Source organism: Hydrogenophilus hirschii (assembly GCF_054656675.1).
The window spans coordinates 5001-62520 of record NZ_BAAHXQ010000001.1 but is presented as its reverse complement, the minus strand read 5'-3'; the positions used below and the strand labels follow the sequence as shown (position 1 = coordinate 62520).

At 62.4% G+C, this 57520-nt stretch carries 50 protein-coding genes and 2 rRNA genes (2 of these 52 only partly in view); 20 read left to right on the top strand and 32 right to left on the bottom strand.

What is annotated here, in order from left to right; all coding sequences use genetic code 11:
* The 3 genes from scpA to ACYQ4Z_RS00280 all read right to left on the bottom strand — a co-directional run.
* A protein-coding gene (gene scpA / locus ACYQ4Z_RS00290) for a methylmalonyl-CoA mutase (RefSeq protein ID WP_219973287.1) crosses the window boundary here: on the bottom strand, positions 1–1595 show its 5' portion. 628 nt of this gene lie to the left of the window's left edge; only the first 1595 of its 2223 coding nucleotides appear in the window; it begins with the start codon at positions 1593–1595; the stop codon falls past the left edge of the window.
* Between the two features lie 63 nt (positions 1596–1658).
* On the bottom strand, positions 1659–2390 hold the full coding sequence (locus ACYQ4Z_RS00285; protein ID WP_217126848.1) for an LrgB family protein: 732 nt from the start codon (positions 2388–2390) through the stop codon (positions 1659–1661).
* The gene (locus ACYQ4Z_RS00280; RefSeq protein WP_217126849.1) at positions 2387–2743 is read right to left on the bottom strand and encodes a CidA/LrgA family protein; all 357 of its coding nucleotides are present in this window, start codon (positions 2741–2743) and stop codon (positions 2387–2389) included. The genes ACYQ4Z_RS00285 and ACYQ4Z_RS00280 overlap by 4 nt, the downstream gene beginning before the upstream one ends.
* 41 nt (positions 2744–2784) lie before the next feature.
* On the opposite strand from ACYQ4Z_RS00280, the gene ACYQ4Z_RS00275 reads away from it, so the two are divergent.
* From ACYQ4Z_RS00275 to ACYQ4Z_RS00265, 3 genes are read left to right on the top strand one after another with little or no spacing between them, the layout of a single operon-like run.
* The gene (locus tag ACYQ4Z_RS00275) at positions 2785–3492 is read left to right on the top strand and encodes a GntR family transcriptional regulator (RefSeq protein ID WP_219973286.1); all 708 of its coding nucleotides are present in this window, start codon (positions 2785–2787) and stop codon (positions 3490–3492) included.
* Between the two features lie 2 nt (positions 3493–3494).
* Positions 3495–4259 (top strand): enoyl-CoA hydratase/isomerase family protein, encoded by a 765-nt coding sequence (locus ACYQ4Z_RS00270; RefSeq protein ID WP_285615111.1) that lies wholly within the window; start codon positions 3495–3497, stop codon positions 4257–4259.
* 51 nt (positions 4260–4310) lie between these two features.
* Entirely contained in the window at positions 4311–4913 is a 603-nt protein-coding gene (locus ACYQ4Z_RS00265) for a PhaM family polyhydroxyalkanoate granule multifunctional regulatory protein (protein ID WP_219973284.1), read from the top strand.
* Here ACYQ4Z_RS00265 and ACYQ4Z_RS00260 read toward each other — a convergent pair.
* On the bottom strand, positions 4846–5895 hold the full coding sequence (locus ACYQ4Z_RS00260) for a CaiB/BaiF CoA transferase family protein (protein ID WP_459859731.1): 1050 nt from the start codon (positions 5893–5895) through the stop codon (positions 4846–4848). The genes ACYQ4Z_RS00265 and ACYQ4Z_RS00260 overlap by 68 nt on opposite strands.
* On the opposite strand from ACYQ4Z_RS00260, the gene ACYQ4Z_RS00255 reads away from it, so the two are divergent.
* Both ACYQ4Z_RS00255 and ACYQ4Z_RS00250 read left to right on the top strand, forming a co-directional pair.
* Complete coding sequence (locus ACYQ4Z_RS00255; RefSeq protein ID WP_219973282.1) at positions 5895–6074, top strand: type II toxin-antitoxin system RelE/ParE family toxin; 180 nt, start codon at positions 5895–5897, stop codon at positions 6072–6074. The two genes, ACYQ4Z_RS00260 and ACYQ4Z_RS00255, sit on opposite strands and share 1 nt — an antisense overlap.
* A gap of 14 nt (positions 6075–6088) precedes the next feature.
* Positions 6089–6388 carry a HigA family addiction module antitoxin gene (locus ACYQ4Z_RS00250; RefSeq protein ID WP_459859730.1) on the top strand — a complete coding sequence of 100 codons (300 nt, stop codon included), beginning with the start codon at positions 6089–6091 and terminating at the stop codon, positions 6386–6388.
* 27 nt (positions 6389–6415) lie between these two features.
* Here ACYQ4Z_RS00250 and ACYQ4Z_RS00245 read toward each other — a convergent pair whose 3' ends face one another.
* The 12 genes from ACYQ4Z_RS00245 to icmF form a co-directional block, all read right to left on the bottom strand.
* A complete protein-coding gene (locus ACYQ4Z_RS00245; RefSeq protein WP_459859729.1) occupies positions 6416–7669 on the bottom strand; it encodes a phenylacetate--CoA ligase family protein in 1254 nt (417 codons plus the stop codon).
* A gap of 18 nt (positions 7670–7687) precedes the next feature.
* Positions 7688–8539, bottom strand: a complete 852-nt coding sequence (locus tag ACYQ4Z_RS00240) for an ABC transporter ATP-binding protein (protein WP_231999995.1) — start codon at positions 8537–8539, stop codon at positions 7688–7690.
* Complete coding sequence (locus ACYQ4Z_RS00235) at positions 8539–9873, bottom strand: ABC transporter substrate-binding protein (protein WP_459860449.1); 1335 nt, start codon at positions 9871–9873, stop codon at positions 8539–8541. The genes ACYQ4Z_RS00240 and ACYQ4Z_RS00235 overlap by 1 nt, the downstream gene beginning before the upstream one ends.
* A 72-nt stretch (positions 9874–9945) precedes the next feature.
* A complete protein-coding gene (locus tag ACYQ4Z_RS00230) occupies positions 9946–11013 on the bottom strand; it encodes a branched-chain amino acid ABC transporter permease (RefSeq protein WP_459859728.1) in 1068 nt (355 codons plus the stop codon).
* Positions 11014–11025: 12 nt separating this feature from the next.
* Positions 11026–11952 carry a branched-chain amino acid ABC transporter permease gene (locus tag ACYQ4Z_RS00225; RefSeq protein WP_219973277.1) on the bottom strand — a complete coding sequence of 309 codons (927 nt, stop codon included), beginning with the start codon at positions 11950–11952 and terminating at the stop codon, positions 11026–11028.
* A gap of 18 nt (positions 11953–11970) precedes the next feature.
* Positions 11971–12753: an ABC transporter ATP-binding protein gene (locus tag ACYQ4Z_RS00220; protein WP_119334336.1), complete on the bottom strand. Its 783-nt coding sequence runs from the start codon at positions 12751–12753 to the stop codon at positions 11971–11973.
* Between the two features lie 13 nt (positions 12754–12766).
* A complete protein-coding gene (locus tag ACYQ4Z_RS00215; RefSeq protein ID WP_459859727.1) occupies positions 12767–14713 on the bottom strand; it encodes an AMP-dependent synthetase/ligase in 1947 nt (648 codons plus the stop codon).
* A 106-nt stretch (positions 14714–14819) separates the two neighbouring features.
* A complete protein-coding gene (locus ACYQ4Z_RS00210; protein WP_459859726.1) occupies positions 14820–15986 on the bottom strand; it encodes an osmoprotectant NAGGN system M42 family peptidase in 1167 nt (388 codons plus the stop codon).
* 8 nt (positions 15987–15994) lie between these two features.
* Complete coding sequence (gene ngg / locus ACYQ4Z_RS00205; protein ID WP_459859725.1) at positions 15995–17737, bottom strand: N-acetylglutaminylglutamine synthetase; 1743 nt, start codon at positions 17735–17737, stop codon at positions 15995–15997.
* Positions 17738–17751: 14 nt separating this feature from the next.
* A complete protein-coding gene (locus ACYQ4Z_RS00200; RefSeq protein ID WP_459859724.1) occupies positions 17752–19524 on the bottom strand; it encodes an N-acetylglutaminylglutamine amidotransferase in 1773 nt (590 codons plus the stop codon).
* A 9-nt stretch (positions 19525–19533) separates the two neighbouring features.
* Complete coding sequence (locus tag ACYQ4Z_RS00195; protein WP_459860448.1) at positions 19534–20895, bottom strand: KamA family radical SAM protein; 1362 nt, start codon at positions 20893–20895, stop codon at positions 19534–19536.
* 107 nt (positions 20896–21002) lie between these two features.
* On the bottom strand, positions 21003–24275 hold the full coding sequence (icmF, locus tag ACYQ4Z_RS00190) for a fused isobutyryl-CoA mutase/GTPase IcmF (RefSeq protein ID WP_459859723.1): 3273 nt from the start codon (positions 24273–24275) through the stop codon (positions 21003–21005).
* Between the two features lie 190 nt (positions 24276–24465).
* Here icmF and ACYQ4Z_RS00185 point away from each other — a divergent pair, with 190 nt between their 5' ends.
* The 9 genes from ACYQ4Z_RS00185 to ruvA are packed head-to-tail and all read left to right on the top strand — an operon-like array spanning position 24466 to position 32447.
* Positions 24466–26103: an AAA family ATPase gene (locus ACYQ4Z_RS00185; protein ID WP_459859722.1), complete on the top strand. Its 1638-nt coding sequence runs from the start codon at positions 24466–24468 to the stop codon at positions 26101–26103.
* A gap of 3 nt (positions 26104–26106) precedes the next feature.
* Positions 26107–26865, top strand: coding sequence for a BPSS1780 family membrane protein (locus ACYQ4Z_RS00180; RefSeq protein ID WP_219973396.1), 759 nt, complete (start codon positions 26107–26109; stop codon positions 26863–26865).
* A complete protein-coding gene (gene nadD / locus ACYQ4Z_RS00175; RefSeq protein ID WP_219973399.1) occupies positions 26862–27527 on the top strand; it encodes a nicotinate-nucleotide adenylyltransferase in 666 nt (221 codons plus the stop codon). The genes ACYQ4Z_RS00180 and nadD overlap by 4 nt, the downstream gene beginning before the upstream one ends.
* On the top strand, positions 27514–27936 hold the full coding sequence (gene rsfS, locus ACYQ4Z_RS00170) for a ribosome silencing factor (protein ID WP_219973401.1): 423 nt from the start codon (positions 27514–27516) through the stop codon (positions 27934–27936). Before nadD ends, rsfS begins: the two co-directional genes overlap by 14 nt.
* A 48-nt stretch (positions 27937–27984) precedes the next feature.
* Positions 27985–28476, top strand: a complete 492-nt coding sequence (rlmH, locus tag ACYQ4Z_RS00165) for a 23S rRNA (pseudouridine(1915)-N(3))-methyltransferase RlmH (RefSeq protein ID WP_219973404.1) — start codon at positions 27985–27987, stop codon at positions 28474–28476.
* Complete coding sequence (locus tag ACYQ4Z_RS00160) at positions 28473–29123, top strand: Maf family protein (RefSeq protein WP_459859721.1); 651 nt, start codon at positions 28473–28475, stop codon at positions 29121–29123. The genes rlmH and ACYQ4Z_RS00160 overlap by 4 nt, the downstream gene beginning before the upstream one ends.
* A gap of 10 nt (positions 29124–29133) precedes the next feature.
* A complete protein-coding gene (gene rng / locus ACYQ4Z_RS00155) occupies positions 29134–30660 on the top strand; it encodes a ribonuclease G (RefSeq protein ID WP_459859720.1) in 1527 nt (508 codons plus the stop codon).
* A 30-nt stretch (positions 30661–30690) separates the two neighbouring features.
* Positions 30691–31761 (top strand): prenyltransferase, encoded by a 1071-nt coding sequence (locus ACYQ4Z_RS00150; protein ID WP_459859719.1) that lies wholly within the window; start codon positions 30691–30693, stop codon positions 31759–31761.
* Positions 31758–32447, top strand: coding sequence for a Holliday junction branch migration protein RuvA (ruvA, locus tag ACYQ4Z_RS00145; protein WP_119334322.1), 690 nt, complete (start codon positions 31758–31760; stop codon positions 32445–32447). Before ACYQ4Z_RS00150 ends, ruvA begins: the two co-directional genes overlap by 4 nt.
* 61 nt (positions 32448–32508) lie before the next feature.
* Here the strand turns inward: ruvA and ACYQ4Z_RS00140 are convergent, their stop codons facing one another.
* Positions 32509–33015, bottom strand: coding sequence for a GlcG/HbpS family heme-binding protein (locus tag ACYQ4Z_RS00140; RefSeq protein WP_119334321.1), 507 nt, complete (start codon positions 33013–33015; stop codon positions 32509–32511).
* A gap of 85 nt (positions 33016–33100) precedes the next feature.
* Positions 33101–37201, bottom strand: coding sequence for an ATP-dependent RNA helicase HrpA (gene hrpA / locus ACYQ4Z_RS00135; protein WP_459859718.1), 4101 nt, complete (start codon positions 37199–37201; stop codon positions 33101–33103).
* An 89-nt stretch (positions 37202–37290) separates the two neighbouring features.
* Between hrpA and ACYQ4Z_RS00130 the strand changes: the two genes are divergently transcribed.
* The 5 genes from ACYQ4Z_RS00130 to ACYQ4Z_RS00110 are packed head-to-tail and all read left to right on the top strand — an operon-like array spanning position 37291 to position 42398.
* Positions 37291–37830, top strand: a complete 540-nt coding sequence (locus ACYQ4Z_RS00130) for a DNA-deoxyinosine glycosylase (RefSeq protein WP_459859717.1) — start codon at positions 37291–37293, stop codon at positions 37828–37830.
* A 32-nt stretch (positions 37831–37862) separates the two neighbouring features.
* Entirely contained in the window at positions 37863–39551 is a 1689-nt protein-coding gene (locus tag ACYQ4Z_RS00125) for a glutamine--tRNA ligase/YqeY domain fusion protein (RefSeq protein WP_459859716.1), read from the top strand.
* A 45-nt stretch (positions 39552–39596) separates the two neighbouring features.
* On the top strand, positions 39597–40925 hold the full coding sequence (locus ACYQ4Z_RS00120) for a nitronate monooxygenase (RefSeq protein ID WP_459859715.1): 1329 nt from the start codon (positions 39597–39599) through the stop codon (positions 40923–40925).
* Between the two features lie 3 nt (positions 40926–40928).
* Positions 40929–41999, top strand: coding sequence for a Holliday junction branch migration DNA helicase RuvB (ruvB, locus tag ACYQ4Z_RS00115; protein ID WP_219973415.1), 1071 nt, complete (start codon positions 40929–40931; stop codon positions 41997–41999).
* A 6-nt stretch (positions 42000–42005) separates the two neighbouring features.
* Positions 42006–42398: a hypothetical protein gene (locus ACYQ4Z_RS00110; RefSeq protein ID WP_119334315.1), complete on the top strand. Its 393-nt coding sequence runs from the start codon at positions 42006–42008 to the stop codon at positions 42396–42398.
* Here ACYQ4Z_RS00110 and ACYQ4Z_RS00105 read toward each other — a convergent pair.
* The 11 genes from ACYQ4Z_RS00105 to ACYQ4Z_RS00055 all read right to left on the bottom strand — a co-directional run bounded on the left by ACYQ4Z_RS00105 (position 42341) and on the right by ACYQ4Z_RS00055 (position 55015).
* The gene (locus ACYQ4Z_RS00105) at positions 42341–44041 is read right to left on the bottom strand and encodes a putative bifunctional diguanylate cyclase/phosphodiesterase (protein WP_459859714.1); all 1701 of its coding nucleotides are present in this window, start codon (positions 44039–44041) and stop codon (positions 42341–42343) included. The genes ACYQ4Z_RS00110 and ACYQ4Z_RS00105 overlap by 58 nt on opposite strands.
* A 9-nt stretch (positions 44042–44050) precedes the next feature.
* Positions 44051–45130 (bottom strand): aromatic ring-hydroxylating oxygenase subunit alpha, encoded by a 1080-nt coding sequence (locus ACYQ4Z_RS00100; RefSeq protein WP_219973419.1) that lies wholly within the window; start codon positions 45128–45130, stop codon positions 44051–44053.
* Positions 45131–45217: 87 nt separating this feature from the next.
* Positions 45218–46408: a class I SAM-dependent rRNA methyltransferase gene (locus ACYQ4Z_RS00095; RefSeq protein WP_219973421.1), complete on the bottom strand. Its 1191-nt coding sequence runs from the start codon at positions 46406–46408 to the stop codon at positions 45218–45220.
* Positions 46380–47444 carry a tyrosine recombinase XerC gene (locus ACYQ4Z_RS00090; protein ID WP_197713725.1) on the bottom strand — a complete coding sequence of 355 codons (1065 nt, stop codon included), beginning with the start codon at positions 47442–47444 and terminating at the stop codon, positions 46380–46382. Before ACYQ4Z_RS00090 ends, ACYQ4Z_RS00095 begins: the two co-directional genes overlap by 29 nt.
* Positions 47422–48117: a DUF484 family protein gene (locus ACYQ4Z_RS00085; protein ID WP_459859713.1), complete on the bottom strand. Its 696-nt coding sequence runs from the start codon at positions 48115–48117 to the stop codon at positions 47422–47424. Before ACYQ4Z_RS00085 ends, ACYQ4Z_RS00090 begins: the two co-directional genes overlap by 23 nt.
* Positions 48118–48150: 33 nt before the next feature.
* A complete protein-coding gene (gene dapF / locus ACYQ4Z_RS00080; protein WP_119336012.1) occupies positions 48151–49071 on the bottom strand; it encodes a diaminopimelate epimerase in 921 nt (306 codons plus the stop codon).
* A gap of 33 nt (positions 49072–49104) precedes the next feature.
* The gene (gene glcF / locus ACYQ4Z_RS00075) at positions 49105–50349 is read right to left on the bottom strand and encodes a glycolate oxidase subunit GlcF (protein WP_119334310.1); all 1245 of its coding nucleotides are present in this window, start codon (positions 50347–50349) and stop codon (positions 49105–49107) included.
* Between the two features lie 3 nt (positions 50350–50352).
* Positions 50353–51438 carry a glycolate oxidase subunit GlcE gene (gene glcE, locus ACYQ4Z_RS00070; protein ID WP_219973424.1) on the bottom strand — a complete coding sequence of 362 codons (1086 nt, stop codon included), beginning with the start codon at positions 51436–51438 and terminating at the stop codon, positions 50353–50355.
* Between the two features lie 16 nt (positions 51439–51454).
* The gene (locus ACYQ4Z_RS00065; RefSeq protein WP_459859712.1) at positions 51455–52966 is read right to left on the bottom strand and encodes an FAD-linked oxidase C-terminal domain-containing protein; all 1512 of its coding nucleotides are present in this window, start codon (positions 52964–52966) and stop codon (positions 51455–51457) included.
* Between the two features lie 30 nt (positions 52967–52996).
* Positions 52997–53608 carry a TetR/AcrR family transcriptional regulator gene (locus tag ACYQ4Z_RS00060; RefSeq protein ID WP_438438554.1) on the bottom strand — a complete coding sequence of 204 codons (612 nt, stop codon included), beginning with the start codon at positions 53606–53608 and terminating at the stop codon, positions 52997–52999.
* A 141-nt stretch (positions 53609–53749) separates the two neighbouring features.
* Positions 53750–55015: an IS256 family transposase gene (locus ACYQ4Z_RS00055; protein WP_287683922.1), complete on the bottom strand. Its 1266-nt coding sequence runs from the start codon at positions 55013–55015 to the stop codon at positions 53750–53752.
* A gap of 69 nt (positions 55016–55084) precedes the next feature.
* On the opposite strand from ACYQ4Z_RS00055, the gene ACYQ4Z_RS00050 reads away from it, so the two are divergent.
* A complete protein-coding gene (locus ACYQ4Z_RS00050) occupies positions 55085–55480 on the top strand; it encodes a putative inorganic carbon transporter subunit DabA (protein WP_459860447.1) in 396 nt (131 codons plus the stop codon).
* Here ACYQ4Z_RS00050 and ACYQ4Z_RS00045 read toward each other — a convergent pair.
* The 3 genes from ACYQ4Z_RS00045 to ACYQ4Z_RS00035 all read right to left on the bottom strand — a co-directional run.
* Positions 55361–55618, bottom strand: a complete 258-nt coding sequence (locus tag ACYQ4Z_RS00045; RefSeq protein ID WP_438438553.1) for a hypothetical protein — start codon at positions 55616–55618, stop codon at positions 55361–55363. The two genes, ACYQ4Z_RS00050 and ACYQ4Z_RS00045, sit on opposite strands and share 120 nt — an antisense overlap.
* 168 nt (positions 55619–55786) lie before the next feature.
* Positions 55787–55901: ribosomal RNA gene (gene rrf, locus ACYQ4Z_RS00040) — 5S ribosomal RNA — on the bottom strand.
* A gap of 98 nt (positions 55902–55999) precedes the next feature.
* Positions 56000–57520 (bottom strand): 23S ribosomal RNA (locus ACYQ4Z_RS00035); it runs 1353 nt beyond the window's last position.

Below are 57520 nucleotides of genomic sequence, written 5' to 3'. Positions count from 1 at the left end.
GTTCGCGCACATTCGGTGAGCGCCGCCAACGCCGCCTGTACCCGGGCGTTGTCGCGCGTGGCACGCAACTGCTGCAAGCGAGCGATCTGCTTTTCCCGCACCGCGCGGTTGTCGATTTCGAGCACTTCGACCGGATGGTCCTCCTTTTCCAAGCGGTATTTGTTCACACCGACAATGGCATCGAGCCCGGCGTCGATCCGCGCCTGCTTCGCCGCGGCGCACTCCTCTACTTTCATCTTCGCCCAGCCAGACGCCACCGCTTCGGTCATCCCGCCCATCGCCTCGATCTCTTGGATGAGCGCCCACGCTTTGTCGATCATCTCCTGCGTGAGCGACTCCATGAAGTAGGAGCCGCCCCACGGATCGATCACGTTGGTGATGTGGGTCTCTTCTTGCAAGATGATCTGCGTGTTGCGCGCGATCCGTGCGGAAAATTCCGTGGGCAGCGCGATCGCCTCATCCAGCGCGTTGGTGTGCAACGACTGTGTACCGCCGAAGACTGCCGCCATCGCTTCGATGGTGGTGCGAATGATGTTGTTGTACGGATCCTGCGCGGTGAGCGACCAACCCGACGTCTGACAGTGGGTGCGCAACATCATCGACCGCGGATGCTTCGCGCCGAAACCCTTCATGATCCGCCACCAGAGGTAGCGCGCAGCGCGCAGCTTCGCGATCTCCAGATAGAAGTTCATTCCGATCGCGAAGAAGAACGACAGCCGCCCGGCGAATTGGTCGATGTCGAGCCCGCGCGACACTGCCGCGCGCACGTACTCCATCCCGTCGGCCAGGGTGAAAGCGAGCTCCGTTGCCTGATCTGCCCCCGCCTCCTGGATGTGGTAACCGGAGATCGAAATCGAATTGAACTTCGGCATGTGCTCGGCGGTATAAGCGATGATGTCCGCGACGATCCGCATCGACGGCTCAGGCGGATAGATGTAGGTGTTGCGCACCATGAACTCTTTGAGGATGTCGTTTTGGATCGTCCCGGAGAGCTGATCCTGCCGCACCCCTTGCTCTTCGGCCGCGACGATGTACCCGGCCAGGATCGGCAGAACCGCGCCGTTCATCGTCATCGAAACCGACACCTTGTCGAGCGGGATGCCGTCGAAAAGGATCTTCATATCCTCGACCGAATCGATCGCCACGCCGGCTTTCCCCACGTCCCCCACGACGCGCGGATTATCCGAGTCGTAACCGCGGTGGGTCGGCAGGTCGAACGCAACCGAAATCCCTTGCCCCCCGGCGGCAAGCGCTTTTTTGTAGAACGCGTTCGACTCCTCCGCGGTGGAAAAGCCGGCGTACTGCCGGATCGTCCACGGCTTTACCGTGTACATCGTCGGCTGCGGCCCGCGGATGAACGGCTCGAAACCGGGCAACGTATCGGCATGGGGCAAGCGATCGAGGTCAGCGCGCGTGTAGAGCGGTCGCACCGCTATCCCTTCCGGCGTATGCCACACGAGACTGTCCAATCCGGCGTCCGGGTTCTGCTTCTTGACCTGTTTTTCCGCGGCTTTCGCCCAGTCCGCAAAGGTGACTTTAGGATATTCGGGCGCGTTTTCGAAGTCGATCGACAACCGCTCGCGCTGTGCTTTCATCTTCCTGGCTCCCTGGTCTTGGCCCGTGACGGGCAATTATAATTCATAATTACGCTATGATGATCACCGCACCATTTGATAGATGGCCCACAGCCAGGGGACGATGATGGCATTTGCCAAAGTCGCCAACGCCATGGCCAACCCACTGAATGCACCCATACGGGCATCGATTTGGAATGCGCGCGCCGTACCGATGCCGTGGGCAACCGTACCCAGGACAAACCCCGCAAACGTGGGGTCCTTCACGCCGCTCAGTTTGAGCAACGGCGGTCCGATCATCGCACCCAAGATCCCGGTCGTGACCACCAACGCAGCAGTCAACGAAGGAATACCCCCCAAGGATTCGGCAATTGCCATCGCCACCGGGCTCGTCGTCGATTTCGGCGCCAGCGAAACCAAAGCCACCTCTTCCAGACCCAACAAGCCGCCCAAAACGAGGGCACTTCCCGCTGCCACGACCACCCCAACACACAAGGCACAAGAGAGGAGCAACCAATGACGGCGCAACAAAGGCATCTGCTCCGCAAGCGAAACGCCCAATGCCACCGTGGCGGGGCCCAAAAGAAAATGGATGAACTGAGCACCTGCGAAATATTCGCGGTAGGGCACCTGCACTGCGGCCAAAACCGCGATCAACAACAAAACGGCGATCGCAACGGGATTGGCCAACGGATGATCCCGTGCCAAACGCGAGACACGCAGCGCCACCAAATAGGCGGCCAAGGTCGCGGTCAGCCACGACAACGGCGATGCGGCCAGATAGACCCAGAGATCGGAGATAACAGCAGGCATCATCGCTTCCTTTCGTCCGCCACAAAATACGTCCCCACGCGAATGACCGCCGCGCACGCCAACAAACCAAAAACCGTGCTCAACACCAACACCAGCAACAGCTTCCAGCCGACCGCAAGCAGCATTTCGCCATGCACCATCAAACCGACCCCTGCGGGAACGAACAGCAAGGAAAGATGGGAGAGCAGCCCCGCGGCAACCGGTTTGACCGACTGGAACCATCGTGCCCGGTAGCTGAACAACAAAGCCAGAAACGCCATTCCCAACACCGGACCAGGCACAGGAAGATGAAGGAGACGAACGATGACCTCACCCAGCAGCTGAAGGGCAAACAACCAGAAAAAAGCGAGCAACATCACCCTTTCTCCGTACGTACCGCATGATAAGATACACCAACATGAACGATACCCTACCCATCACCCGCAAGGCCCTCTATCAAGAAGTTGCCGACCGACTGCGGCAGCGCATCTTTCGCCATGAATTGGCGCCGGGACAGTGGATCGACGAACAAGTGATCGCAGCCGAATTGGGCATCTCGCGCACCCCGGTGCGGGAAGCGCTCAAAGTGCTGGCTGCAGAGGGTCTCGTCACCCTCGCTCCGCGCCGCGGTTCGTTCGTCACCCAGATTTCCGACAAAGATCTCGACGACATCTTCTCGGTGTTGATCCTCTTGGAAGGCCACGCGGCGCGGCTTGCCGCCGAACGCATCGACGAAAGAGCCAAAGCGCGCCTGAAGCAACTGCACGAACAGCTCGAAGCGGCCTTTCGCGCGCAAGACATCGACGGCTTTTTCGACGCCAACCAGGCGTTTCACCGTGAAGTCCAACGTCTGGCCGACAACCGCTGGCTGCTTGCCACGATCGAAGACCTGCGCCAGAAGATCAAACTCTCGCGCCACCAATCGCTCTTCAGCAGTGGTCGGCTAGAACAGAGTCTGGGAGAGCACCGTGCGTTGTTGCAAGCGCTCCTTGCCGGCGACAGCGCGGCCAGCGAACGGTTGATGCGCGAACACCTCACCCATGGTCGCGCCGCGATCCAGGCTGCAGCGCGAACGGAGCCCGCAGCGCCTGCGGCAGCGCCCCTACCGGAACAGGCAAGCCCTTAGCGATGCACGGCACCGTGATACCTCAGCGTGACGCGTGCGGCGTTGCGATCGTCACGCTCGCGCACCCTAGGAAAAAGAACGCGATCAACGAAGCGATGTGGCGGCAGCTCGCCGCGCACTTTGCCGAACTCGCCAACGACGACGCGGTAGGGGCGATTGTCATCACCGGCGCAGACGGGGATTTCGCCGCAGGCGGCGACCTCAGCGAATTCCCGATCGTGCGCGCCAACCGAGCCCGCGCCGCAGCGTACCACGAAGGGGCGGTGCGTCCGGCGTTGCTTGCCATTCGCGACTGCCCAAAGCCAGTGATCGCGGCGGTGGAGGGTGCGTGCGTCGGTGGTGGGCTGGAGATCGCGCTTCTCTGTGACTGGATCGTCGCCGCAGAAAACGCCCGTTTCGGCGCACCGGTTGCGCAACTTGGCTTTGCGGTCTATCCAGGTGAAATGGAATTGATCGCGCCGCGCCTGCCCCGCGCGCTGCTCGCGCGGATGTTGTTGGAAGGGGCGTTGCTGCCGACGGCGTCGCTGGTGGCTGCTGGGGTCGTCACCGATAGCGTCGCCCCGGGTTCCGCATTGACCGTAGCCCGCGCTGCTGCCGAACGGATCGCGGCACGCCCCCACCGGGCGGTAGCCGCACACAAAGCGTGGTTGGCGCGCTTGACGCAGAATCCCGCGCCGCTGAGCGAAGAGGAGCGACAACAAGGGCTTCTCTGGGTGGACGATCCGGAGCATTGGGCGCTGTTGCGGCGGTTTTTGGGTCAAACATGAGCGCGCGTCCTTGCTACAATGGGTTTATCACCCAACCCAGGAGGAGACGCCATGACTGCCGCGCACACCGACCCGTTCGCCTGGTGGCAACAGTGGATGAAGCAAGCGCCTTCACTGCCGCTTCCCGGTTTTGCGGTACCCACGCTCGACCTCGACGAGCTCGACCGGCGCATTCGTGAATACCGCACCGTCGAGGGGTGGTTACAAATGAACCTCTCCAGCGTGCAGATGATGCGGCAGTCGCTCGAAATGCAGCGTGCCGCGGTAGCCGCGTGGCAGGAGATGAACCAGAACTGGCAACAAGCGCCAGCGCCGGAGGCAACAGCGCCATCCTCAACTGCGTCTGCCCACGCCGCCAAAGCAGCAGCGCCACAAACGACTGACACGGGCGATACGCAAACCCCGCCGATTCCTAACCCCTTCGAGCTGATGAAGGCGTGGTGGGACAACACCACCCAGGCGATGGCAAGCGCTGCAACCGGTCCCAGTGCGGACGCCGCTTCTACCACGTCCGCGCACGCGACAACTGGTGCGGATCAACAAAACGCCGAAGCAACCACCACGAAACCCACGAAACGGAAGCGGACTACGAAGCGCAAGAGCGCGCCCGCAGCGGGAACTGGGGAAAGTGGTTCAGAGGGTCGAAGCAGGTAGCGAAAAACGCTTTGGCCTCATCGATCGACAGCACGGGTGCCACGCAGCAGTCGAGCGGCACCAGCTGCTCGCGCCACGCCACTTGCGGTTTGGAACCGACCACCGCTGCGACGGCACGGTGGGTTTCGCCGCTGCGGTCGAATTGGTGCGGCACCCATTGCGGGTGATCGAGCGCTTCGCAAAAGCGCCGCCAAAATTTGGTTTCGAGCGCCCCGACAGCCAAATAGCGCCCATCGGCACAACGATAGACGGCGTAACAGGGCACTGCGCCCAGAAGTAAGCCCCGTTGCGCGGGCGGCTGGATGGCTTCTGCCAACGCAAACGGGGCGGAAGCAAGGAGCGTTTCGCACATCGGAACTTCGATGTGGCAGCCCTTCCCGGTCGCGCGCGCCTGGTGAACGGCGGCAACCAGCGCGAGCGCCGCATGCATCGCGCCAGCAAAGAGGTCGGCGATTTGCACGTTCGACCACGCCGGCGTCTCCGCACATCCGCTGGCGTTACCGTGTGGTTGGAGTAACCCGGTCCAAGCCTGGTAGGTAAGGTCGTGCCCCGCGTAGGGAGCGAGCGGCCCGTCGCTGGCAAACCCGGTGATCGAAACGATCACCAGTTGCGGATTGACCGCCCACAGCGTCTCAGGAGCGACCCCCAAACGGGCGAGCGTCCCGGGTCGAAACCCTTCGAGCACCGCGTCGCTCTTCGCCACTTCCGCCAGCAATGCGTCGCGCCCGGCGGCACTTTTGAGGTCGAGCGAAACCACCGTCTTGCCGTGGTTGAGCAGGCGATAGAACCACGAGGGCGCAGCATCCGCGGAATCCGTTGCCACACCCAACTGCGCCGCGCCGTCTCCTGTGGGCGGTTCGATCTTCACCACCTCAGCGCCCATCTGCGCAAGCCGCCACGACGCAAACGGGCCGGGCAGGAGCAGCGAAAGGTCGAGGATGCGCCAACCGGACAACCAGGGAAGTGTGTTATGCTTTTTCAATGATTCGTTCCTTTGCCGACGAAGAAACCGAAAAAGTCTGGCGTGGGACGCGATCTCGCCGTCTTCCGCCCAACATACACGAAGGGCAATGGAGCATTCGCATCAATGCGCAATGGCACCTCTGTGTCCTTTGGAACGATGGCGCCGCAGAAGCGGTCGAAGTCTGCGATTATCACTAAATGGAACACGAACGATGGAAACAAAACCGTTGCCCAACATTCACCCTGGTGAAGTGTTACAGGAAGAGTTTCTGGCGCCCTTGGGTTTGACACCGGAATGCGTGGCGCACGCCAATGGTGTCTCAGTTGAGCGACTCAATGCCATCCTATCCCGCCAAGCGCCAATTACCACCGATATTGCGCTGCGCCTAGGAAAAGCGTTCGATACATCCGCGCAATTCTGGCTCACGCTTCAGAGCCGGTACGATGAAGAAGAAGCGTTGCGGCGCGAGGGCGAAGCGCTTGCCGCTATTCCATTGCTGCTCCACTCCTGATTCGTCATCGACGATCACGCACGCGTTTCAGGAATATCGCCGCTGATCGTCGATCACCTTGCCGTCGTTGGGTAACGTCCCTGCAGGCACGAACGCGACCGAGCCGCGCAATTTAGTGATCTCCTTGAGCGCTACCGCCACCTGTTCCCCCAAGCCGTCAGGCACGGCTCCCGCGGTCTCACACTGCAGCGTCATCTCGTCTTTGAGGTCTGGGTTGGTGACGACCAGCCGCGCACGGGTGATTTCCGGGAAGCGGCGCACCACCTGCTGCACCTGCGCCGGATGGACGAACATCCCGCGGATTTTTGCGGTCTGGTCGGCGCGCCCCAGCCACCCCTTGAGGCGCATGTTGGTCCGCCCGCACGGTGACCGGCCGGGAATGACCGCAGAGAGATCGCCGGTACCAAAGCGGATCAGCGGATAGGTGGGGTTGAGCGTAGTGACGACCACCTCTCCCACCTCACCTTCGGGCACCGGCTCGTTCGTACCCGGACGGACGATTTCGACGATGAGATCCTCACCCACCACCAGCCCCGCACGCGCCGCCGTCTCGTACGCGATCAGCCCGATATCGGCGGTGGCGTATGCTTGGTACGCGTCGACCCCAGCGGCGGCGAGCTCCTGTTGCAACGCGGGCGGGAATGCCTCACCGGAGACGAGCGCTTTGCGGAAGGTGCATGGCACGCCCGTCGCTTCGCACTTTTCGCGCAGAATCCGCAGGAACGACGGCGTACCCGTGTACGCGTTGGGCTGCAGGTCGGCAATCGCTTGTACCTGCAGTTCGGTTTGTCCGACTCCAGCCGGAAAGACGGTGCAGCCGATTGCGTGCGCCGCGGTCTCCATCATGCTGCCCGCGGGTGTCATGTGGTACGCAAAGGTGTTGTGCACCAAATCCCCTTCACGAAACCCAGCCGCCCAAAGGGCGCGCGCCAACCGGTAGTAATCGGGTTGAGGCCCTTCGGGTTCGTAGATCGGGCCCGGTGACGCGAAGACCCGCAGACACGACCGCCCCCACTGCACCGCGGCGAATCCGCCAAACGGGCGCGCCGCCTTCTGCCGCTCCAACAGTTCGGACTTACGCACCACCGGCAACTGCGCAAGCGCCGCCCGGTCGGTGACCGCCTGCGGGTCGACATCGGCAAGAACCATGGCAAACGCGGGCGCGTGCGCTTTGGCATGCGCCAATTGCGCGGGTAGGCGCGCAAACAGGTCGCGTTCGCGCTGCTCCGGATCCCAGGTTTCCCGATCGTCGAAATAAAGGGGGCTGTGGTTTGCGGTCATCGCACCGATCCTTTGCTTTTATGCCAGCCAGCGCTTACGGCGGCGATAGTGTTTCACGTCGCGGAAGCTCTTTCGGCCTTCGCCGGAAAGCCCCAGGTAAAACTCTTTCACGTCTTCGTTTTCACGCAACTCTTCGGCGGTGCCTTCCATCACCACCCGCCCGTTTTCCAAGATGTAGCCGAATTGCGCATAGCGAAGCGCAACCATCGTGTTCTGTTCGGCCAAGAGAAAACTCACCTTCTCTTTGGTGTTGAGATCTTGGACGATCTCGAAAATCTCTTCGACAATTTGCGGCGCCAACCCCATCGACGGTTCGTCGAGCAGAATCAGCTGTGGTCGTGCCATGAGCGCACGCCCGATCGCGCACATCTGCTGTTCGCCTCCAGAGGTGTAGCCCGCTTGTGATTTCCGCCGCTCTTTCAACCGTGGGAAATAGTGATAGACCCGCTCCAGGTCTTCGGCGAGCTCGCGGCGCGAAACCTTGCGGGTATAGGCGCCGGTGAGCAAATTTTCTTCGATGGTCAGGTGCGCAAAGCAGTGGCGCCCTTCCATCACCTGGATCACGCCGCGGCGTACCAGTTCGTTGGGGGTGAGTTGATCGACTCGCTCGCCCATGAACTCCACCGAACCTTTGGTGACATCACCCCGTTCGGCACGCAACAGATTCGAAATGGTCTTGAGCGTCGTCGATTTGCCCGCTCCGTTTGCGCCCAAGAGGGCGACGATACCGCCTTTGGGCACCTCGAGCGACACCCCTTTGAGCACCAGGATCACGTGGTCGTAGATCACCTCGACGTTATTGACCACCAGGTAGGGCGCTGCGGCGGCCTGCGCCGCCGCGGCACCCGAGGCCGCGGCGTGATTCATCATCAACCCTCCTTGCTGCAATCACGCGGCGTGATGCCTTTTTCTTGCGCGTACTTCGCAGCCGACTCTTCCACGAGCTGGCGTACCAGCACGCGGTCCGGCACGATCCAGTCGCTGATCATCTTCCACTTGCTGCCGTCCCACTGCTGGAATTTCACCAGCCCAGCCCCTTCGTGGTCCATGCAAGAGGTCTGCATCACCGGCAAGAAACCATCCGCGCCCAACTGCTTCAGCCGTTCCGGCGTGAAGTTCAGATGCTCGAGCGCCCAACGGATCTCTTCGCCCGTGACCGGCCGCCCTTTCTTGTTGAAGTGCTCTTGCGCCAGGCGTACCGCTTCCACGTAGATGATGCCGTGCACCACGCCGCGGTTGTAGTAGACGCTGCCGACCCGCTTGGGATCGAGGTTGCCTTTCCCTTTGGCATAGACATACTTCTTGATATCCTGAATCACCGGATACTGGTCACCCACAGCGTTGAACCCAGCGGCGATGTAACCGGTCGACGCGTTGCCCGCCGGAATCACGTCCTCTTCCGCGCCAGCCCACCAGACGCCGATGATCTTGTCGATGGGGAAACCCGTCCGTTTCGCGGTGGAGAGCGCGGTCGGGTTCATCACCCCCCAACCCCAGAGGATCACGAAGTCAGGCCGAATTTGGCGGATTTGGAGCCACTGCGACTGCTGCTCGTTCCCGGGGTGCGCGACCGGGATCAGCTCGAGCTCAAAGCCCCACTTCTGCGACAAGCGCTTGAGCACTTCGTGCGGCTCTTTCCCGTATGCCGAGTCGTGGTAGAGCAGCACGATCTTCTTGCCTTTGAGCTGGTCCATCGAGCCGAGCTTCTCTTTACCGATGAAATTGATCATCGCCGAAGCCTGCGACCAGTAGTGGGTCACGAGCGGGAAGACCCACGGGAAGACCCGCCCATCGGCAGCGTCGGAGCGGCCGTAGCCGATGGTCACCAGCGGAATCTTGTCCTGCGCGACGCGATCGAGCACCGAATAGGTGATCCCGGTGGAAAGCGGTGAGAAGAAGATGTTGCCTTTGGCCTTGAACCGCTCGTAGCACTCGACGCCACGCGCGTTGTTGTATTCGGTTTCACACTCTTCCCAAACGAGCTTGACGCCATTCACCCCGCCGTCGCGCTCGTTGATCATCTGCATGTAGTCGATCCAGCCGCCGTAAATCCCAGACCCCCCCGCGGCGTACGCGCCAACGCGGTAGCTGGGTAGCCCCATGTACTGCTCTGCAGAGAGCGCTTGCCCGACACCGCTGCCCATAAGGCCGGCAACTGCCAGCGCGACCATCGCGCTTTTCTTCCATTTGCTGCGCATGCGCATCATCTTCTGTCTCCTTTACCACCTACACACACAATGCCCGACCCCAGCGGGGCCGAACCCGAAAAACCCATTTTAGTGAGGGAATGGCCAAATCCGCAACTTCTCTTTGCCAATCTGCCACAGCCGCGCCAACCCGTGCGGTTCGACGATCAAGAAGAAGATGATCAGCCCACCGAAAATCATCAGTTCGACGTTGGACGCAAACGCGGGCGGCAGCGAATCCCCGAACAGGGCGTGAAAGAGTTGGTTGAGAAAGATCGGCAACAGGGTGATGAACGCGGCCCCCAAGAAGGATCCCAACACGGTTCCCACCCCGCCGATGATGATCATGAAGAGGATCTTGAACGACAGGTCGAGGTTGAACGCTTCCGGTTCGACCGTTCCCAAGTAGGTATAGGCGTAAATCGCACCCGCAACGCCGCAGTAGAACGAGCTGATCGCAAACGCCTGCAGTTTCGTCTTCATCAGCGGAATGCCGATCACCTCAGCGGCGACGTCCATATCCCGCACCGCCATCCACGCGCGACCGGTGTGGGTCCGCGCCATGTTTTTCGCAGCGAGCGCCAAGACCGTCACCACCGCCAGCGTGAGGAGGTACTTCTCGACCGGTTCGTCGACCGTCCACCCCAGGATGGCGATCTCCTGCGCCGTGATCACGCCGGAAGCCGAGTAGTTGGAAAACCACGGGAATTTCACCAGCACCCAGAGGATGAAAAACTGGGCCGCAAGTGTCGCCACCGCGAGGTAGAACCCTTTGATCCGCAGCGAAGGAAGACCAAACACGATACCCACGAGCGCCGCGCACACGCCGCCCAAAATCATCGCGACGAGGAACGGCATGCCGTCGATGCGCAACATGAAGTTGTAGGTAGCAAACGCCCCCACCGCCATGAACCCCGCCGCACCGAGCGACAGCTGCCCCGCGTAGCCGGTGAGGATGTTGAGTCCCAGCGCCGCAAGGGAAAAGATGAGCGCCGGCGTGATGATCGCTTGGAACCAGTATTCGCTGGCTAAGAGCGGCACCCCGACGAACGCAAAGAGTACGATTGCCGCGATCGCGATCCGATCCTGTCGGATCGGAAAGATCTGCATGTCGGCTTCGTAGCTCGCCTTGAACTGCCCTGCCTCACGATAAATCATTTGTCTCTCTCCTCACACCCTGTCGATGTGTTTTTCGCCAAAGAGCCCTTCGGGGCGAATCAACAGGAACGCCAACGCCATGATGTAGGGGAACCACGAGTCGATTCCGCCACCGACATAGGGGCCGAGGTAGACCTCGGCGAGTTTTTCCGACGCCCCGATGATCAACCCCCCGACGATCGCGCCTGGGATCGAGGTAAAGCCCCCCAGGATCAGCACCGGCAACGCCTTGAGCGCGGTGAAGGAGAGCGCGTACTGCACGCCGTTGCGCGCCCCCCAGATCAATCCGGCCACGAGCGCGACCACCCCAGCCGCGACCCAGACGATCACCCAGATGCGCTCCAACGGCACTCCGATGGACAGCGCCGCCTGGTGGTCGTCGGCAACCGCCCGCAGCGCCCGTCCGGTCTTGGTGTATTGGAAAAAGACCGTGAGCACCGCAACCAGGATTGCGGCGATCGCCGCAGCGGTGAGGTCGAATTTGGAAACCAGCATGTTCGCCGAATCGAGGAGCCACATTACCGGCTCATCGGCGATCCCGATATCCAGTCCACGCACGTTCGACCCCCAGATGAGCTGCGCCAGCCCGTCGATGAAGAAGGTGAGCCCGATCGTCGCCATGAAAAGCGTGATGAGCGGCTGGTTGACCAACCCGCGCAGCATGAAGCGCTCGATGAGGATCGCGAGCACCACCATCGCGGCGAGTGTCACGAGGAGCGACCCGAGGAACGAGGCGAACGACCCCGGCGCCCAGCCGAACCATAAGAGAAGCTTTTCGCCAACGCCGACGAAGGTAAGCGCCGCGAAATAGACCATCGCCCCCTGCGCGAAGTTGAAGACGCCGGAAGCTTTGAAGATCAACACGAAACCGAGCGCCACCAGCGCGTAGAGCATCCCGGACAACAGGCCCGCAATCAAGACTTCGAAGAAAAAGGTCACGGTTCTCTCCTTCCGCTATCAGTGGACCGCGCCAAGATAGGCTTTGATCACCTCGGGGTCGTTCTTCACTTCGTTGGGAAGGCCGTCGCCGATCTTACGTCCGTAGTCGAGCACGACGACACGGTCCGAAATGTCCATCACCACGCCCATGTCGTGTTCGATCAAGACGATGGTCGTCCCCCACTGCTCATTGACGTCGAGGATGAAGCGGCACATGTCCTGCTTCTCTTCGACGTTCATCCCCGCCATGGGCTCGTCCAACAAAAGGAGTTTCGGCTCCGCGGCAAGCGCTCGTGCCAGTTCCACGCGCTTTTGCAGGCCGTAGGGAAGCCGCCCAACCGGCACCTTACGAATGTGCTGAATCTCCAGGAAATCGATGATCTCTTCCACCCGTTTGCGGTGCGCGATTTCGTCGCGCTGCGCGGGACCCCAATAAAGCGCGTTCCACAGGAAATTGCGCTTCATCATGAGGTTACGGCCCGTCATGATGTTGTCGAGCACGGTCATCCCCTTGAAGAGCGCGATGTTCTGGAACGTCCGCGCGATTCCCTGCGCCGCCGCTTCGTGCGGGTTCATCTTGCGGCGCTCCTTGCCCATGAAGATGATCCGCCCCTCCTGCGGATGGTAGACGCCATTGATCACGTTGAGCATCGAGCTTTTTCCCGCGCCGTTGGGCCCGATGATCGAACGGATCTCCCCCTGCCGGACGTTGAAACTGATGTTGGTGAGCGCTTTCACGCCCCCGAAACTGAGGCTGATATTCTGCAGATCCAGGATTACGTCGCCGATGGTGCGCGCCATCTTCTTCTCCCGATTACGCGTCCGCGATGCGCACCGTTGCGGCAATCTTGCCGCTGCGCCCGTCTTCGAACTTCACTTCGGTCTCGATATACTGCTCGGTTACGTCGCTATAAAGCGCAGTCACGAGCGGTGCGTACTTCTCGGCGATGAACCGCCGTCGCACTTTACGGGTGCGCGTCAATTCCCCATCGTCGGCATCGAGCTCTTTGTGCAGGATCAAGAAGCGGCGGATCCGCGCCCCTTTCATCATCGGGTCGGTTTCGAGGTCGGCGTTGACCTTTGCGACGCATTCGGCGATCAACGCATAGACTTCGGGTTTCTGCGCGAGATCGGTATACCCGGAATAGGCCAACCCGCGCCGTTCCGCCCAGTTACCCACCGCGTCGAGGTCGATGTTGATGAACGCCGCGACGTAATCGCGTTCGTTGCCGAACGCCACCGCCTCTTTGATCTGCGGGAAGAACTTGAGCTTGTTCTCGATGTAGTTGGGCGCAAAGAGGGTGCCGTCGTTGAGTTTGCCGACGTCTTTCGCGCGGTCGATGATCCGCAACTGGCCATCTTCACCGATATACCCGGCGTCGCCGGTCATGAAGAAGCCCTCTTCGTCGAACGCCTCGGCGGTGGCGTCGGGGCGGCGGTAGTACGATTGCAGCGTCATCGGCCCGCGCACGCGGATTTCACCGTTCTCGGCGATCTTGATTTCGACGCCTGGCGCCGGCCGCCCCACCGCATCGAGCTTGATTTCGCCGTCGGGCTGCAAACAGACGTAGGCGCACGTCTCCGTTTGCCCGTAGAGCTGTTTGAGGTTGATCCCGATCGAGCGGAAGAATTTGAAGAGGTCCGGTCCGATCGCAGCGCCCGCGGTATAGGCCACCCGGATGCGCGACATCCCCAGGACGTTGCGCAGCGGCCCGTAGATCAACACTTCGCCCAGCGCGTAGAGCAAACGATCTTTGAGGGATACCGGACGCTTCTCCAGAATTTCGGCGCCACAGCGCCGTGCCACCGCCATGAAGTAGTCGAAGAGTTTGCGTTTGATGGCACTTGCGTCTTCCATTCGGATCATCACTTGGGTGAGCAACCCCTCGAAGATCCGTGGCGGCGCGAAGTAGTAGGTCGGCCCGATTTCGCGCAAGTCGGTCATCACGGTGTCCGACGATTCCGGACAGTTGATCGCAAACCCGGCCACCAGCGACTGAGCATACGAAAAGAGGTGGTCTCCAACCCACGCCATCGGTAGGTAGGAGAGGATCTCTTCGCGGTCGGTCAGGCGGTCGAAATGGATCCCGCCGTTTGCGGCAAAGATGAACGCGCGGTGGGTCTGGCACACCCCCTTGGGTTTGCCCGTGGTCCCGGAGGTGTAGAGCATCACCGAAACGTCGTCGGTCGAACCCTTTTCGATCTCCTTGTTCAGGAAATCGGGTTGGTTGCGGTCGTGGATCTCGCCGGCGGCGACCAGCTCGTCGAGCCCCATCAGTTGGGGCTGGTCGTAGTGCAACATCCCGCGCGGATCGTCGTAGACGATCTTCTCGAGCGAAGGGGTCGACGCCAAGGTCTCAAGGAGCTTATCCACCTGCTCTTGATCTTCGACGATCGCAACCTTGATTTCGGCGTCTTGCAAGACGAACGCGATCTCTTCCGCGATCGCGTCCTGATAGAGCATCACCGGGATGCCGCCGAGCATTTGACACGCGGCGATCGACATGTAGAGCCGCGGACGGTTGTCCCCGATGATCGCGAGCCGGTCACCGCGCCTGAACCCGAGTTCAGCCAGACCACACGCAATCGCGCGCGCGGTGCGGTAGTAGTCGGCCCAGGTGTAAGTTTGCCAAATGCCGTACTCTTTTTCCCGTACCGCGGGCTGCGCACCACGCACTTCGGCATGGTGCCGCAAAAGCCGCGGGAAGGTGTCGAGCCCGGCAGGCAGCGGAGGCGCTGCTTCGCCGCGTACGATGGTCATTGTTGTGTCTCCTCCACACGCCCGACGTTCGGTTCGGGAATTCGCTCAGAGGGAATCATCGCACGCGATTGTTACAACGGTTTTTCTGAAATGTAACGGAAATGTATCAAACGCCCAAAAACTCTTTCGGTTCCGGCAGCGGATTGTTCGGCATCGACAGCTCTTCGGGCTCGATTTGCCGTGTGAAGCCATCGAGCGAGCCGAGCAACTGGGCATCCCGTGGCGTCACGGGGTCGCTGACCAAGTACGCAACCACCAAACGGGTGAGCGCATGCAAGGCGTCGCGATGCGTGCGTTCGATGCCGTGCGACGCGTCGGCGCCGAAACCGATCAACGCTGTCCGGATGTCGTTCCCTGCCTCTACCGCTGCCGCCGAATCGGAGCGGTAGTACTTGAAGAGGTCACGGCGGTGCGGGATCGCGTTGGCTTTGGCCAAGCGGATCAATTTGTGCGACAGATGGTAGTCGAACGGTCCCGACATGTCTTGCAGACAGATCGTCACCGCATGTTCCGAGGTGTTTTGCCCAGGCGCGGCGATCGCGATATCCAGGCTTACCATCTCGGCGATGTCGCCGTGAAGCGCCGCAGAGGCACCCGAGCCGATCTCTTCCGTGATCGTCAATAAGGGATGGGCATCGACGGGTAATTCCAACCCATGATCCTGCACCGCTTTGCACGCGGTGAGCAATGCAGCGACGGCCGCTTTGTCGTCGAGATAACGCGAGACATAGTAGCCGGTGGGCGTGACTTCGGTCTGTGGGTCGAATGCGATCCAATCGCCCACCTGGATCCCGGCGGCTTCGAGCGCTTTGCCATCCTCGGCCGGGATATCGACACGCACCTCGACCTGCTCCCACCCAACCGGCTGGCTGTCGATTTCCGGCCCGAACGCGTGGCCCGATGTTTTGAGCGGCAAGCAGGTGCCACGGAATTGCCTGCCATCGTCGGTAAAGATCGTCACACGCGCCCCTTCGGAAAACCGCGCGGACCAGTGACCGATCGGCACGATCGCCAAGCGTCCGTTCGGTTTCAGTGCGCGCACCATCGCGCCCAGCGTATCGAGGTGCGCCACCACCGCACATGCCGGTTTGCGTGCTTTGCCGGTGAGCGTAGCGCGAATCGCCCCCCGGCGCGTCAATTCGTAGGGAATCCCCAGCGCGGAGAAGCGCTGCGCGGTATAACGCACCACTTCGTCGGTCAAGCCGACGGGGCTGGGGATCGCCAGCAGTTGTAAAAGGGTCTCTTCCAAGTAGGTTTCGTCGATGGTGATCACACAAGCTCCTAGGGGCGTTGCCGGGTCTGGGGAAACAGAAGGTCGATGAAACGCTGCGCCGTCGGTTGCGGTTCGTGGTTCGCCAGCCCGGGACGCTCGTTCGCTTCGATGATGACATAGTTGGGTTGATCAGGCGCATCGACCAAAAAGTCGAGACCCGTGACCGGGATTTGCAACGCGCGGGCGGCTCGCTCCGCGGCGTCGCGCAATGTGGGGTGGAGCTGCGCGGTCACGTCGTGCAGCGTCCCGCCGGTGTGAAGGTTTGCGGTTTTGCGCGCAAGGAGCCGCACATCGACCCCGGGGACATCGTCCCAATCGAATCCTTGCGCCCGCAAGCAGCGCCGCGTCTCATCGTCGAGCGGCACGCGCGACTCTCCGCCCGTTGCCGCTGCCCGCCGTCGGTTGTAGCGTTCGATCAGCGCACGAACCGTGTGGCGACCATCGCCGACGATCACTGGCGGACGGCGCAACGCGGCGGCGATCACTTCGCCGTCGATCACCACCACACGAAGGTCTTCTCCGCGGCAAAACTGTTCGACCAAGACACGCTCGGAGAATTGGCGTGCCCGTTCGATCGCCGCAGCCACTTCGCTTTCGCTGCGCAGATCGACGCTGATCCCGTGCCCCTGCTCCCCGTCGACCGGTTTCACGACGACCGAACCGTATTGCGTGAGCAACCGCTGCCAAGCAGCGGTATCGTTCGCATCCACCTGCTCGGGGACCCGCAGCCCCGCTTTTGCCAGCCACCGCGCCGTGAGGCGTTTGTCCTGACACAGACTCATCGCGACCGCGCTGGTCAGCTCTGAGAGCGATTCACGGCAAAGGATCGAACGGGCGCCCAGGGTCAACCGGAAAAAACCGCTTTCGGCATCGAGGATTTCCACGTGGATGCCGCGGCGCAGCGCTTCGTCGACCAATATGCGCGCGTACGGGTTGAGTTGGTTGAGCCCTACCACCTCACCCAAGAAAAGCGGCTGATTGATCGCGTTGCGGCGCTTCACTGCAAACGCGGGGATGCGCACGAACCCCAGCTTTTCATAGAGCGCGATCGCTTGGTCGTTGTCGTGAAGGACAGAAACGTCCATCCACGAGCGCCCCAGCGCCTGGAAACGCTCCGCGAGGTAACGCACCAACGCTTCACCCACGCCCGGATGCGGTGTTTGCGGATCGACCGCCAATGCCCAAAGGCTCGAGCCGTTTTCGGTGTCGGCAAATGCTTCGACGTGATCGAGCCCCATCGCCACCCCGATCACTTCGCCCGTTTCCCGGTCTTCAGCAAGCGCGTAAGTCACTGCTCGGCTCAGGCGCAATTCCCACACGATCTGCGGGTAAACCGGCACCATCCCGCGTGCGCGGTATAGGGTGTTGATCGCAGCGATATCGGCACGGGTACGCAGTCGCCGCAAGCCGAAAGGGCGTGGCGCTTCGCGCCGCGGTGCCCGGTAGGTCTGCAGGTTGAGCCGCCAGAATTCGCTGGGGTCGAGGAAGAGCTGTTGCGGCGCGTGCGCGATCACCCGCTGGGGCTCGGCGACGTAAATGGCGATATCGCGCTGCCCTTCGGCCTCCTGCAAAAGCGCTTGGGCCAACGTCCCAGCGTCCTGCCACGTCGGCGCGAGCAACAAGCGACCCCAACCGCATTGGATCGCAACATTTTCGGCGCGTTCGAACGTTGCGTTGGATTTGCGTTTCCGTTTGGTGGCGTAGGGCGTGTGCGCCGCGCGCAGCGCCCGTTTGACCAGATCTCGCATCATCGCTCTCGTTTCGCTTACCGCAGATGGGTCTGCAACCACCACTCCAGAAGCCCCAACTGCCAGAGTTTGGAACCGCGCAACCGGGTGAAGTGCTGGGTCGGTTCGGCCAACAACGTCGCAACGTATTCCGGTTGGAAGAGTCCGCGCGCTTGCGCCGCGGGCGAAAGCAGTGCGTCGCGCACGCGCTCGAGCACTGCCCCCTGCAGATACTTGAGCGCAGGAACGGGGAAGTAGCCCTTGGGGCGGTCGATCACTTCACTGGGAATGATTGTGCGCGCCGCCTCTTTGAGCACCCCTTTGCCGCCATGGGCCAATTTGTGCCGCGTCGGAATGCGCGCTGCCAACGAGACCAGCTCGTGGTCGAGGAACGGCACCCGCGCCTCCAACCCCCACGCCATCGTCATGTTGTCGACCCGTTTCACCGGGTCGTCGATGAGCATCACCGTGGTGTCGAGGCGCAACGCTTTGTCGACAGGGTCTTCGGCGCCGGGTTGCGCGAAGTGTTCGGCAACGAACCGTTCGCTCCAATCTTCGACTTGCCATTCGGGTCGGACCACGGCGCGGTATTCGTCGAAGTCGCGGTCCCGGAAGACGTCGAGGTAGTCGCGCACGGGATCGGTACTGCCCGCAAGCTTCGGATACCAGAAGTACCCGGCAAAGATCTCGTCCGCCCCCTGCCCACTTTGCACCACCTTGCTGTGGCGCGACACCGCTTCCGACAGGAGGTAGAAGCCGATACAGTCGTGACTCATCATCGGCTCGCTCATCGCGGCGATCGCTTCGGGCAAACGGGTGAGGAGTTCCGCTTCCGGCACGAAAATCCGTTCGTGTTCGGTGCCGAACGCGCGGGCGACGATCTCGGCGTATTCGAATTCGTTGCCCTTCTCGTCCCCGACGTCGGCAAAACCGATGTTGTAGGTGCGCAGCCGCTCGATCCCGGCTTCGGCCATCAGCCCGACGATCAGGCTGGAATCGACGCCACCGGAAAGGAGCGCACCCACCGGCACGTCCGCAACCAAGCGGCGACGCACGGCTGCGCGCAGCGCCTCGAGCAGGATTTCGACCCATTCCGAAAACGGCCGCGCCTCATCCTCGGCACTGCGGGTGAAATCGAGCCGCCAATAGGTGCGGCGCGTTTCCCGACCATCGGGTTCGATCGTCACCAACGTGGCAGGCGGGACTTTGCGCACCCCTTTGAGGATGGTGTAGGGCGCGGGCACGACGGTGTGAAACGAGAGGTAGTAGTGGAGCGCCAGCGGGTCGATGGTGGTGTCGACACCGCCAGCTGCCAAAAGCGCAGGCAGCGTCGACGCAAAGCGCAAACCGCCCGGGCTTGGCGCGAGATAGAGCGGTTTGATCCCCAGGCGGTCACGCCCCAGCACCAGACGGCCACTGTCGCGTTCCCAGAGCGCGAACGCGAACATCCCATTCAATCGCTCGACGAACGCGTCGCCCCACGCGTGGTAGGCTTTGAGAAGGACTTCGGTGTCGCTGTGGGAGTAGAAGCGGTACCCCAACCCCTCCAACGTCTGGCGCAACTCCGGGTGGTTATAGACCGCGCCGTTGAAAACGATCCCGAGCCCAAGTTCGGGATCGATCATCGGTTGCTGCGCCGCCTCCGAAAGGTCCATGATCTTGAGGCGACGATGCCCCAAGGCGATGCTGCCCTGCGCCCAAACGCCACCCCCGTCGGGGCCGCGCGGGCGCTGGATCTCATTGATGCGCGCAATCGCGTCGAGGTTGGGTTCCGTACCGTCGAAACGGATTTCACCGGCAATACCACACATGCCGCGACCTCACGCCGCGGCTTCGCGACCGAGCATCGCGTCGAATTCGTCCTGCCAGAAGAAGCGCGGCTCGAACGCAGGTTGGAGTTCGTCGAGCCATGTAGCACGCGGGTCGAATCGGGCGAAGAAGGGGCGGTCGACCCACGCCGGGTTACGCCCTTGGAGGAACCGCAACACGAAAACACGCTGCCCCGCGACGCGGCTCACTCCCAGCACTTCGACTTTGCCCGGTGCGGCCGACATGCTCGGGCCGCGCACGGTACGTGCCAATCCCGAGACCCGCTGCAACGCCTCGCGGTAAATGCGCCAAGCGCGCGCGAGCGGCACTTTGAAGTAGTGGTGCGCGCCGGTGTCGCGTTCGACGAACATGTAGTACGGCACGATCCCCAGCTCGACTTCGCGTTGCCAGAGTTTCGTCCACACGTCGGGGTCGTCGTTGATGTGCGCCAAGAGCGGCGCTTGGGCACGGATCATTGCGCCGGTTGCGCGCACGCGCGCGATCGCCTCTTGGGTGGGCGCCGGTTCCAGTTCGCGCCAGTGGTTGAGGTGCGCCATCAGGGCCAATTGTTTGCCGCTTGCGACCACTTGGGCAAAGAGATCGAGGAGCGCTTGCCCTTCCCCTTCGGTCAAGAAGCGGTAGGGCCAGAAGGTGAGCGCTTTGGTGCCGATGCGGATCGAGCGGATGTGCGCGAATTCCGGCGAGAGCAACGGTTCGATATAGGCTTTGAGGTGCGCGGTTTTCATCACCAGCGGGTCACCGCCGGTAATCAAGACATCGGTCACCTCAGGGTGGGCGCGGAGGTACCCGTGCATCCGCGCCGCTTCCGCGCTGGCGATGCGCAGCGACTTATCCCCGATGAACTGGGCCCAGCGGAAGCAGAAGGTACAGTAGCTGTGGCACGTCTGCCCTTGGCTGGGAAAGAGCAGTACCGTTTCCCGGTATTTGTGCTGCAGCCCGTTGATGGGTTGCCCCGTTTCGTTCCGCGGGATGTTGAGTTTGAGCTGCCCCGCCGGATGGGGGTTGAGTTCATGGCGAATCTCCGCAACCACGCTCGCCACTTCGGCCTGAGGCGCGTCACGGCGCAACAGGGATGCGACCCGTTCGAAATGGTCCGGGCGCAACATGCCGGGCTGCGGATAGAGCAACTGAAAGAGCGGATCGTCCGGGATGTTGTCCCAGTCGATGAGATGCTCCGTGACATAGCGATTCACCCGGAACGGCAGCACGGTTGCCACCACTTTCATCGCAAAACGTCGTTCCGGGTCAAGCGCCTGGATTTGCGGAATGCGGTCGAGATCGCGCGCCGTATAGACTTCGAACGCCGGCGCAGTGAGCGGCGCGCAGTTCCAGGGCGCCAAACGTTCGGCCATTGGGGTTACGGTCATGGCTAACCTCCTTTTATTGCAGAAAGTGCAATCTTTTATATAACCCACAATGGCCGATCGGTCAACCCAAAAAACGCTAACCTGCTGATTTGTCACATGTTTCGCCGATACTGCCCACCCACCTCGAAGAGCGCCTGCGTCAACTGCCCCAGCGAGCAGTAGCGCACCGCGTCCATCAACACTTCGAAGGTGTTGCCCCCTTCCATCGCCACCGTCTTGAGCTTCGCCAGCCACTTCGGTGCTTCGGCGGCGTGGCGCGCGTGAAATTCGCGCAGCCGCCGCAGCTGGCTCTGCTTCTCTTCTTCGGTGGAACGGGCAAGTTCCAGCTTTTCGGGGATCGGATCGCCGTTCGGGTTGCGGAAGGTGTTGACCCCGATGATCGGTAGACTCCCGTCGTGCTTTTTCTGCTCGTAGTGCAGCGACTCTTCCTGAATCTTGTTGCGTTGGTAGCCCGTCTCCATCGCGCCGAGCACGCCCCCCCGTTCGGCCAGCGCTTCGAATTCGCGCAACACCGCTTCTTCGACCAGATCGGTGAGCTCTTCGATGATGAAGCTGCCTTGGTTGGGGTTTTCGTTCTTCGCCAGCCCCCACTCTTTGTTGATGATGAGTTGGATCGCCATCGCCCGCCGCACACTCTCTTCGGTGGGGGTGGTGATCGCTTCGTCGTAGGCGTTGGTGTGTAGGCTGTTGCAGTTGTCGTAGATCGCAATCAGCGCCTGGAGCGTCGTGCGAATGTCGTTGAATGCCATCTCCTGCGCGTGGAGACTCCGCCCCGAGGTCTGGACGTGGTATTTGAGTTTTTGGCTGCGCTCGTTCGCGCCATACTTGTGTTTCATCGCAATCGCCCAGATGCGACGCGCCACCCGCCCGATCACGCTGTATTCCGGGTCCATTCCGTTGCTGAAAAAGAACGAAAGGTTGGGCGCGAAATCGTCGATGTGCATGCCGCGCGCCAGGTAGGATTCGACGTAGGTAAAGCCGTTGGCGAGCGTGAACGCGAGCTGCGAAATGGGGTTGGCGCCTGCTTCCGCGATGTGGTAGCCCGAAATCGACACTGAGTAGAAGTTGCGCACGTTGTGATGGACGAAGTACTCCTGGATGTCGCCCATCAATTTCAACGCGAACTCGGTGGAGAAGATGCAGGTGTTCTGCCCCTGATCCTCTTTGAGGATATCGGCCTGGACCGTGCCGCGCACAGTGGAGAGCACCCACGCCTTGATCTTTTCATACTCCTCTTCGGTGGGGTCACGACCGTTGTCGGCGCGGAATTTGCCCATCTGCTGGTCGATCGCGGTATTGAAGAACATCGCTAGGATCATCGGCGCGGGACCGTTGATCGTCATCGACACCGAGGTGTTGGGCGCACAAAGATCGAACCCGGAGTAGAGCACCTTCATATCGTCGAGCGTGGCGATCGAGACACCCGAATTGCCGATTTTGCCGTAGATATCGGGCCGTTCGTCGGGGTCGCAACCATAGAGCGTAACGGAATCGAACGCAGTGGACAGCCGCGCCGCGGGCATCCCTTCGGTGAGCTTGCGAAAACGGCGGTTGGTCCGGAACGGATCGCCTTCGCCCGCAAACATCCGGGTGGGGTCTTCGTTTTCGCGCTTGAACGCGAACACCCCGGCGGTGTATGGGAACGACCCGGGGACGTTCTCCTTCATCAGGAATTTGAGCACCTCGCCGTCGTCTTCGAAGTCAGGCAACGCTACCTTGCGGATCTTGTTGCCCGAAAGCGATTCGTGGTAGAGGCGGGTGCGAATCTCTTTGTCGCGGATCTTGACGACGTATTCGTCCTGCGCGTAGAGTTTTTTCAGCGTCGGCCACTGTTCGAGCAGCTTCTTCGCGTGTGGAGTCAGCTGGCTGTCTTTCCAGTCGATCAGCTCGTCGAAATGCTCGGCCGGTTTGCCGCTCGCCTCGAAGAGCGCCTTCGCGATCTTGAGCGCTTGTCGTTCGCGCGCCACCCGCGACTGCTCCCGGACGTGGGCGTGGTAGTCGCGCACGGTTTGCGCGATTTCCGCCAGATAACGATTGCGGTGCGGCGGGATGATCGCTTGTCCTTTGCTGGAATGGCGCACAGAGACGCGCGGCAATTTCCCTTCGGCTTTCGCGGGCAACCCCAATTCGATCAATTTCGGCAGCATCGCTTGATAAAGCGCAGTAACCCCGTCGTCGTTGAAGCGCGCTGCCATCGTCCCGAAGACGGGCATCGCATCGACCGGTTCGGAAAAACGCTGATGGTTGCGCTGGTACTGTTTCGCGACGTCGCGCAGCGCATCTTCGGCCCCTTTGCGGTCGAATTTGTTGATCGCGACGAAATCGGCGAAATCGAGCATGTCGATCTTCTCGAGCTGGCTCGCTGCGCCGAACTCGGGGGTCATCACGTAGAGGGAGCAGTCGACGTAGGGCACGATCGCCGCGTTGCCCTGTCCGATCCCCGACGTTTCGACGATCACGAGGTCGTAACCGGTGAGCTTGGTCGCCGCGATCACCTCTTTGAGCGCCCGCGACACTTCTTGACCGGTGTCGCGGGTGGCGAGCGAACGCATGTAGATGTTTTCGTGGTCGATCGCGTTCATGCGGATGCGGTCACCCAAGAGCGCGCCCCCAGTGCGCTTGCGCGACGGGTCGATCGAGATGATCGCGATTTTGAGCGCATCTTCCTGATCCAAACGGAAACGGCGAACCAGCTCGTCGGTGAGCGAACTCTTGCCCGCCCCTCCGGTACCAGTGATCCCCAACACTGGCACTTTGAGCCCTTGCGCCGCCGCAAGGAGCCCTTCCCGGATTGCGTCTGGGTAGGCGCCATTTTCGAGCGCAGTGATCACGCGTGCGAGCGTCCGCCAATCGCCGCTTTGGAGTTTTTCCAGGATTTCAGGCAAGGTCTGCGGCGCTTCGTGGGAGAGATCGAAATCGGAACGCTCGACCACGTCGTTGATCATCCCTTGTAACCCCATCTGGGCGCCGTCTTCGGGCGAGTAGATCCGCTCGACACCGTACGCTTCGAGCTCCTGGATCTCCGGCGGAACGATCACCCCGCCACCGCCGCCGAAAACCTTGATCTTCTCGCCACCGTTTTGCCGCAGCAGATCGACCATGTATTTGAAGAACTCGACATGCCCCCCTTGGTAGCTGGTCACCGCGATGCCCTGCACATCCTCCTGCAGCGCGGCGCGAACGATCTCGGCGGCACTGCGGTTGTGCCCCAAATGGATCACTTCGCAGCCGGTGCTTTGCAACAAGCGCCGCATGATGTTGATCGCGGCATCGTGGCCATCGAACAGCGCCGCAGCGGTGACGAGCCGCACGTTGTTCTTCGGCTGATAGGGCGTGAGCGCCTTCGCGATACGGGGATCGGTCATGATGGGTCTCCTCTTGTGGTCGCTTTTGCGGTGCACTGAGACTATCTTACCGAAATTGACGTTAACGTCAACGTCATTTCGGTGCCTTGCCCTTGCCTTCGCCTCATGGCAGCGTCCGGCGCACAGGGAAATAGGTTCGCCGCTGGGGCTGTGCTAAGCTAACGCGGTTGCAGGTCAGGGAAGCAGCGTGATGCCGCGCGAAAAGACGTTCAACACCGCGGGCCCATCGAAACCCGAGCTCCACTATATGATCGACCCCTTGGCGCGGATCGATCTCCCGGAAGTCGAAGCACTCATCGCACAGGAACGCTACTTTGTGCTGCACGCGCCACGACAAACCGGCAAAACCACCTGCCTGTTGGCGCTCATGAATCACCTCAACCGCGAAGGGCGCTACCGCGCGCTCTACGCCAACATCGAAGTGGCGCAAACGGCCCGTGGCAACGTCGCCGAAGGGATCGGCGCGGTACTCACTGCGCTCTATGAGGCGGCCCGCCTCTACCTGGGCGAATCGCGCGGTCAAGCATGGGCGCACGCCGCGCGCGCCAACGACGACCCCCACACATGGCTCCAACGCTGGCTTACCGAATTTTCCCTGGCCGACCCGGATCGACCCGTGGTGCTGCTCCTGGACGAAGTCGACGCCCTCGTTGGCGACACCCTGGTTTCGCTCCTCAGGCAACTGCGTGCCGGTTACACCCAGCGCCCACGGGCGTTTCCGCAATCGGTGATCCTGTGCGGCGTGCGCGACGTGCGCGACTACCGCATCCACACCCCCGGCCAAGAGGTGATCACCGGGGGTTCGGCGTTCAACATCAAAGCCGAATCGCTGCGTTTGGGAAACTTCACCTTCGACGAAACCAAAGCGCTGTGGTTGCAACACACCGAGGCCACCGGGCAACGGTTCGACGACGCGATCTGGGAGCCCCTCTGGCTCGACACCGAAGGGCAGCCGTGGCTCGTCAATGCGCTCGGGCACGAATGCACCTGGAAAGACAAAACGCTACGCGCCGACCGGACGGCGCCGGTGACGCTCGAACGCTACCAACTGGCACGCGAACGGCTCATCCAATCGCGCGCGACCCACCTCGACCAGCTCGCCGATAAACTCTCCGAGCCGCGGGTTCATCGGGTGATCGCGGCGATCCTCGAAAGCGAAGCCGACCCGGCGGCGCTCTCGGAAGAGATCGCCCCGGACGATCTGCAATACGTCTATGACCTGGGGCTGATTGCGGTGCGGCCGATGGTGCGCATCAGCAACCGCATCTACCGCGAAGTGATCCCGCGCGAACTCACCTGGACCAAACAGGTCTATATCACCCACGAAACGGCGTGGTACGTCGACCCAGCCACCCACCGCCTGCAGATCCCGAAACTCCTCACCGCGTTCCAAGAGTTTTTCCGCGAACACTCCGACGCGTGGCTGCAAGGCTTCTCCTATCGCGAAGCAGGCCCGCAACTCCTGTTGCAAGCCTTCTTGCAACGCATCGTCAATGGCGGCGGGCGCATCAACCGCGAATACGGGCTGGGACGCAAACGCACCGACCTCTTGATCGAATGGCCGCTCGATCCCGAGCAAGGGTTGTTGGGGCCGAAACAAAAAGGGGTGATCGAATGCAAACTCGTGCGCAACGGCAAAAACCCGGAGGCGGTCGTGACCGAAGGAATTGCCCAAGTAGCCGACTACGCCGACCGTTCGGGGGCCAAGGAAGCCTATCTGGTGGTATTCGACCGCCGCGACGCAATCCCGTGGGAAGCGCGCATCTGGCAGCGCGAGTACCCGTGGCCCGGAAAACCGGAGCAAACGATCGGCGTGTGGGGGATGTAAGCGATGCGCACCCCTACGCTCTCTTTTGCTGACGGCTGGCGCTGGACCCGCGACGCCTTTCGGTTGTGGCGCCGTGCGCCCGCGCTCACCGCGTACGTCTCGTTCGGGTATCTGCTGCTGCTTTTACTCCTCTCAGCGGTACCGCTCTTCGGTCAATTCCTCGCGGCCGTCGCGATGCCGATCCTGCAAATGGGCGTATTGGCCGGGATGCGCGCCGCCGAACGCGGTCTCCGCCCCGGGCCGGAAGTGCTCTTCGAAGGTTTCAAAGGACCGTGGCAAGCGCTCGCGGCGGTGGGCGCACTCAACTTCATCGCCAATCTGTTGCTGCTTTTGGTGCTCTCTTTGACGATGGGCGAAATGGCGCTTTTTCGCCCGATGGTCATGCAGCCTGAAGCGCTCGACGGTGCGATGGCGATGGGCACGGCGTTCGACCCGATGCCGATCTTGATCTTCTTGTTGCTTTCGCTACCGATCACTGCGGCGTACTGGTTTGCCCCGCCGCTCATCGCGTGGCACCACGTCCCGTGGCCCAAAGCGCTCTTTTTCAGTTTCTACGCCTGCCTGCGCAACTGGGCACCGCTTTTGGCATGGACGATCGCGATGGCGCTCATTCTCACTGCCGCTGGCTTCGTCGTCGCGCTCCTAGCCTCGCTCGTCCATCCGATGCTCTTCACGGTCGCGCTCTTCCTGTTGCCGCTCGTCTTTGTCCCGGTACTCTTTGCCGGTTATTACCGCCAAGTGGACGAACTGTTCCTCCCATGATCGGTCTCATCGGCGGAACGTTCGATCCGATCCATTTCGCCCACCTGCGCCTTGCCGAAGAGGCGCGGGAAGCGTTACGGCTCGACGCGGTGTGGTTCGTTCCCAACGCGCGCCCGCCTCATCGCGCACCACCCGTGGCAAGCGCCGAACATCGCGCGGCGATGGTCGCCCGTGCGATCGCCAACGCTCCCGCGTTTCGGCTCGAACGGTGCGAACTCGAGCGGCGCGACCAACCGAGCTACACCGTCGTCACATTGGAAACGGTACGACAGCGCATCGGTGCAAATACCCCACTCTTCTGGTTGGTCGGCGCCGACGCGTTCGCCGGGCTCGACCGCTGGCACCGCTGGCGCGCGGTGCTGTCGCTCGCGCACCTGGTGGTCGCAACCCGGCCAGGCACGACGCTCTCCGAAGCAGCCCTATCACCCGCGCTGCGCCCGCTCTGGGCGGCGCGGCGCACGCCGGACGCGGTCGCGACCGCCGATCGACTGCCCCCAGCGGGATGGGTGATCGCATTACCGATCACCCATCTGGCGATTTCCGCGACCGCGATCCGGGAACGGATCGCCGGGGGGCGCAGCGCGCGCTATTTGCTTCCCGATGCGGTTCTCGGGTATATTGAACACCATCGTCTTTACCGGAAGGATCATGAAGTCGTCTGACCGCCCAATGGACACCAACGCATTGACCCAATTGGCCATCGCCGCTCTAGAAGCGGTCAAGGGCGAAGCGATCGAAGCCTACGACACCACCCAAGTGACACCGCTCTTTGAACGGGTAGTGATCGCGTCGGGCAATTCGACGCGACAGGTCAAGGCGCTCGCGCGCAACGTCGTCGAAGAGGCGAAGAAACACCACGTCCCGATCGTCGGCGTGGAAGGAGAAGAAGGAGGCGAATGGGTCCTCGTCGATCTCGGCCCGGTGGTGATCCACGTGATGCTCCCCGCGGTTCGCCGCTACTATCGTCTCGAAGAGCTGTGGGGCATGCCCCCCGCAACGCGGGTGGCTGCAGCGAACGTCACCATGCCCCAAAGCGCGTTGGGCGAACCCAACCCGCCCGCAACCGAATGAACGTACCCGCTCCAGCCGACGATCCCACCGCGAACGCAATGTGCTGAAATGGCCTTTTTCACCCTGTACACGATCGGCCACCGCCCCCCACAATGGGTTCGAGAAGGCTTTGCCGACTACGCCAAACGTCTGCCGCCAGCATGGGGGCTCGAACTTGTCGAACTCAAAGCGGAACTGCGCAGCAGTGACTGTGCTGCGGAACGCGAACGCGCCCGAGCCCGCGAGTGCGAACGGCTGCGCGCGCGGATTCCCGCCGGGAGTCGGTTGGTAGCGCTCGACGAACGGGGCGCCGCGTGGACTACCGAAACGCTTGCCGCGAAACTGGCGGTGTGGCGCGACGCCGCGCGCCCAGTTGCGTTCGTGATCGGCGGTCCCGACGGGTTCACCGACGCTTTTCGCAACGACGCGGACGAACTGTGGCAACTCTCTCGGTTGACGCTCCCGCACGCGCTCGTGCGGGTGATCGTCGCCGAAGCGCTCTACCGCGCGTGGAGCCTGCTCGCGGGCCATCCGTATCACCGCGGAGGAGCAACGGAATGAATGCCCCACCGCGCCTCTACCTTGCGTCCCAAAGCCCGCGGCGGCAGGCGCTGCTCGAACAACTGCGCGTTCCCTTCACGGTGTTGCCCACAACCAACAACGCAGAGTGGGTCGACGAGACGCCGCTTGCGCACGAAACGGCGCAACAGTATGCCATTCGCCTTGCCTGTGCCAAAGCGCGCGCCGGCTGGGACGCCTGGTCCCAGCGCAGCGCCCCATGCGAAGTGACGTCAGCCCCAGCCGCTGTGGTTTTGGGGGCGGACACCACAGTAGCGCTCGCTGGCAGAATTCTGGGCAAACCCAAGGATGCCGACGACGCCGTCGCAATGCTGCGTGCGCTCTCCGACACCACCCACGACGTGATCACCGCGGTGGCGCTCACCGACGGCAACCGCATGGAATACGCCGTCTCGCGCTCCACCGTCCGCTTCGCGCCCCTTCCGGAAGCGTGGATCACCGCGTACGTCGCCAGCGGCGAACCGCTCGACAAAGCAGGCGCCTACGCCTACCAAGGAGCGGCCGCAGCGTTCATCCCGGAAATCCGCGGCAGCGCCTCGGGAATCATTGGGCTGCCGCTTTTCGAAACCGCCGAGCTTTTGGCCCGCTTCTGGCTCGGCCCCCATTGCGTTGCGAGCCTTCCCGAATGAGGATGCCACTATGCCGTCTGAACCCGTGACGCAACTTGGAACGCCGCCAACCCTGATCGAACCCCCAGAGCTCCAACGTGAGCTGCTGGTGAACTGCACCCCGCAGGAGACGCGAATCGCCGTCGTCGAAAACGGCACCGTGCAAGAACTCCACATCGAACGGGCCAGCCGTCGCGGGCTCGTGGGCAACATCTACCGCGGCAAAGTGGTTCGCGTCCTGCCGGGGATGCAATCGGCGTTCGTCGACGTTGGACTCGAGCGAACCGCGTTCCTGCACGTGACCGATCTGCTCCCGAGCGGTGCCGAAGCGACTCGGGGCGAAATGCCACGCATCGAGCGGCTGTTGCGCGAAGGGGAAGAGATCACTGTTCAAATCGTCAAAGACCCGATCGGCAGCAAAGGGGCGCGGCTCACGATGCAGCTCTCGCTCGCGGGCCGCTTTCTCGTCTATCTTCCGCACGACGACGGCCAGATCGGCATTTCGCAAAAGATCGAAGACGAACAGGCGCGGGAAGCGTTGCGCGCGCGGCTCACCGCATTGCGGCCGAGTCACCTGTCAGGCGGCTTCATCGTCCGCACCAACGCGCTCGAAGCAAGCGACGAGCAGCTTGCCGCCGATATCGCGTACCTCGAGCAGGTTTGGCAAGAGATTCAACAGAAAGCAGGGGCTGTGCGCGCCCCTGCGCTCCTCTATGATGAATTGGACCTGGTGTTGCGCGTGGTGCGCGATCTCGCCGACCGCCACACCGTCCGGATCCAGGTCGACTCCCGTGAAAACGCGCAGCGCATGATCGCGTTCGCGCAACGCTACGCGCCGCACGTATTGCCACTCATCGAACTCTACCGCGGCGAACGCCCTCTTTTTGCCCGCTGCCACGTCGAAGAGGAGATCGAGCGGGCGTTGGCGCGACGGGTCGAGCTCAAATCGGGCGGCTATCTCATTTTCGACCAGACCGAAGCGCTCACCACGATCGACGTCAATACCGGCGCGTTTGTCGGCGCGAAGAGTTTCGACGAGACGATCCTCAAAACCAATCTGGAAGCGGCGCAAACGATCGCGCGCCAACTGCGCCTGCGCAACCTGGGTGGCATCATTTTGGTCGACTTCATCGACATGACGCTTCCCGAACACCGCGAACGCGTTCTGGAAGCGTTCCAGAAGGCGCTCGCGCGCGACCCCACCAAAACGACCGTAAGCGGCTTTACGCAACTGGGGCTCGTCGAACTCACCCGCAAACGCACCCGCGAATCGCTGTCGCAACAACTCTGCGAACCGTGCCCGACCTGTGCGGGGCGCGGTTTCGTCAAGACCGCCGAAACGGTCTGTTTCGAAATCCTGCGCGAACTGGTGCGCGAAGCGCGGCAGTTTCCCCATGTCCAGGAGTTTCTGATCCTCGCGGCCCCCGCCGTCGTGCGCCTTTTCGAAGAGGAGCACGCGCAGGCGCTTGCGATGGCCAGCGAATTTCTGGGCAAACCGATCGCGTTGCGCGGCGAAGCGGACTACCCCCCAGAACACTACGACATCGTGGTACGCTAACAGCCGTTTGGAAACCAAAGGCCAACCGCTATGACCCGTTCGCTCGAACTCGATGCGGCAGAACCGCACCCAAGCTGGCGTGCTTCGCTCGCCAAGACCTACTTTCTGGCGACGCGCCCGGCCTTTTTCACCATCACCGCAATCGGTGTCTTGTTGGGTAGTGCCTACGCCATGTGGCACGCAGCGCACGGTGCTGCCACAGACGCGGCGCCGCTTGGCTCGGCAGAGATCGGGATCACCGTGGGGCTATTCCTCCTTACGCTCCTTTTGGCGCTCACCGCCCACGCCGCCGCGAACGTGATCAACGACGCATGTGACGAAGCGACAGATCGCTGCAACCGCACCCGCCTCTACCCCTTCACCGGCGGCAGCCGCTTTTTGCAAAACGGGGTGCTCACCCGCACGGAATTGGTGCGTTTTGCGGTCGCGCTCTTTCTCATCACCGCGCTCGGCGGATGCGCGCTCACCCTGTGGCTTGCCACCGTGGCACCGATGCGCGCGGTGGCGCTCGCCGGTATCGGGCTGGTCGGCCTCTTCGTTGGCTGGGCCTACTCGGCGCCGCCGTTGCGGCTCTCTGCGCGCGGCCTGGGCGAAATCGCGATCGCCGTGGCCTGGTCGCTGGTCGTGGCGGGCGCCGCGACCGTGGTCGGCGCGCCGCTGACACCCGCTTTCACGCAGACGGCGCTCTTTGCTTCAGTAGCGGTGGGACTCCCCTTCGGCCTACTGGTCGCGAACATTCTCTATATCAACCAATTCCCCGACGCCCCCGCCGACGCCGCGGGCAACAAACGGACCGTGCCGGTTCGCTTCGGTGCCCACGCCGCTTGGGGCTATCCGCTACTTGTGGTGGGGGCGCTTGCGCTGCACCTGTTCCTCACCGCCGCAGGGCTGTTGCCGTGGCTCGGGATTCTGGCTTTTGTCGCGTTCGTTCCGGCGATTCGCGCCACCCGAATCCTGTTCGCGTTCGTTCGCGCACACCCACACTGGAACGACACCACCGATTTTTCGCCGCTTCGCGCTGCGATCGTCGCGACGCTGCAAGCCGCGCACGGCTACGGGCTGCTGCTTGCGGTAACCCTCATCGGAGACGCGTTGCGATGATCGCGACGCTGACCGGTACGTTGCGGGAGAAAACCCCACCCACCGTCCTCATCGAAACCCCCGGGGGCGTCGGTTTCGAGGTGTGGGTGCCGATGAGCACCTTCTACACCCTGCCAGCTACCGGCGAAACCGTGCGACTTGTCACCCACCACGTGGTGCGTGACGACGAACAGCAACTCTTCGGTTTTGCTACCCGCGCCGAACGCGATGCGTTTCGTTTGCTGATCCGGATCAACGGCGTCGGACCACGGATCGCGCTTGCGCTGCTCTCGCACCTCACCTTGAGCGAACTCAAAGGGGCGGTGGCGGAACAACAGAGTGCGCGGCTCGTGAAGATTCCGGGCATCGGCAAAAAGACCGCCGAACGGCTCTTGCTGGAACTCAAGGACAAACTGGCGCTTCTGCCCTTCGGTGGCGATGCCGCGTCTGCCCCACCGACCTCCACCACCGCGAAGACCCGCGCACAGAAAGGGGACGTCAAGGGGGAAGCGCCTACGCCAGAGACACCCCCGCCCAACGGACGCGACGCTGAGACGCGGTGGCAACTCGCGCGCGACGTTGCCGCGGCGCTCGTCGCGCTCGGTTACAGCGAGGCGCAGATCGCGCCGCTCGTTGCCGAACTGCCGTCGGATCTGACCCTCTCGGAAGCCATCAAGTGGGCGCTGCAGCGAATCGCTTCACGATAGCGCCCGAAACGAACCATTCGCGGTAGCAGCGCCGCACCACGCGTGCCGACACGCTTTCGCGTCAATCGCTCATTTCCAGATCGGCCTGGACGGCGTCGATACCCGCCTGTGCACACGCCTCATCGGTGGTGCCACTCGGCGCGCCCGAAACGCCTACCGCACCGTAAAAAACCCCACCAGCTTCCACCGGCAACGCTCCTGCCGACATCACGACACCGGGAACACGGCCAATGGGGGTATTGGCCCGATCGTTGAGCGCAGAGGTCGGTACGCCGAACATCGCTGCCGCATAGGCCTTGCCGCGGCTGATCTCCAAAGTGATCGGCGGCGCCAGTGTGTCACGCAACGCCACCTGCACGATGCCGTTGCGATCGACCACCGTGACGCCCACCTGAATCCCTTGCGCACGGCAATGGTGCAATGCCGCAGTCGCAATGCGTGTTGCCGTACCGAGTGACAGCCGAGCAACACGAACGGTCAGCGGTTCGTCGGACCATGCCGGGAAGCTCAGACCGGTCAAAGCCGCCGCTGCAATACCCACCACGCGACGTCGGAGTAAACGCTCCATGATGCACTCCTTCCACAGATGACGATCGCCCTCCTGATCAAGGAACCATTATAGCGACCACCCATTGCATGGTCACCAAGAGCGATCACCCATGCCCCTGCTGCGCCCACAATCGCTCCAGCCGCTTGATGCTCACCGGCATCGGCGTTTTGAGTTCGGACGCAAAGAGCCCGACACGCAATTCTTCGAGCAACCAGCGATATTCGGCCCAAAAAGAAGGCCACGCGCCACGCGCCTTCGCCGTCACTTTTTGCCACGGAAGCGCCGCACGCTGCCATTCGGCCAGCCACCTGCGGTCACGCGCCGGGTCTTTTTCCAATTTGTCGAGCCGAACGACAATCGCTTTGAGATAGCGCGTGTAGTGCTGCAACCGGGCCCACGGGGTGCGCGCCAAAAACCCCGGTGGGGTAAGCGCTGCCAGCTGCGCCCGAATATCCGTGACCACCTCCGGGTGAACGCGCTCGATCCGCTCCAGCCGTTTCTCGATCGCGGCGATCTGTTCGAACCAACCGAGCGCGGCGCGCATCATCGCGTCGGCAACCAACAGGAACTTCTCCCGCCCTTGTTGGACCCGTTCGGCGAAGGCCGAACCCGTTCGCGGCAACGGTTCTGCCAGGCACGCCTCTTGCAATGCCGCCTCGATCACAGTCTCTTCGAGCGCCTCAGGGCGTTCGCGCGCCAACCAGACCATCGACAGCCGTTTGAACGCGTCGCTGCGGGTGAGCGAGCGCACCGCCTCTTTGAGGGCAAAGCGCAGCAACCGCAGCACCCCACGACGGTGCGCGGCAGCGGCAGCCGTTTCGGTATCGAAAAGCTTGAGGCGCGCCCCGCTACTGCCCGCGTCGTCGAGCGCCGGGAATCCGATGGTCGCCACCCCGGCGACCACCGCCTCGGCGATTTCCGGAAGCTCCGGCCAGATCCATTCGGTCGCGGGGCCTTCGGGGAGTGGCGCGGTACTGCGGGTCTCTCTTGGCTCCGAAGCGCCGCCGTCGCGTCGCGCGCCCTGGTTGGCGCGCCCCTTGGCGTCGGGCGCGTCCGTGGGTTCGCCCCCCGTCTTAGACCCGGCTGATGCGTTTTCGTCCGTACCTGCAGACGCAGCGCCGTTCCGGCCGTGCGCCCGCCACGCTTCGGCAAGCGCCGCAAACGCCCCGCGCGCCTTTTGCCCAAGCGCTTGCTTGAGCGCGTCCAACTGACGACTTTCGCGTAAGACGCGGCCATGGGCATCGACGACGCGGAAATTCATGAAGCAGTGCGCAGGCAGCGTCTCGAGCCGAAAGTGCGCTGGCAGCGTAGCCAATTCCGTGCGCGCCTGCACCCAGCGGGCCAACACCTCGGTAAGCGACTCCCTGCGCCATTCGGGATGGGTGGCGCAATCGGCAAGGAACGCTTGCACGCTCTCGGCGTGCGGTTGCAAGCGGTGCTTGTGTTTGTTGGGCAGGCTCTTGATGAGCAGCAATACCTTCTCTTCGAGCATCCCGGGCACGAGCCACTCACAGCGCGCAGCAGGAATCTGATTCAAGAGCGCTACTGGAACGGTGAGTGTCACCCCGTCGTCGCGCGCCGCGGGATCATGAACGTAGTGCAGCGGCAGCGGCTGGCCGAAGAGATCGAACGTGGCAGGAAAGCGTTCGCTCACCACCCCTTCGGCTTCTCGGGAAAGGAGCATCTCCCGTGTCAGGAAGAGAAGCTTCGGGTCACTGCGCTCGACGCTGCGGCGCCACGATTCGAAACTGGCCAGATCGACCACGTCTTCGGGAATTTTGCTCGCGTAAAACGCTTCGAGCCACCCCTCATCGACGAGATCGGGTCGTCGCAACCGCTGTTCGAGTTCGCGCAGTTCGGCAACAAGCGCCAGATTGTGCTGCAAAAACGGCATCTGCGCGATGCGCTGCGGCGGCAGGTTCCCAGCCACCAGCCCTTCACGAATAAAGAGCGTACGGCAAAGCGCGGGATCGACGTGGCGGTACGAAACCGGTCGGCCACTATAGACCGTGAGGCCAAAGAGCGTCCCCTTTTCCAGTCCGCGCACCTCGCCGGCACGGCCGTTCCAATGAGGTTCGCCCACTTCCCGCACGATGAGGTGCGGCACCGCCCGTTCGATCCAACGCGAGTCGATCGCGGCGACGGTCCGCGCGTAGGGTTTCGTCGTCTCGACCCGTTCGGCGGCCAAGACCCACGCCGGTTGCGCGCGCCGCAGCGGACCGCTTTGCGGATGGAGCCAGAAGCGAACCCCTTTCGCCCCCAAATAGCTGCCACGCAGTTCGGGTTTGTCGTCGCGCGCTTTCTGCCCGACCCCGTGCGGCAACGCAGTAAGGAGCGCAGTATGGATCACCTCGTATGTGGCGGGTTGTTCGTTGTCACGCCACCCCATCGCACCGGTGAGCGCGTGCAGTTGCCCTTCCACCTCGCGCCATTCGCGCAAGCGCAGCCACGACAGAAAGTGGCGCTGCGCCCACTGGCGCTGTTTGTTGCCGCTTTCGTGGCGAATCACCTCCTGCCAAGCCGACCAGAGGTTGAGGTACCAGCAAAATTCCGATTTGGCGTCGCGGTCACTGCCGCGAAACCGCGCGTGCATCGGGTCGGCTTGCGCCTCACGGTCGCCGGGTCGCACTCTGGGGTCGGGAACCGAAAGCGCCGCGGCAAGGATCCGCATCTCCTTGAGGCACCCCAGTTCGTGTCCCGCAACCAAGAGCCGCGCCAGATGGGGGTCGATCGGTAACCTCGCCAGCAACGTCCCCACTGGGGTGAGGTTGCGGGTTTGCGGGTCAAGCGCCCCGAGTTCGATCAGCTCTTGGTAGGCGCCTTGCACTGCGCGATAGGGGGGTGGATCGAGGAAAGGAAAATCTTGGATCTCACCGAGTCGCAGTGCTGCCATCCTGAGCACCACCGCCGAAAGCGAGGTGCGCAAGATCTCCGGGTCGGTATGCGGCGCTCGGGCAGCGAAATCGCTTTCGCTATAGAGGCGAAAGCAGACACCGTCCATCACGCGGCCACAACGGCCAGCGCGCTGCTGCGCAGCGGCTTGACTGATCGGTTCGATTTTGAGCTGCGCCACCCGCGTGCGCGGGTTGTAGCGATGAATCCGCGCCAACCCCGAATCGATCACGTAGCGGATATTGGGAACGGTGAGCGAAGTCTCCGCGACGTTCGTCGCCAGAACGATGCGCGCGCGCTTGCTTCGTGCAAAGACCCGCGCCTGTTCGGTTGGCGACTGTCGGGCAAAGAGCGGAATGATCTCGAATTCGCGTTTGATCGTTGCGTGCGCGGCTTCGAGCGCGGCACGGGCCTCGCGAATTTCCCGTTCGCCCGGTAAGAACACCAGGATATCCCCAGGGCCTTCCTGCCACGCCTCGGCCACGCACGCCACGATGCCGTCATAGAGCGGTTCTTCGCTCTCTTCGAGCGCGTCGATGGGACGATAACGCACCGTGACAGGGTGGAGGCGGCCGCTCACTTCGATGATCGGCACAGCGCCGGCGACCGTTTCGAAATGGCGCGCAAACCGCGCCGCGTCCAGCGTCGCACTGGTGACGATCACCTTGAGGTCGGGGCGACGCGCCAGCAGCCGATGCAAATAACCCAGCAAAAAATCGATGTTGAGGCTGCGTTCGTGGGCTTCGTCGATGATGATGGTGTCGTACGCGGAAAGCCACGGGTCGCGCTGCGTCTCCGCCAACAAAATCCCGTCGGTCATCAACGTGATGTAGCCGTGCGGACTCGCGACGTCGTGAAAACGCACCCGAAAGCCAACGCTGCGCCCGAGCGACTCACCCAACTCTTCGGCGATGCGTGCCGCAGTCACGCGCGCGGCGATCCGCCGCGGCTGCGTATGGGCGATCTGACCACTGATCCCGCGCCCCGCCGCCAAGCAGATCTTGGGCAACTGCGTGGTTTTTCCGGAACCGGTCTCGCCGCAGACGATCACCACCCGGTGGGCACGAATCGCCGCCGCGATCGCATCCGCTTTCTGGCTGACCGGTAGTTCCGGGGGATAAGTCACCTCGGGGCGCGCCGCCAAACGCGCCTGCCATGCCGCATGGGAGGCCGCGATGATCTGCGCACGCTCTTCTTGCAACCGCGCCCGCACTTCGGGGTCGCGCGCCCGCTGCAACCGCCGGGCAAGCGCAATCACGCGCCCCCGGTCGCGGGCAAGAATCCGATCGAGATCGTTCGTTCGTTCGTCCATCACCCGGGTCAATCATGCGTCCTGGCGGGCGATTGTAGAGCAATTGAACGGTATATTTCGTCTTTCGTTCCACCGCCGCCTCATTTGTCATGACCAAGCAACCGGCAACTCCGCGTGGATTTCCTCCGCTCCTCGGGGAATCGCCCCATACCTTGGTGTTGGGGTCGTTCCCCAGTGTCGCGTCGCTCGCTGCACAGCAGTATTACGCCCACCCGCGCAATGCGTTTTGGCCGATCATGGGAATGCTCCTGGGCTTCGACGCGACACTGCCCTACCCGGAACGCACCCGCGCCCTGACTGCGTGCGGCATCGCACTCTGGGACGTGATCGCCTCGTGCCACCGTCCCGGCAGCCGCGACGATGCGATCGTCGGGCCAAGCGTCGAACCCAACGACATCGCGGGACTACTGATCGCCACGCCCACGATCACCCGCATCGTCACCAACGGCACCACCGCGGAACGACTCTTTCGTCGGCATGTCTGGCGCGCCCTCCCGCTTGCGCTTCGTTCGCGGCTCCAGGTATGTCCGGCGCCCTCGACGTCACCGGCACACGCCACCCGCACCGTCGCCGAAAAAACCGCGCTGTGGCGCGTCGCGCTCGGCCTTTCGGGCGCCCACGCGGTGTAGAATAGCAAGATCGAGGCCACGCTGCAGATCCCATGGACGCAACGCTTCCCAGTAACTTCATCCGCAACGAAATCGAAGCCGATTTGGCCGCAGGGCGCTACCAAACGGTCGTCACCCGTTTTCCACCGGAACCGAACGGCTATCTCCATTTGGGTCACGCCAAATCGATCATCCTCAACTTCGAAATGGCCAAAGCGTTCGGTGGCCGTTGCCATCTGCGGTTCGACGACACCAACCCGGAAAAAGAGAGCGAAGCGTTTGCCCGTTCGATCGAAGAGGCAGTGGCGTGGCTCGGTTACGATTGGGGCGAGCACCGCTATTACGCCTCCGACACTTTCGAAACGATGTACCGCTGCGCCGAGGTGCTGATCGAACGCGGGCTTGCGTACGTCGATTCGCAAAGCGCGGAAGCGATTCGTGCGCAGCGCGGCACACTCACCGAACCGGGCCAAGAAAGCCCTTTTCGCAACCGTCCGCGTGAAGAGAGTCTTGCGCTCTTTCGCCGGATGCGCGCGGGCGAATTCCCGAACGGCGCGCATGTAGTGCGCGCGAAAATCGACATGGCGCATCCCAACCTCAACCTGCGCGACCCGGTGATCTACCGCATCCGTCACGTCCCCCACTACCGCACCGGTACCGCGTGGTGTATCTATCCCACGTACACGTTCGCCCACCCGATCGAAGACGCGATCGAAGGCGTCACCCATTCGCTCTGCACGCTCGAATTCGAAGACCAGCGCCCTTTCTACGAGTGGCTCCTCGAAGCGCTTGCCGACGCCGGCCTCTTTTCGCGGCCGTTACCGCGGCAGATCGAGTTTGCCCGCCTCAACCTCGAATACACGGTCCTTTCGAAACGCAAACTGATCGAACTTGTCGAGCAAGGCGTCGTGACCGGCTGGGACGACCCGCGGATGCCGACGCTTGCCGGTGCGCGACGCCGCGGCTATTGCCCGGAAGGCTTTCGCCTCTTCGTCGAGCGCACCGGCATCGCCAAAGCAGAGAGTTGGATCGACTACGCAGTCTTTGAAGAGGCGCAGCGCGACGCGTTGAACGAGATCGCACCCCGCCGCATCGCAATCCTCGAACCGCTCGAGCTCGTGCTCACCAATTTCCCGCCTGAAGCGGTCGAATGGTGCGACGCCCCCAACCATCCGCACAAACCGGAATGGGGGTCACGTCAGCTGCCATTCACCCAACGGCTTTGGATCGAGCGCAGTGACTTCATGGAAGTGCCCGTAAAAGGGTTCAAACGGCTCTCTCCGGGGGCCGAAGTGCGGCTCCGCTACGGCTTCGTGATCCGCTGCACGGGCTGCGAAAAAGACGCGAACGGCCGCGTAACCCGCGTCTTTGCCGAATACTACCCCGATTCCAAGAGCGGCACGCCGGGCGCCGACGCGTACAAACCCAAAGGGGCGATCCACTGGCTCTGCGCGAAGCACGCGGTGGCGGCAGAGGCGCGCCTCTACGACCGTCTCTTCACCCAACCGATACCCGGCGCGCCGGGGCCAGACGGCACCCTCCGTTCGTTTCTCGACGACCTCAATCCCAACGCTTTGACCACCGTCACGGTCTTCGTCGAACCGCAAGCCGCGGCGGCACCACCGGAGACACGTTTTCAATTCGAACGGCACGGCTACTTTGTCACGGATCGCTTCGACCACCGTCCGGATGCACCGGTATTCAACCGAACGGTTGCCCTCAAAAGCGGCTGGAAGCGGTAAACTGAACCGACACGACGAGCCAACACCAAGGGAGCAGCACAGAGCATGACCACACGACGCACACTCGACGACTTCCGCCTGCGGTTCGGTGACCATGGCCCGGAAGTGGTGCCGCTCATGCTGGGCGGCATGGGGGTAGACATCTCCAACACCGATCTTGCGCTCGAAGTCGCCCGGCTCGGCGGCATCGGCCATATCTCCGACGCGATGGTACCCACGGTCACCGACCGCCGTTACGAAACCGAATTCACCAAAGAAAAACTCAAAAAGTACAAATACAACGTCAAAAACAGCGACAAATCGGCGGTGAAATTCGACCTGGGGATGGTGCGCGAAGCGCAAAAGCTCCACGTCGAAAAGACGATGGCGCGCAAAACGGGTGCGGGGATGGTGTTCATCAACTGCATGGAAAAACTCACCATGGGCGCGCCGAAAGAGACGCTCAAGGTGCGGCTCGAAGCAGCGCTCGACGCCGGAATCGACGGCATCACCCTTTCCGCGGGACTGCATCTCGGAAGTTTTGCGCTCATCGAAACCCATCCGCGTTTCCATGACGCCAAGCTCGGGATCATCGTCTCCTCGGTACGGGCCCTCGCGCTCTTTCTCAAGAAAAACAGCCGCACCGGGCGGCTTCCCGATTACGTCGTCGTCGAAGGACCACTAGCGGGCGGCCACCTCGGTTTCGGCCTCGATTGGGCGCAATACGACCTCAAGACCATCACCGCCGAGGTGTTGCGCTATCTGGCCGAAAACCACCTGACGATCCCGGTGATCCCCGCTGGCGGCATTTTCACGGGCACCGACGCGGTCGAATACTTGGAAATGGGCGCCGCTGCGGTGCAAGTCGCAACCCGATTCACCGTCACCAAAGAGTGCGGTCTTCCCGACGACGTCAAACAAGAATACTTCAAAGCCAACGAAGAAGACGTCGTGGTCAATACGATCTCGCCCACCGGATACCCGATGCGGATGCTCAAATCGAGCCCCGCGATCGGCAGCGGCATTCGCCCCAACTGCGAATCGTACGGCTACCTGCTGGATGCGAACGGCCATTGCGCCTATATCGACGCCTACAACCGCGCCATGGAAACCACGCCACCGGGAGATAAGCTCCACGTCTGGGACAAGACTTGCCTGTGCACCCACATGCGCAACTTCAAAGTATGGACGTGCGGTCATTACGTCTACCGCCTCAAGGACACCACACGCCGCTACCCGGACGGCACCTATCAACTCCTCACCGCGGAACACGTTTTCAAAGACTACCAATACAGTACCGAGCACCAAATCCGTTTGCCGGATCCCGAACCACAACCGCCGCAAAAGGCGAAAGGACGCGCGGCGGCACCGGAAACGCTTGCCGACGACACCTAAGCGATGAACGAGCGGCTGATCGCCCCCCAACCGCTGGCAGGCGACGAGCGCTTCGAACGGGCGCTCCGCCCCAAGCGGCTTCGCGATTACACCGGCCAACAAAAGGCACGCGAACAACTCGCGATCTTCATCGAAGCGGCGCGGCAACGCAACGACGCGCTCGACCACGTCTTGCTCTTTGGCCCACCTGGCCTTGGGAAAACGACGCTGGCGCACATCATCGCCGAAGAGCTCGGCGTGGGGTTTCACCAAACCTCCGGCCCGGTGCTGGAGCGCGCAGGGGACCTCGCCGCGATCCTCACCACATTGCAACCCCGTGACGTACTCTTCATCGACGAAATCCACCGCCTCTCTCCCGTGGTGGAGGAGATCCTCTACCCGGCGATGGAGGACTACCAGATCGATATCGTGATCGGGGAAGGACCCGCCGCGCGCTCGATCAAGCTCGACGTCGCCCCCTTTACGCTCGTGGGCGCGACCACCCGCGCCGGGATGCTCACCAACCCGCTGCGCGACCGCTTCGGGATCGTCGCGCGGCTCGAATTCTATAGCGCCGAAGAGCTGCAGCAGATCGTGCTCCGCTCGGCGCGGCTCCTGCACGTGACGATCGACGACGCCGGAGCGCTCGAAATCGCTCGCCGTGCCCGCGGGACCCCACGCATCGCGAACCGGTTACTGCGGCGCGTTCGCGACTTTGCCCAAGTCAAAGCCAACGGCACGATCACCGCCGCGATCGCGCACGAGGCCTTGACCCTTCTGGATGTCGATCCCCTTGGACTCGACGTGATGGACCGAAAGCTCCTTACCGCGATCATCGAACGCTTCGACGGTGGCCCGGTGGGTTTGGAAAACGTCGCCGCGGCAATCGGTGAAGCTCCCGACACCATCGAAGACGTGATCGAACCCTACTTGATCCAACAGGGCTACCTGCAGCGCACCCCCCGCGGCCGCGTCGCCACCGCGGCGGTCTATCGCCATTTTGGCCTGACACCACCCTCAGGACTTGGGCAGGCCAACGCACCCCTCCAGCCCACGCTTTTTCCCGTTTCAGACGAGCTTGGCCGATTACCGTGAGCGACTATGCGCACGTTTCTGGCGCTCGCTTGGCTCTTTACCTTATTCACCGGTGGGTACCTGCTGCTCTTTGCGCCGTCGTTCGAAATGCCGGACCGGCTCGCGCCGGGATGCGGCTGGCTCCTGACGCCGCTCTTGGCGCGCGTGGCAGGTAGCGCGCTGTTACTCCTTGCCGTTGCAGGGTGGCGGATGATCCGCCGTGCCCGCGCCGATGCGCTACACACCGCTCCGCCGCATTGGCATCGCGTGCAGTTTGCGCTCGTTGCCGGGAGTTTCACACTGCTCCTTGCCGTCTCGGCGTTCGCGCCATACGGGCCGCTCACCGCGTGGCAAGGAACGGTTCACTGTCCACAGAGCAGCATCGCCAACGCCTGGTCCGAAGTCACGGGACGTGAATAGAGATACCCCTGCCCCCAGCGCGCTCCCAACGCCTTCACCTGCGCGTGTTGCGCTTCGGTCTCGACCCCTTCGCACACGACGTCGAGCCCCAGCGCATGCGCCAAATCGACCACCCCCCGGACGAAATCGTACCCGCGCTGAGTATCGATCGCCGCGACAAAGCTGCGGTCGATCTTGATCGCCTGCGCGGGGATCTGGTAGAGGCACGAAAGGGACGAAAAACCGGTACCGAAGTCATCGAGCATCACCTGTAACCCAACGCCCCGTAACCGGGAAAGAATCGCGAGCGTTTTCTCACCCTGGTCGAGTACCGCCGACTCGGTGATCTCCACCTTCACCGTTTCGGGCGGTACGCCACACTTCGTGACCGCAGCCAGCAACCACTCGACAAAACCGGGCGCACACAGCTGCCGCGGCGAAACATTCACGGCGATCGTAAGGGTCGCCCGACCCAGTGCCTCATGCCAGGTGCGCAGCGTAGCGAGCGCCTTTTCGATCACCTGTTTGCCGATCGCGTCGATCAGCCCACTCGTTTCGGCAACCTCGAGGAACGCGGCTGGCGGCAACACCCCGCGCCGCGGATGGTGCCAGCGGACCAACGCCTCGAACCCGGCGATCGCCCGCGTTTCGAGATCGACGATCGGCTGGTAATAGGGTTCGAACGCATCCTGTTCGATCGCAGCACGCAGCTCGGCCTCCGTCTCGAATTGTTGCTGCACCGTGAGATGAAGCGCCGGGTCGGAGATCACCGTCGCCGCGCCCCCCTGACGCTTCGCTTCGCGCATCGCCAGCTGCGCTTCCGACAGGACCGCTTCGCTCGAAAGGGGCGTTTCCCCAGACAACGCCGCCTGATCGACCACTGCGACACCAGCAGAAAAGCCCCAAGAAAGCTCGTGGTTCCCGACGCGAAACGGCACTGCCACCCCCTCGCGCCACCGCTGCACCACGCGCAATGGCGCTGCGACATCGCGGACATCTTCCAGCAACACGCAGAATTCGTCGCCCCCAACCCGCGACACCAAGTCTGTGGGCCGTACATTGCGCTGGAGGCGATGCGCCACTTCGGTGAGCAGCAAATCACCCGCCCAGTAACCGAAGCGGTGGTTCACCAAATGAAAGCGGTCGAGCCCAAGACTCACCACGGCAAAACGTGCGGACGGGTTGCGTCGCAAGCGCTGCAGCCCATGATCGACCCGCTGCAAAAAGAGCGCAAGCGCCGGCAACCCGGTCAACCGATCGGTCAGTTCGGGGGAAAGTCGCGCCGCATTGTCGAGGTTGACGCCCACTTCGTGCGCCGAGAGCACCAACCACCCTTCGGAGCCCGCTTGGATCACCGACCAAGCCAAGCCAACGAAGCGCCCGTCGCCGCAGCGCAACCGCGCAGAAAAGCGCACCGTCTCGCCCTGTTCACGCGCCTCCTGCAACCGTGCCGCCACGGCTGAGCGGTCCGCGTCGAAGAGCAGAGCCGTGAACGGCTGTCCCAATACCCCGCGTTCGTCAACGCCGATGAGCGCCAGCAGCCCGGCGCTTGCCGCAGTAATGCGGTTTTCCGCGTCCAACGTCAGCGCCAGATTGTCCGGTAACGAAAAAAATGCCGCGAGCGTTTGGTGTTGCTGCGCGGCATCGATACCAAAGATGATCACCTTCGGCCTCTACTCCTTGAGATGTTCCGCCATCACCCGCCGATAGAACGCGTGGAAGTGCGGCATCCCGTCTTCGTACGGCGACTGATAGGGCCCCACTTCGTTGCGTCCCTCTTGCCACAACACCTTCCGACCCCGGTCCATCCGTTCGGCAATCTCGTCGTCCTCTACCGCCGTCTCCATGTAGGCAGCCTGTTCGGCTTCGACGAATTCGCGCTCGAATTCGACGATCGCTTCGGGGTAGTAGAACTCGACCAAATTCAACGTCTTGTCAACGCCCTGCGGCCAGAGCGTACTCACCACCAGCGAATGGGGGTACCACTCCACCATCACGTTGGGGTAGTACATCAACCAAATCGCCCCATCCTTTGGCAGTTGCCCATTATAGTGGGCCAACACCGCCTGGTGCCACTTTTCGTAGGTTGGAGAACCCGCACGCGCCAGTGAAGTGATCCCCACCCGTTGGACCGAATACCACTTGCCGAACTGCCACTCGAGCTGGTCGCAATCGACGAAATTCCCCAGCCCCGGGTGGAACGGCACCACATGGTAATCCTCGAGATAGACCTCGACGAACGTCTTCCAGTTGTAATGGCATTCGTGCGCCACCACCCGATCGAGCTTGTACCCGGAAAAGTCGAACCGGTCCGCGAACTGCGGCTTCATATCGGCCAAATCGGCGCGCACGTCGCGCGGCCCACGGAACAACAGCCCGTGCCAATTCTGCACCGCCTCGCGCGTCAAATTGAGGCACGGATTCTCCGGGAAATGGGGCGCGCCGATCAACTTCCCATCGAGCGCGTAACTCCACCGGTGCAACGGACAGACGATCTGTTCGGTTTTGCCACTACCGCGCAGCATGATCGCCTGACGATGGCGGCAGATATTGGAAAGCAGATGCACCCCGTCGCGGTCACGCACGAGCGCCATCCCTTCGTCGAACTGCTCGAGCACCCGGTAGCACCCCACCTCCGGCACCATCAGTTCGTGGCCGAGGTACCCCGGCCCGTTTTTGAACAGCACCTCGAGCTCTTTCTGGTAAAGCGCCTCGTCGAAATACCAGGAAACCGGAAATTGCAGCTGCCCCATCACAGATCTCCGCGCAAACGTCCCAGAAAAGCGGGCGATCGTACCACAAAACGCCAGACAATGCTTTGATCTGGCACAAAAAACCAGTCAGTCGAGCCGCACCAGCAACCCTTTGAGGTATTCGCCCTCTGGCGCCCCCAGACCGATCGGATGATCGGCCCCCGCACTCAAGCGGGCAACGATCTGGCCACTGCGACGGTTCTCTGCCGCGCACGTTGCGATGAGCGCCTGAAACTCCTCGACGCCGATCCCGCCGGAACAGGAATAGGTCATCAAGTACCCGCCGGGACGCACCAGACGCATCCCAAAGAGGTTGATATCCCGATACGCGCGCTTCGCTTTGGGCACGTGCGCTGCCGAGGGTGCGAATTTCGGCGGATCCAGAATCACCAAGTCGAACAGCTCGCCTGCCTGCAACCATTCCCGCAGCCCCGAAAAGACGTCCGCTTCGAGCACACGGGAACGATCCGTCGGCAGTGCGGCGTTGAGCGCCAGGTTTTTTTCCAACCACGTGAGCGCGGACGCACTGGAGTCGACCGACCAGACCTCCGCCGCGCCCCCTTTGAGCGCGTGCAACGAAAACCCCCCGGTATAACAGAAGGTGTTGAGCACCCGCAGGCCACTTGCGAGCTGTTGCACCAGACGCCGGTTTTCGCGCTGATCGAGATAAAACCCCGTCTTGTGCCCGCCTGCGATATCGACGGCAAAACGCACCCCATACTCGTCGATCGACACCGTCTCGGGCAGCGTACCCCAGAGTAACCCCACACGGGGCGCCAACCCTTCACGCTGCCGCACCTCGGAATCGGAACGCTCATAGACCGCAGACAAATCGGGACAGGCGCGAACGAGCGCCTCGACGATCACGTCACGCCAACGCTCCGCCCCCGCAAAGGTGATCTGCAAGACCGCGACAGACCCATAGCGGTCGACGATCACGCCGGGCAGACCGTCGGCCTCGCCATGCACCAAGCGCACCCCGCTTTGGCCCGCCAATGTCGGATAACGTGCGCGCCAAGCAACGGCTTGCGCCACCTGGCGACGGAAAAACGCGTGATCCACCGGTTGATCCGGATCGAAACGCCAGATGCGCGCCCGAATGCCAGAAGTGAATGAAATGCCTGCGCGGGCGAGCGGCGTACCATCGTGCGCACAGACGCGCACCGTGCCACCGTTTTCGACGCGCCCCACCACTTTGGCGACGCTTTGGGCAAAGATCCAAGGGTGGCGCGCCTTGACGGCGCGCTCTTTACCCGGTTTCAGAATCAGATCGGCCATGGGGCGATTCTACCGCGCTTTCGCGCCCTCCGCGCCGTGCGCGTGGGTGTGCGGCGTCGTAAATCCGCGCCAGATGCTGCACGTCCAGTTTCGTGTAGATCTGGGTGCTCGCCAACGACGCGTGGCCAAGCAGCTCTTGCACTGCGCGCAGATCGCCGCTCGACTGCAACAGGTGGCTCGCAAAACTGTGGCGCAACATGTGGGGATGCAGCCGCTGCCCCACGCCGAGCCGTTCCGACCAGTAGGCCAACCGCGACGCCACCCCTTGCGGTGACAGACGCCGTCCACGGTCGGAGACGAAGAGCGCTTGCTCATCGGCGGCTGCCAACCCGGGACGGACGCGCAACCACTCCCGCACCGCGTCGCGCGCCATTCGGCCCACCGGAACCCACCGCCGTTTGCGACGCTTGCCCAACACCACGATCCGTCCGGCCGCCCAGTCGCACTCGGGGTCGTCGTAATCGAGCGCAACCAACTCGCCCACCCGCAAGCCGCACCCATAGAGGAGCTCGAACAGCGCACGGTCACGTGCCCAGAGGGCTTCCGCGCGTATGCCGTCCGGTTGCTGTGGCGCACGCGGCGGACGGGCCGCGCTCAGTGCGTCGAGAAAGCGCACTGCTTCATCCACGGGCAACGCTTTCGGCAAGAGGCGATCGCTTTTCGGTGGCCGAACCCCAACGGTGGGATCGACCGCCAAATGGCCATGCGTACATGCCCAGCGGTAAAAAGCGCGCCACGCCGACAAGCGCCGCGCCAGCGACCGGGGCGCCAACCCCGCTTCGTGCGCCGTGCCGATCGCTTTGCGGACCGCAGCAGGGGTCACCTCGCCAAGCGCCCCGTTGCAGAGCGCCACGAGGTGCGCGATCTCCCGCGCGTACGCCGCATGCGTGTACGCTGAAACGCGGCGCACGACCGCAAGATAGTCCAACCACGCCGCGATAAGCGGCGGCACACCGTCCAACGCGCCCGGCGCTGCGCCCGTCCGCGGCGTTACCTGCCCGACGCGCCCATCGTCACAAATCGAACGTCGCGCCACCTGCCCCCCGTGCTGCGTCCTCTGTTCGCCCCGCTCCTTGGACCCGTGCCCACGCGGCGCGGATCCCCGCCCGGACCTGCTCCAAGAAAAGGACACCGTTGCGTTCGTCGAAATAGTCCGAGGCCGTGTGCGCAAACAGCAACCAATGCCCCTCTTCGATCACCAAAAGCGCCGCCGACCCGTAAGGAGCCCCGAACCACGCCGTCAAGGCCGCGTTCGCTGGCAATGCTGCAGCACGAACAGGGCGCAATCCCAACCACCGTCGCAAAGGAAGCGGGAGCGCTTCGCACCAACGCACACACGGAAAAGCAAACTCACGCGTTGCCCAGGCCAGCACCGTTTCCCGAACCGCTTGCGGTGTCAAGGCGCTCTGCAGCGCGACCAAGAGCGCAACCACCTGCCGCGCCAACCGGTCATTGGCGCGTGCGATCGCTTCCCATTCGGCGAGTCGCGCCGCCAAACGGTCGCATTCGTGTCGAAGTCGCATGGCCTGACGGTGCGCCAACGAGATCACATCCGCTGGCGTGCCGTCCGGCAAGCGCAGGGTTGCCAGCCACTCAACTTCCCGCAGGAAAAAAGTAGGATGGTCGGCAAGATAGCGCTTCACTGCGCGCGCAGAAAGCGCAACCCTAGCGGTTACTGGACGCCGCCGCCGCAAACGGGCGTTACGCACACGCCGTGGTCGCTGTCTGCCCATCGCCTGACGTCAACGCGGCTCTGGTGCCACGTCCCATGTGGGGCGTGGCACGAGTTGATCCGGATCGAACGTACCGTGAAAGACCGTCACGGCTGGCCCGGTCATCCACACCGGCTCAGTCTGAGGTGCATGCCCCCCTGCCCACGCAACGGTCAGCGTCCCGCCGCGTGTCTCCACCGTCACGGGACTTTGCAGCAAACCGCGGCGAATTCCAGCTACCACCGCAGCACATGCCCCTGTGCCACAAGCCAACGTTTCGCCGGCGCCGCGTTCGAAAACCCGCAAGCGAATCCGCTGCGGCGTCACCACCTCCATGAACCCGACATTGACCCGCGCCGGAAATGCGGGGTGACGCTCGATCGCTGGCCCCAGCGTCGCAACCGGCGCGGTGCGCACATCCCCGACCACGAGCACCACATGGGGGTTGCCCATCGAGACGACGCTCACCAGCAACCGCTCGTCACCGACCCGCAACGGGGTCACTGCGGGCGCAGCATCAGCTGAACGCAACGTCGCCCACGCCTCGGCAGACTCCGGGTCTGCCGCCTGCGGCACGAACGGAATTTCCGACGGCAAAAAACGCGGTGGCCCCATATCGACCGTCACCGAACCGTCGTCGTTGAGCCGCGGCGCGATCACACCGGAACGGGTCAGCACGCGGATCACCCGTTTTTGCGTCAGCCCCGTATCGAAGACGAAACGGGCAAAACAGCGCGCCCCGTTCCCGCACTGTTCGACTTCGCCCCCATCGGCGTTGAAAATCCGGTAGCGAAAATCGACCGTCTCGTCCGGGGGCGGCTCGACCAGCAGGATCTGATCGCACCCGATCCCAAACGCCCGGTCCGCGATCCGTCGCGCCAGATCAGGGGTGAGCGCGATCGCTTGACGCACCGCATCGAGCACGACGAAGTCGTTGCCCAGCCCGTGCATCTTCGTAAACGGCCATTGCGCCACGTCAATCTCCTACGCAGCAGACGGCAACGCCTCGGCGAGCAACTCGACCCAGTGCTTCACCGGCAACGCCGTACCGCTTTGCAGATGGACCAAACAGCCGATATTGGCCGTCGCGATCACCTGCCCTCGCGTTTCCGCCAGCGCTTCTAATTTGTTCGCTTTGAGCGCCGCACTGATTTCGCGTTGCAAGAGGCTGTAGGTGCCGGCCGAACCACAACAGAGGTGAGCGTCGCGCACGGGCGGCACCACCCAACCGGCCTGCGTCAGCAACCGTTCCACCACGCCGCGCACCTTGAGTCCGTGCTGAAGCGTACAGGGCGCATGAAATGCGACCACCCCGCGCGAACCGGGCGGCACCGAACCCAGACGCGCCAACAGATCCGCCTCGAAGCGCGCCACCACCTCGCTGGGGTCCCACACCCGCTCGACGACGAAACGCGCCTTTTCCGCGTACGCGGGGTCGTGCGCCAACAGCGCGGCATAGTCGCGGACGTGCGCTCCACAACCGCTAGCGGTGACCACTACCCCTTCGATTTCGCCTGAATGGAGCTTCGGCCACCACCAATCGATATGACGCCGTGCGCGCGCCAGTGCCTTTTCGTTTTCTCCCAAATGGTGCTCGACTGCGCCGCAACAACCGGCGTCTGGCGCAGGCGTCAGCGTAATCCCCAGCGCGTCGAAAAGTCGGGCGGTTGCCGCGTTGATCCCCGGTTTCAGCGCCGGTTGCACGCAGCCGGTCACGACCCACATACGCCGCGGATGGTCGCGGACCGGCCACGGCCCAGGGGCCTCCTTAGGCGGCACCTGTTGTGCGAGCGTTTTGGGCAGAAGCGGCCGCACCGCTTGACCAACGCGCAGCGCCGCGGTGAAAAGCGGCCGGTTGGTCAGTCCCCATGCCAACGCTTTGCGTACCCACGCTTCTCCCTTTGGCCGGGGCACCTGAGCATCGACCACCGCACGCCCGATGTCGAGCAAGCGGTGATAGGTCACTCCAGACGGACAAGTGGTTTCGCACGATCGGCACGTCAAACAGCGATCCAAATGGTGCTGGATCGTGCGCGTTGCCGGCGCCCCTTCGAGCACCATTTTGATCTGGTAGATACGCCCCCGCGGCCCGTCGAGCTCGTCCCCCAACAGCTGGTAGGTGGGACAGGTCGCGGTACAGAATCCGCAATGGACGCATTTGCGCAGAATCGCCTCGGCTTCTGCCGCTTCCGGCAACGCTTGGGCAAATGGCGCGAGATGGGTTTGCATCGCTCACCCCTCCCCGAACGGGCCATCACCGAAGAGGCGATCGGGGTCGAACACGTCGCGCACGCGCGCTTCGATCGCCGCTACCGTTTCAGGCCGCGCGTTCATCCAGCGCGGCGCCGGCGCTCCTTGCCACCGCCACGCCCAGCCGCCCAGTTGCGCGGCATACGCGAACCCATCCCAGTCCGGCGGCGCGACCACCCAGCGAATGCCGCCCGTGCCTTCGAACCAGAAACGGGCACCAACCTCGGTGATCGGCGCCGTTGGCGGTACCGCCAAGCGCCACAACACCATGCCGTCGGAAACCGTCCAAAGCGCTTCGTGGTGGTCGCGCACACGCTGCCACAACGCGTCGGCTTCATCGTCTGCCACCGCCTCGCCCCCGAGCTGCACCCCAGCTTCCTCGACCGCCGCTCTTGCGCCACGCAGTTGCACCCAAAGCGTCCCGTCTGCCCACAGCGCTGCCGAAAGCGGCAACGGCTGCCCCGCCCAGCGGTTGAGTTGCCTACTCGCCTCCACAGCCGTCATCGCGAAACGGCGGGTTGCCGATGCCGGTGGCACGGGCGCCACCTTGAGCGAAACCGAAAGCAGCACGCCCAGCGTGCCCCACGACCCAACCAAGAGCCGCGACACGTCATACCCGGCGACGTTCTTCATCACTTCGCCGCCAAAACGCAACACACGCCCCCGGCCATCGAGCAACCGAACCCCCAGCACCGCGTCACGCACCGTTCCGTGCCCAAGGCGGGTGGGGCCGGACAGGCCGCTCGCGACGACACCGCCAATCGTCGTTCCGGCATGAAAACGCGGTGGGGCAAAGGGCAACCACTGATTGCGTTCGGCCAAGAGCGCCTCGACCTCGGCAAGCGGAGTTCCGCCGCGCACCGTCACCACCAATTCGGTGGGTTCGTAGCGCTCGACACCACGTAACGCGCGCGTATCGATCACCAGGGCGTCATCGGGTATCCCACACCACGGCAAGTGCGACTTGCTCCCGCCGCCGCGGATACGGACGGGTTGGCGCCGTTCGCGTGCCGTATGCAATCGTTCCTGCCACTCAGAGATGATGCGCTGTTGGGTTTCGTCTGTCATACCATGCCCCAGTCACTCAAAAACGGGGAAGCTCGGGAAACGGCAACGCCCCGCCAGAGACGCGCATCTTGCCATACTCGGCACAACGGTGAAGCGTCGGGATCGCTTTTCCCGGATTCAACACACCGTCCGGGTCGAATGCCGCTTTGATCTGGAAAAAGGCTTCGCGCTCTTCAGGCGTGAATTGCACGCACATCTGGTTGATCTTCTCGACTCCGACGCCGTGTTCTCCCGTGATCGTCCCCCCCAGCGCCACCGAGCGTTCGAGAATTTCCGCCCCGAACGCCTCGGCACGCTCCCATTCCCCGGGGACATTGGCATCGAACAGGATCAGCGGGTGCAAATTGCCATCCCCGGCGTGAAAGACATTGAGGCAACGCAATCCGTAGCGTGACTCCATTTCACGTATCGCTTCAAGCATCGCACCGATCGCGCGGCGCGGGATGGTGCCATCCATGCAGTAGTAGTCGGCCGAAATACGTCCGGCCGCGGGAAACGCCGCTTTGCGCCCCGCCCAGAAGCGCAGCCGCTCCGCCTCGTCGCGGGAAACACGGATTTCTGTGGCCCCGTGCGCCTCCAACACCGCTTTCATCCGCGCGATCTCTTCGGCCACCTCGGCTTCGGTCCCATCGGCTTCACACAGCAACAGCGCTTCCGCGTCGGTGGGATAACCCGCATGGATGAAATCCTCCACCGCCACCGTCGCGCCACGATCCATCATCTCCAGCCCCGCGGGAATGATCCCCGCCGCAATCACCGCCGCAACCGCTTCCCCGGCGGCTCGAACCGAATCGAACGCGGCCAAAAGACACTTCGCCACGACCGGTTTGGGCAAGAGGCGCACGGTGATTTCGGTGACCACCGCAAGCATCCCTTCCGAACCGATCGTCAGCGCCAGAAGGTCATAACCCGGCGCGTCGGGCGCGACACTCCCAAACGCCACGGGTTCGCCACTTGCCGTAAACCCACGCACCGCAAGCACGTTATGGACCGTCAAGCCATACTTCAAACAGTGCACGCCACCCGAGTTTTCGGCAACGTTCCCCCCGATCGTGCACGCGATTTGTGACGATGGGTCGGGCGCATAGTAAAGCCCGTAGGGCGCCACTGCTTCACTGATCGTCAAATTGCGCACGCCTGGCTGCACCCGAGCCGTTCGCGCGACCGGGTCGATCGCCAGAATCCGGTTCAAGCGCGCCAACGAGAGCACCACCCCTTGCGGATGGGGCATCGCCCCACCGGACAACCCCGTGCCCGCGCCGCGTGGCACCACCGGCACCCCCATCTCGTGACACACCTTGAGCACCGCAACCACTTCGTCTTCCGACTGCGGCAGCACTACCGCCAGTGGCTGTGCGCGAAACACCGACAAACCGTCGCATTCGTACGGCGCCAACTCTTCAGGTGCGCACAACACCCGATCCGCTGGCAACACCGCGAGCAAGCACGCGCGGAGTTGCTCGGCATCGACCTCGAAATGGCGTTCCGTCTGCGCCCAGGCGCGCGCCCGATCGACAACCGCCTCCATCGTCACCTCCCTCACTTGGGGTATGGCCCATCAGTGGCAAACTGGCTGCGCCACGGTGGGAAGATCACCGCGCCGCAAACGCGCGAAGAGATCCTGCATCACCGCGCCGATCACCGCTTCGTCTTCGCTCAACCGCGCGTAACTGCGCAGCCCCATCAATTGCACCTGCAAATAGTGCGCGGTTCGATCCGGATCGAGTTCGCGGGGAATCTCCCCGTTCGCCTGCGCTTCCCGGAGCAATTCGGCAAAACAGCCCTGCATGACCTTGAGATGGTTGCGCACCTCGACCACCAACTCGCCCTCTTCGTCGTCGCTCAACTCGAGCAGCGACTTCACCAACAAGCACTGCGGGTTGGGCGCACGGTGTCGCAGCTCCAACACTACGGTCTGGAAATAGCGCTCGATCGCGGTAAGCGGTGAGCCCGTTTCGTCCCGCAAACGACGCAGCAACGTCTGCCCACCCTGGGTATAGTACCGCAACACCTCGCGAAAGAGTCCTTCCTTACTGCCGAATGCGGCATAGATGCTCCCGGGGCGCAAGTCGAGCACCTGTTGCAAATCACGCATCGACGTCCCATGAAAACCGCGCGCCCAAAAAAGGCGCATTGCCTGATCGACGATTTCACTCCGTTCTCGTTTCATAGTCGCTGCTCGATTGTCGTGTTAGGAGATTATCACTTGAACGATCGTTCGAGCGCAAGTATAATGCATGGACCTTCACCACAAACAGGAGCAATGCAATGCAATTTCCCGAGCTATAGTCAAATCTGGTGTATGACCTGATCAGGCGGCGTTCCTGCTTTCGTCGGTTTCGCGTTTGTCATTGACTTCCACTCCGTCCCTGAACTTTACTCCTTCGACAACCTTGGCAAGGTAGTTGAACCCTCGTATCCGCCGCCAGCGTTTCTGTGCGCTCATTCCCAGTTTGTACAACGTTGCCAGCAGGGTGTTTCGGCTCACGCAGCCTTTGGCCTGGTCACTCCGGTGGCGAATCGTGGCAAAGGCCGACTCAATGGGATTGGTCGTGCGAATATGCACCCAGTGTTCGGCCGGAAAGTCGTAGAAGGCCAGAAGGGCCTCCCGGTCCTTTTCCAGGCAGGTCACCGCCTTCGCGTATTTGGCTTGGTATGTCGCAACGAAATGGTCGAAGGCCTTGTGGGCTGATGCCCGGTCTTCGGCCATCCAGATCTCCTGCAAGGCTTTCTTGACCTTGGGCTGAACGGCTTTGGGCAGGTAGTTCAGTACGTTGGCCGTCTTGTGCACCCAGCAGCGCTGGTGACGGGTTTCGGGATACACTTCCTCGAGCGCCGCCCAGAAGCCCAAGGCGCCGTCGCCTACTGCCAGTTTCGGCGGCACATCAAGGCCGCGCTGCTTCAGCCCCAGCAGCACCTCCCGCCAGCTCTGGGTCGATTCCCGAATGCCATCCTCGATGGTCAGAAAATGTTTCTCGCCCCATTCGTTGACGCCGATGATCACCAGGGCGCACAGCTTCTGGCCCTCGGCCCTCAGGCCGCTGTAGATGGCGTCTGCCCACCAATAAACCCAGCGCACCCCTCTCATGTCCCGCTGGCACCATTCGGTATATTCCGCTTCCCACTCCCGTTTCAGGCGGCCAATCACCGAAGCAGACAGCCCTTTTGCCTCGGGGCCGACGAGCACCTCCAGGGCCTCTTTCATCTGGCCGGTCGAGATGCCCTTCAGGTAGAGCCACGGCAGAGCGGCCTCCACCCGACGGGCCTTGCGCACATACGGCGGCACCAGTGAGGAGCGAAATACCACCGATTCCTTCCCACGGCTGCGCACCTTCGGCACCTTCACCGTTACCGGTCCTACGCCGGTCAGAATTTCCCGCTCCGGCAGATAACCATTGCGAACCACCGCACGGCGCCCCTGTTCGTCTGTCTGCCCCTCATACTTTGCCAGCATCTCGGCCAGCTCCGCCTCGATCGCTTGCTGAATCAGTCGCCTGGCGCCATTGCGCAGCAACTCCGTCAACGAGTCCTCGATACCCCCTGGCATCAACAAAGAAACGATGTTATCTTTACTCATGGTGGCGTGCTCCTTTGCTGTTCATCAGTTCGGTAAAACCGATTTCAGCAGAGTACGCCGCCCTTTTCAATCACTCCGTACACCAGTTTCGAGCATAGCTCGGGAAACGGGGGGGACCTCCGTATCGGTCTCCCATTGCAATCCGTGTTTGACGGCCAAAATTGGCGCCATGAGCCGTTACGCTTAACGGTAGTCGTCCATGCGCCACGTGAACGGCTCACGCAAATCATCGCAAAGCATCAAACGTTGCAACATCTCATCGACAACGAGTGGATACACCTCTGGCATTGGGCTGACCAAGAATTCACCCGGTACAAAGGCGGAGCATGGTTTGCAGTAGCTTCATCACTTGCGTGCGAACTTTCGGACTCGCACGATCGTTCGCCCCAAAGCCACGTACGTGCGGCGAACGAACCGACGCACGATCGGGAAATCGACTGCCAACAGACTCAACCCCAGCGGTAACATCCAAAAACCGAGAACCGGAAGAAAACCGAGGAGACCGCCGATGATCAGCAGCACGGCGATCGAATGGCGGTACCACTTCCGGTCCGTCGTTTTCAAATAGCGGTAGTACGCAAGGAACCGCGTGCGAAAATCCATTTATGACATGAACTCACGGGTAAATCACACCGCTTCGAATTGTACAGGTTTCCCTGTCTTCAGTTACGCTTAGGGGGGTCAGGAAGATCGCCACGTAAACTTCAAGCGCCCATCTTTTGGGATGGGCGTTTGGTGTTTGGGTTTGACTGGTTTGGGTTGTTGGGTTGAGTCTGACGATGACCTACTTTCCCGAGGAGTGTTCCTCAGTATCATCGGCGCTGCCTTGTTTCACGGTCCTGTTCGGGATGGGAAGGCGTGGTGCCAAGGCGCTATGGTCGTCAGACTCGAAGCTGGTGTGACGCTTTGGAACGGCGTGTGGGTTTTAGGTAGGGGGTGCGTTTTGGGTGATGTGTGTGTGGGTTTATGTGGCGTTACGGCCATAGGATCAAGCCGGTCGGGCAATTAGTACGGCTCAGCTCAACGCCTTGCAGCGCTTACACATGCCGCCTATCAACGTGGTGGTCTTCCACGGCCCTGATCGGGAAGTCTCATCTTGGGGTGAGTTTCGCGCTTAGATGCTTTCAGCGCTTATCTCTTCCGCACTTAGCTACCCGGCGGTGCCACTGGCGTGACAACCGGTACACCAGAGGTGCGTCCACTCCGGTCCTCTCGTACTAGGAGCAGCTCCCCTCAAACTTCCTACGCCCACGGCAGATAGGGACCAAACTGTCTCACGACGTTTTAAACCCAGCTCACGTACCTCTTTAAATGGCGAACAGCCATACCCTTGGGACCGACTACAGCCCCAGGATGAGATGAGCCGACATCGAGGTGCCAAACACCGCCGTCGATGTGAACTCTTGGGCGGTATCAGCCTGTTATCCCCAGAGTACCTTTTATCCGTTGAGCGATGGCCCTTCCATGCGGGACCACCGGATCACTAGGACCTGCTTTCGCACCTGCTTGGCTTGTGGGCCTTGCAGTCAAGCACGCTTATGCCCTTGCACGTACAGCGCGATTTCCGACCGCGCTAAGCGTACCTTCGTGCTCCTCCGTTACCTTTTGGGAGGAGACCGCCCCAGTCAAACTGCCTGCCATGCACGGTCCCGGGTGGGGATGCACCCACCGCGGTTAGAACCTCGATGGGGCCAGGGTGGTATTTCAAGGACGGCTCCACCGAAGCTGGCGCCTCGGCTTCTTTGCCTCCCACCTATCCTACACAGGCCACATCAAAGTCCAATGCAAAGCTGCAGTAAAGGTTCATGGGGTCTTTCCGTCTAGCCGCGGGTAGATTGCATCTTCACAACCACTTCAATTTCGCTGAGTCCCAGCAGGAGACAGTGGGGCCACCGTTACGCCATTCGTGCAGGTCGGAACTTACCCGACAAGGAATTTCGCTACCTTAGGACCGTTATAGTTACGGCCGCCGTTTACCGGGGCTTCGATCAGGAGCTTGCACCCCATCACTTAACCTTCCGGCACCGGGCAGGCGTCACACCCTATACGTCCACTTCCGTGTTTGCAGAGTGCTGTGTTTTTATTAAACAGTCGCAGCCCCCGATTCTCTGCGACCCCCAAGCGCTTCAGGGGCAAGCCCTTACACGCTCAGGGGCACACCTTCTCCCGAAGTTACGGTGTCAATTTGCCGAGTTCCTTCTGCTGGGTTCTCTCAAGCGCCTTGGTGCTTTGACACCAGCCCACCTGTGTCGGTTTGCGGTACGGTCACCTTGCAACTGAAGCTTAGAGGCTTTTCCTGGAAGCTTGGGATCGCGCCTAGCGAAGAACCGAAGCTCTTCGCCCCGTCACCTCTCGTCGTTGCCGGGCGGATTTGCCTACCCAGCCTGACTACCGGCTTAGACCAGGGCGTCCAACACCTGGCGGCGCTACCCTTCTTCGTCCCCCCATCGCATTGCAAGGTGGTACGGGAATATTGACCCGTTTCCCATCGACTACGCCTTTCGG

Excerpts from the sequence above, each read along its gene's own strand:
- ACYQ4Z_RS00285 (WP_217126848.1), bottom strand. The coding sequence starts at position 2,390 with ATGATGCCTGCTGTTATCTCCGATCTCTGGGTCTATCTGGCCGCATCG.
- ACYQ4Z_RS00280 (WP_217126849.1), bottom strand. The coding sequence starts at position 2,743 with ATGTTGCTCGCTTTTTTCTGGTTGTTTGCCCTTCAGCTGCTGGGTGAG.
- ACYQ4Z_RS00275 (WP_219973286.1), top strand. The coding sequence starts at position 2,785 with ATGAACGATACCCTACCCATCACCCGCAAGGCCCTCTATCAAGAAGTT.
- ACYQ4Z_RS00270 (WP_285615111.1), top strand. The coding sequence starts at position 3,495 with ATGCACGGCACCGTGATACCTCAGCGTGACGCGTGCGGCGTTGCGATC.
- ACYQ4Z_RS00265 (WP_219973284.1), top strand. The coding sequence starts at position 4,311 with ATGACTGCCGCGCACACCGACCCGTTCGCCTGGTGGCAACAGTGGATG.
- ACYQ4Z_RS00255 (WP_219973282.1), top strand. The coding sequence starts at position 5,895 with ATGATTCGTTCCTTTGCCGACGAAGAAACCGAAAAAGTCTGGCGTGGG.
- ACYQ4Z_RS00250 (WP_459859730.1), top strand. The coding sequence starts at position 6,089 with ATGGAAACAAAACCGTTGCCCAACATTCACCCTGGTGAAGTGTTACAG.
- ACYQ4Z_RS00245 (WP_459859729.1), bottom strand. The coding sequence starts at position 7,669 with ATGACCGCAAACCACAGCCCCCTTTATTTCGACGATCGGGAAACCTGG.
- ACYQ4Z_RS00240 (WP_231999995.1), bottom strand. The coding sequence starts at position 8,539 with ATGATGAATCACGCCGCGGCCTCGGGTGCCGCGGCGGCGCAGGCCGCC.
- ACYQ4Z_RS00235 (WP_459860449.1), bottom strand. The coding sequence starts at position 9,873 with ATGCGCATGCGCAGCAAATGGAAGAAAAGCGCGATGGTCGCGCTGGCA.
- ACYQ4Z_RS00230 (WP_459859728.1), bottom strand. The coding sequence starts at position 11,013 with ATGATTTATCGTGAGGCAGGGCAGTTCAAGGCGAGCTACGAAGCCGAC.
- ACYQ4Z_RS00220 (WP_119334336.1), bottom strand. The coding sequence starts at position 12,753 with ATGGCGCGCACCATCGGCGACGTAATCCTGGATCTGCAGAATATCAGC.
- ACYQ4Z_RS00215 (WP_459859727.1), bottom strand. The coding sequence starts at position 14,713 with ATGACCATCGTACGCGGCGAAGCAGCGCCTCCGCTGCCTGCCGGGCTC.
- ngg (WP_459859725.1), bottom strand. The coding sequence starts at position 17,737 with ATGATGCGAGATCTGGTCAAACGGGCGCTGCGCGCGGCGCACACGCCC.
- ACYQ4Z_RS00200 (WP_459859724.1), bottom strand. The coding sequence starts at position 19,524 with ATGTGTGGTATTGCCGGTGAAATCCGTTTCGACGGTACGGAACCCAAC.
- ACYQ4Z_RS00195 (WP_459860448.1), bottom strand. The coding sequence starts at position 20,895 with ATGGCCGAACGTTTGGCGCCCTGGAACTGCGCGCCGCTCACTGCGCCG.
- icmF (WP_459859723.1), bottom strand. The coding sequence starts at position 24,275 with ATGACCGATCCCCGTATCGCGAAGGCGCTCACGCCCTATCAGCCGAAG.
- ACYQ4Z_RS00185 (WP_459859722.1), top strand. The coding sequence starts at position 24,466 with ATGCCGCGCGAAAAGACGTTCAACACCGCGGGCCCATCGAAACCCGAG.
- ACYQ4Z_RS00180 (WP_219973396.1), top strand. The coding sequence starts at position 26,107 with ATGCGCACCCCTACGCTCTCTTTTGCTGACGGCTGGCGCTGGACCCGC.
- nadD (WP_219973399.1), top strand. The coding sequence starts at position 26,862 with ATGATCGGTCTCATCGGCGGAACGTTCGATCCGATCCATTTCGCCCAC.
- rsfS (WP_219973401.1), top strand. The coding sequence starts at position 27,514 with ATGAAGTCGTCTGACCGCCCAATGGACACCAACGCATTGACCCAATTG.
- rlmH (WP_219973404.1), top strand. The coding sequence starts at position 27,985 with ATGGCCTTTTTCACCCTGTACACGATCGGCCACCGCCCCCCACAATGG.
- ACYQ4Z_RS00160 (WP_459859721.1), top strand. The coding sequence starts at position 28,473 with ATGAATGCCCCACCGCGCCTCTACCTTGCGTCCCAAAGCCCGCGGCGG.
- rng (WP_459859720.1), top strand. The coding sequence starts at position 29,134 with ATGCCGTCTGAACCCGTGACGCAACTTGGAACGCCGCCAACCCTGATC.
- ACYQ4Z_RS00150 (WP_459859719.1), top strand. The coding sequence starts at position 30,691 with ATGACCCGTTCGCTCGAACTCGATGCGGCAGAACCGCACCCAAGCTGG.
- ruvA (WP_119334322.1), top strand. The coding sequence starts at position 31,758 with ATGATCGCGACGCTGACCGGTACGTTGCGGGAGAAAACCCCACCCACC.
- ACYQ4Z_RS00140 (WP_119334321.1), bottom strand. The coding sequence starts at position 33,015 with ATGGAGCGTTTACTCCGACGTCGCGTGGTGGGTATTGCAGCGGCGGCT.
- hrpA (WP_459859718.1), bottom strand. The coding sequence starts at position 37,201 with ATGGACGAACGAACGAACGATCTCGATCGGATTCTTGCCCGCGACCGG.
- ACYQ4Z_RS00130 (WP_459859717.1), top strand. The coding sequence starts at position 37,291 with ATGACCAAGCAACCGGCAACTCCGCGTGGATTTCCTCCGCTCCTCGGG.
- ACYQ4Z_RS00125 (WP_459859716.1), top strand. The coding sequence starts at position 37,863 with ATGGACGCAACGCTTCCCAGTAACTTCATCCGCAACGAAATCGAAGCC.
- ACYQ4Z_RS00120 (WP_459859715.1), top strand. The coding sequence starts at position 39,597 with ATGACCACACGACGCACACTCGACGACTTCCGCCTGCGGTTCGGTGAC.
- ruvB (WP_219973415.1), top strand. The coding sequence starts at position 40,929 with ATGAACGAGCGGCTGATCGCCCCCCAACCGCTGGCAGGCGACGAGCGC.
- ACYQ4Z_RS00110 (WP_119334315.1), top strand. The coding sequence starts at position 42,006 with ATGCGCACGTTTCTGGCGCTCGCTTGGCTCTTTACCTTATTCACCGGT.
- ACYQ4Z_RS00100 (WP_219973419.1), bottom strand. The coding sequence starts at position 45,130 with ATGGGGCAGCTGCAATTTCCGGTTTCCTGGTATTTCGACGAGGCGCTT.
- ACYQ4Z_RS00095 (WP_219973421.1), bottom strand. The coding sequence starts at position 46,408 with ATGGCCGATCTGATTCTGAAACCGGGTAAAGAGCGCGCCGTCAAGGCG.
- dapF (WP_119336012.1), bottom strand. The coding sequence starts at position 49,071 with ATGCACGGGCTGGGCAACGACTTCGTCGTGCTCGATGCGGTGCGTCAA.
- glcF (WP_119334310.1), bottom strand. The coding sequence starts at position 50,349 with ATGCAAACCCATCTCGCGCCATTTGCCCAAGCGTTGCCGGAAGCGGCA.
- glcE (WP_219973424.1), bottom strand. The coding sequence starts at position 51,438 with ATGACAGACGAAACCCAACAGCGCATCATCTCTGAGTGGCAGGAACGA.
- ACYQ4Z_RS00065 (WP_459859712.1), bottom strand. The coding sequence starts at position 52,966 with ATGGAGGCGGTTGTCGATCGGGCGCGCGCCTGGGCGCAGACGGAACGC.
- ACYQ4Z_RS00060 (WP_438438554.1), bottom strand. The coding sequence starts at position 53,608 with ATGAAACGAGAACGGAGTGAAATCGTCGATCAGGCAATGCGCCTTTTT.
- ACYQ4Z_RS00055 (WP_287683922.1), bottom strand. The coding sequence starts at position 55,015 with ATGAGTAAAGATAACATCGTTTCTTTGTTGATGCCAGGGGGTATCGAG.
- ACYQ4Z_RS00045 (WP_438438553.1), bottom strand. The coding sequence starts at position 55,618 with ATGGATTTTCGCACGCGGTTCCTTGCGTACTACCGCTATTTGAAAACG.